Origin of the sequence: Azospirillum sp. TSH20, from assembly GCF_003115935.1 — a bacterium.
Taxonomy (GTDB): Bacteria; Pseudomonadota; Alphaproteobacteria; order Azospirillales; family Azospirillaceae; genus Azospirillum.
The window spans coordinates 1-44272 of record NZ_LGQU01000077.1 but is presented as its reverse complement, the minus strand read 5'-3'; the positions used below and the strand labels follow the sequence as shown (position 1 = coordinate 44272).

Genomic DNA, 44272 nt, shown 5'->3' with positions numbered 1-44272 from the left:
TCGGGCAGCAACAGCTACACCGGCGCCACCACCATCAGCGCCGGCACGCTGGTCGCCGGCCACGCCAACGCGCTGGGCACCACCGCCGGCAGCACCACGGTGGCCAGCGGCGCCACCCTGGCGGTCGGCAGCGGCGTCACGCTGGCGGAGAATCTCACCGTCTCCGGCACCGGCGTGTCGTCGGCCGGCGCCCTGCAGGTGACCAGCGGCAGCGCCACCATCAGCGGCACCGTCGCCATGGGCGCCGACACCACCATCGGCGTGTCGGGTACCGGCCTGACCCTGTCGGGCGTGGTCAGCGGTTCCTATGCCCTGACCAAGACCGGCGGCGGAATGCTGACCCTGTCGGGCGACAACAGCTATACGGGCGCCACCACCGTCAGCGCCGGCGTCCTGTACATCACCCACGCCAACGCGCTGGGCACCACCGCCGCCGGCACCACGGTCGTCAGCGGCGCCACCCTGCGCATCGGCACCGGCCTGACCATCGCCGAGAACCTGACGATCAGCGGCATCGGCGTATCGTCCGGGATCGGCGCGGTGAAGGTCAACGGCGGAACGGCCACCATCACCGGCACCGTCACTTTGGGGGCGAACGCCAGCATCGGCTCCTACAACAGCGGCGATACGCTGACGATCAGCGGCACCGTGTCCGGCGCCTACACCCTGACCAAGGTCGGCGACGGCACGGTGGTGCTGAGCGGAACCAATGGCTACACCGGCACCACCACCGTCAGCGCCGGCACCCTGTCGATCACCGGTTCCGGCAACATCAGCAGCGCCGGCATCACGCTGAATGGCGGCACGCTGGACGTGACCGGCAGCAGCGTCACGCTGGCCAACGGGCTGACCGTCGGCTCCGGCGGCGGCACGCTCAGCACCGCCAACGCGCTGACCCTGTCCGGCACCATCTCCGCCGGGACCAACACCCTGACCAAGTCGGGCAGCGGCACGCTGACCCTGACCGGCACCAACAACGCCACCGCCTGGGGCGCCACCGTGACCGGCGGCACGCTGGCGGTCGGCGCGGCCGACAATCTCGGCACCGGCACCGTCACGCTGAACGGCGGCACCCTGGCCTCCACCGGCAGTGCCGTCACGCTGGCCAACGCCATCGCGCTGGGGAGCAGCCACGGCACCGTCAGCGTCGGCACCGGCAACGCGCTCACCCTGTCGGGCGTCATCAGCGGATCCTACACCCTGACCAAGTCGGGCGCCGGCACGCTGACCCTGTCCGGCACCGGCACCTACACCGGCACCACAACGGTCGGCGCCGGCACGATGGTCGTCACCGGCACCCTGAACGGCGCTTCGGCTGGCGCGGTCACGGTGGGCAACGGCGGCACGCTGGCAGGCACGGGCACCATCAACGGCGGTCTGACCGTGCAGTCCGGCGGCACGCTGTCGCCGGGCATCGCCGGCACCAACAACGGCGTCGGCACCCTGACCGTCAACGGCGGCCTGACCATCCAGTCGGGCGGCACGCTGGCGGTCGATCTGGCCAGCACCAGCAGCTACGACCAGGTGGCGGTCACCGGTGCGGTCGACGTCAGCAGCGGTACCCTGACCGCCGGCGGCAGCTACACGCCGGTGAAGACGACCAGCGGCGACAGCTTCGTCATCATCGCCAACGACAGCGTCGACGGCGTGACAGGCACCTTCAGCGGAACCGGGACACTCAGCCTCAACAGCGGTTCGCTGACCATCGGCTATGTTGGCGGCGACGGCAACGACGTCGCGCTGACCGGGCCGGTCAACCAGGCGCCGGCGCTGGGCGGCACCTTCACCACCGCCGGCACGGTCAACGACAATGCCACCACCACGCCGTTCAGCGGCGTGACGGTGACCGACGCCGACGACAGCACCGGCAGCTTCACCGTCACCATCACCTACACCGCGGCCAACGGCGCGCTGTCCAGCACCGGCGGCGGGCTGACCGGCAGCGCCGGCACCTACACGCTGACCGCCACCACGCCGGGCGGGCTGCAGACCCTGCTGCAGGCGCTGGTCTTCACCCCCACCAACAACCAGGTGGTGCCCGGCAGCACGGTGCAGACCACCTTCAGCCTGACCACCAGCGACGGCACGACCAGCGGCAGCGCCAACAGCAGCACGGTGGTCACCGCCAGCTCAATCAACGACACGCCGACCGACATCGCCCTGTCGAACAGCTCCGTCACCATCTTCGACGGCGCCAACGCGGTGGTCGGCACCCTGTCCGGCACCGACGCCGACACCGGCCAGACCCTGACCTACACGCTGGTCAGCGGCAGCGGCGACACCGACAACGCGCTGTTCACCATCACCGGCACCGCGCTGACGGCGAACAACGCCGGCACCCTGACCGCCGGGCAGATCTATTCCGTCCGCGTCCAGGTCAGCGACGGCACCGCCACCTACGAGAAGTCCTTCAGCATCAGCGTGACGAACGACCTGGTGGTCGACGTCACCGCCATCGACGGCAGCACGCCGGCCGGCACCTACACCGCCGACAAGGCCGACGGCGGCGGTCTGGACCTGAAGGAGGCGATCAACCTCGCCAACAGCGTGTCGGGCAATGTCACCATCCGCTTCGCCGGGACGTTGGCCGGCACCATCACGCTGCCCGGCACCCTGTCGGTGCGCAGCGGCGTGACGCTGGCGATGGACAGCGACACCGACAGCCGGGGGATCACCATCACCGGCAACGGCTTCACGCTGGGCAACAGCTTCGGCGTCAGCGTCGGCACCGGCGACACGCTGACCATCAACTCGACCCTGGCCGACAACGGCACCACCGATGCGGCGGCCCTGACCAAGAGCGGCGCCGGCACGCTGGTGCTGGGCGGCACCAACAACACCGCGACCGGCGGCACCAGCGGCACCGGCATCAACACCATCACCGTCGACGCCGGCACGCTGCAGGTGGCGGGCGACGCCAACCTGGGCACCGGCACGGTGACGATGAGCGGCGGCAGCCTGACCGTCACCGGCGCAACCACCATCGACAACGCCATCACCCTGTCGGCCGACGCCACCATCGACAACGCCAACGCCGTCACCCTGTCGGGCGACATCACCGGCACCGGCGGCCTGACCAAGCTCAGTTCCGGCAAGCTGACGCTGAGCAGTGCCAACAACGTCTATTCCGGCGGCACCACGCTGCGTGGCGAGGTGGAACTGGGCACGGCCGGCACCATCGGCAGCGGCACCATCACGCTGAACGGCGGCACGCTGACCACGACGGCGGCCAGCCAGACGCTGACCAACGCCATCGCCCTGACCGGCAACGGCACGGTGAAGACCGCCAACGCCCTGACCCTGTCGGGCGTCGTCAGCGGCACCGGCACCCTGACCAAGACCGGCACCGGCACGGTGACCCTGTCCGGCAGCAACAGCTACACCGGCGCCACCACCGTGTCGGCCGGCACCCTGACGCTGGCCGGCGGCAGCGCCATTGCCGATGCCGGCGCGGTGACGGTCGGCACCGGCGCCACGCTGAACCTGTCGGCCGGCGAGACCATCGGGTCTCTCAGCGGGTCCGGCACTGTGACGCTGAGCAGCTACATCCTGACCGCCGGCGGTGACGGCACCAGCACGACCTTCTCCGGCGCTATCAGCGGCACCGGCGGCCTGACCAAGACCGGCGCCGGCACACTGACCCTGTCGGGCGCCAACACCTACAGCGGCGCCACCACCCTGTCGGCCGGCGGGCTGACGGTGTCGGGCGGTTCGGCGATCGGCAACAGCAGCGCGGTGACGGTCGCCACAGGCGCCACCCTGACCCTGTCGAACGACGAGGCCATCGGCTCGCTCGCCGGGGCCGGCTCGGTGGCGCTGGGCAGTTACACCCTGTCCGCCGGCGCTTCCGGCGCGAGCACGACCTTCTCCGGCATCCTGTCCGGCACCGGCAACCTGTCGAAGGTCGGCAGCGGCACGATGACCCTGTCGGGGACCAACACCTACACCGGCACCACCGCAGTCAGGGGCGGCACCCTGTCGGTGACCGACGCCACCAACATCAGCACCGGTGCGCTGACGGTCGACCTGGGCACGCTGGAGATCACCGGCACCGGCGTCAGCTTCGCCAACGCCATCACCGCCGGTACCGGCGGCGCCACGATCAGCGCGTCCAACACCGCCACCCTGACCGGCGTGGTCAGCGGCAGCGGCGCCCTCACCAAGACCGGCAGCGGTACCCTGACCCTGTCCGGCGCCAACACCCGAACCGGTGCGACCACCGTCAGCGCCGGCACGCTCGCCGTCTCCGGCGGCAGCGCCATCGCCGACACCGGCACGGTGACGGTCAGCACCGGCGCCATCCTGTCGCTGGGCGCGGCCGAGACGATCGGGTCGCTGACTGGTGCCGGTTCTGTATCGCTGGGCAGCTACACCCTGACCGTCGGCCCGTCCAGCGGCTCCACCAGCTTCTCCGGCGCCATCAGCGGCACCGGCGGCCTGACCAAGGCCGGAGCCGGCACGCTGACGCTGTCCGGCGCCAACAGCTATACCGGCGCCACCACGGTGTCGGCCGGCACCCTGACCATCTCGGGCGGTTCGGCCATCGCAGACACCAGCGCGGTGTCGGTCAGCTCCGGCGCGACCCTTTCGCTGGGCGCGGCCGAGACCATCGGCTCGCTGGCCGGTGCCGGTTCGGTGACGCTGGGCAGCTACACCCTGACCACCGGCGGCAACAACACCAGCACCAGCTTCTCCGGCGCGATCGGCGGCACCGGCGGGCTGACCAAGGCCGGCACCGGCACGCTGACGCTGTCCGGCGTGAACAGCTACACCGGCGCCACCACGGTGTCGGCCGGCGGGCTGACGCTGTCGGGCGGTTCGGCCATCGCCGACAGCAGCGCGGTGACGGTGGCCGTGAATGCCACCCTCGACCTCAGCGAGGATAGCGAGGTGGTTGGTTCGCTGGCTGGGGCGGGTACGGTCGCGCTGAACGGCGGTACGCTGACGGTGGGCGGCGACGATCAGAGCACCGAATTCTCCGGCGCGATCCAAACCGGCCCCTATGACGGCACGCTGACGAAGATGGGCAGCGGTACGTTTACCCTGTCGGGGTCGAACAGCAGCAGCTTCAACGGCGGCATCGTGGTGCGGGAGGGCACGCTGAGCGTGGCCGGCGACGCCAACCTGGGGGCCGGCACCGTGACGCTGAACGGCGGCACGCTGACGGTGACCGGCGCGGGCACCATCGACAATGCCTTCGACGCCGGGATCGGCAACGCCACCATCGACACTGCCGTCGCCGTGACGCTGTCGGGCGCCATCGGCGGCAGCGGCAACCTCACCAAGACCGGCAGCGGCACGCTGACCCTGTCGGGGAGCAACAGCTATTCGATGCTGACGGTTTCCGCGGGAACGGTCAGCGTCGCCGCCGACGGCAATCTGGGCTCCGGCACGGTCAATCTGGCGGCTGGAAGCACGCTGCAGGTCACGGGCGCGACCACCATCGACAACGCGGTCGCCCTGACCGGATCGGCGTCGGTCCAGACCGACGCGGCGGTCACGATCAGCGGAAACATCACCGGCAACACCCACACCCTGACCAAGTCGGGTACCGGCACGCTGACGCTGTCCGGAACCAACAACAGCTCCGGCTCCGGCGTCAGCGGCATCACGGTGACCACGGGCACCCTGGCGGTGGGGGCGTCCGTCAATCTGGGCCAGACGACGCTGACGCTGGACGGCGGCACGCTGGCCTCGACGGCGACCTTCAGCAGCGGAACCAGCGTCACGCTCGGCAGCGGCGGCGGCACCATCGACGTGTCGGCCGGTTCGATCACGCTGAGCGGCACCGTCTCCGGCACCGGCGGGCTGAGCATCGCCAGCACCAACGCCGGCAATGTCCTGGGGCTTTCGGGGACCAACACCTACACGGGCGGCACGACGCTCGGCAGCGGCATCCTGCAGTTCGGCAGCGACGCCGCGGTTGGAACCGGGACGCTGACGATCAACGGGGGCAAGGTGCGCGGGTCGGGCTCCACCGCGCGGACGATCGCCAACAACCTCGTGCTGGGCGGCACGATGACGATGTCGGGTTCGGCGGCGCTGACCTTCACCGGCAGCGTGGATCTCGGCGGCGCGGCCCGGACGGTCAACAACTCCATCACCGAAAACCTGACATGGGGCGGTGTGGTGTCGAACGGCTCGCTGACGGTGGCGAACACCGGCACCGGCGCGCTGGTGCTGGGTGGGACCAACAGCATGACCGGCATCACGGTGTCGTCAGGCACGCTGTCGATCGCCGACGCCGCCAGCCTGGGGTCCGGCACGACGACCCTGTCGGGCGGCACGCTGTCGATCACCGGCGCCACCACCATCGCCAACGCCATCGCGCTGTCGTCCGGGTCGACGATCAGCAATTCGGCCGCCGCGACGCTGTCGGGCGTGCTGTCGGGGTCTGGGGCGCTGACCAAGTCGGGCACCGGCACCCTGACCCTGTCGGGGGCCAACACCCACACGGGTGCCGTCACGGTCTCGGCGGGCACGTTGACCGCTTCGGGCGGCTCGGCGATCGGCGACACCAGCGCGGTGACGGTCAACTCCGGCGCCACGCTGATTCTGTCGGCCAGCGAGACCGTCGGGTCTCTGGCCGGCGCCGGCTCGGTGACGCTGAACGCCAACACCCTGACCACCGGCGGCGACAACACCAGCACCAGCTTCTCCGGCGCGATCGGCGGCACCGGCGGGCTGACCAAGGCCGGTACCGGCACGCTGACGCTGTCGGGTGCCAACACCTACACTGGGGCGACCACCGTGTCGGCCGGCGGGCTGACGCTGTCGGGCGGCTCGGCCATCGTCGACAGCAACGCCGTGACGGTCGCCAGCGGCACCACCCTGACGCTGGGCGCCACCGAAACCATCGGCTCGCTGGCGGGTGACGGCACCGTCTCCCTCGGCGCCAACGCGCTCTATGCCGGCGGCGACAACACCAGCACCAGCTTCGCCGGCAGCTTCAGCGGTTCCGGCAACTTCTACAAGATGGGCACCGGCACCCTGACCCTGTCGGGGTCGAGCAGCAGCAGCTTCACCGGCACCATGACGGTGCGGGACGGCGGCACGCTGAGCGTGGCCGGCGACGCCAACCTGGGCACCGGCACCGTGACGCTGAACGGCGGCACGCTGACGGTGACCGGAGCGGGCACCATCGACAACGCCTTCGACACCGGGGTCAACGGCGCCACCATCGACAGCAACGTCGCCGTGACGCTGTCGGGCGCCATCGGCGGCAACGACGGCCTGACCAAAACCGGCACCGGCACGCTGACCCTGTCGGGCACCAGCACCTACAGCGGCTCCACCACGGTATCGGCGGGCACCCTGCTGGTGACGGGGGCGCTCAACGGCACCTCCGGGATGACGGTGGCCTCCGGCGCCACGCTGGGCGGCACCGGCAGCATCTTCGCCAGCGGCTCGTCCAACACGCTGACGGTGGCCTCCGGTGCCACGCTGGCCCCCGGCGTCGCCGGGACCAACACCGGCATCGGCACGCTGACCGTCAACGGCGCCCTGTCGATGAGCGGCACCCTGGCGGTGGAGATCGCCGGCACCGGCTCGCCCGGTACCAACTACGATCAGGTGATCGTCAGCGGCGGCGTGACGCTGTCCAGCGGCTCCAGCGCCGTCGTCATGACCCGCGTCAACGGCTTCGCCGCCACCAACTCCAGCTACACGGTCGTCAACCAGACCGGCGCCGGGACGCTGTCCAGCACGCTGTCCGGGCTGGCGCAGGGCGCCACCATGACCAGCAACGGCGACCTCTACACGGTCGACTATGTCGGCGGCACCGGCAACGATCTGGTGCTGAACGCCATCGTCAACCCGACCGTCTCGTCGGTCACCGCCACCACCGCCGACGGCACCTACAAGGCCGGCAGCACCGTCACCATCACCGTCACCTTCAACCGGGCGGTGACGGTCACCGGCACGCCGGCGCTGGCGCTGGGCATCACCGGCCGCAGCGCCACCTACGCCGGCGGGTCGGGGACGACGACGCTGAGCTTCACCTACACGGTGCAGGACGGCGACAACGCGACCGACCTCGACTATGCCTCCACCGGTGCCTTGACGCTGAACGGCGGCGGCATCGCCGACAGCTCCACCAGCCTGGACGCGATCCTGACCCTGGCGACGCCGGGGGCCGCCAACTCGCTGGGCGCCAACAAGGCGATCGTCATCGACACCGCGGCGCCGACGGTCAGCGCCGTCTCGGCGGTGAACGGCACCTACCGGGCCGGCGAGACCATCGACGTCACCGTCACCTTCTCGGAAGCGGTCACCGTCACCGGCACGCCGACCTTCGGGATCACGCTCGACAACGGCACGGTGGTGCAGGCGTCCTACCTGTCGGGGTCGGGCGGCACCGCGCTGACCTTCCGCTACACCGTGGGCACCGAGCTGATCGATGCCGACGGCATCGGCATCGGCGGCTCGATCAGCGGCGGCAGCATCGCCGATCTGGTCGGCAACAGCGCGATCCGCACGCTGAGCGGCGTCGCCAGCATGGCCGGCGTGCGCATCGACAGCGTCCATCCCACCGTCACCAACGTCACCGCCAGCACCGACAACGGCACCTACACCACCGGCCAGACCATCTCGATCCAGGTGACCTTCTCGGAGGCGGTGACCGTCAGCGGCACGCCTGAGCTGGCGCTGAACACCGGCCGCTCCGCCACCTACAGCAGCGGGGCCGGCACCAACACACTGACCTTCACCTACACGGTGCAGGCGGGCGACACCGCCGCCGACCTGGACGCCACCGCCACGTCGGCACTGACGGGATCGATCACAGACATCGCCGGCAACGCCGGCATCCTGACCCTGACGAGGCCGGGCGACTTGCGGTCGCTGGGGCTGAACAAAGACATCGCCATCGACACCACGGCGCCGTCGATCCGCAGCGTCATCGTCCCCACCGACGGCACCTACGGCGTCGGCAAGACGATGAGCGTCTACATCCAGGCGAGCGAGGTGCTGATCGTCAACGGCACCCCGACGATCACGCTGGACATCGGCGGCCAGACCCGACAGGCGGTCTACAACCCGGCGGCCAGCAGCGGGACAGTCCTGCGCTTCGACTATGTGGTGCAGGCGGGCGACAGCGACGCCGACGGCATCGCCGTCACCGGGCTGAACCTCAATGGCGGCAGCATCACCGACAAGGCCCGCATTCCGCTGCACTCGACGCTGACCGGCGTGCCGGGCCTGCAGAATGTCCTGGTCGACACCGTGCCCCCGGACACTCCCTCGGTGCCTGCGCTGGCGCCCGGACAGGACACCGGCGTCTCCGCCACCGACGGGGTGACCAACCTCAACCGCCCGACCCTGGGCGGCACGGCGGAGGCCGGGTCCACCGTCACCGTCCTGGTCGACGGCGTGGCGGTCGGTACCACCATCGCCGGATTCGACGGCCGCTGGAGCTTCACACCCACCACCCCGCTGGCCGACGGCACCCATGCCATCACCAGCCGGGCGACCGACCGGGCCGGCAACAGCAGCGGCACCTCGGCGGCGCTGACCCTGACCATCGACACCACGGCGCCGGTGCTGTCGACCCCGGCGGTCGCCGGCGGCATCGACACCACAGCCAACGTCATCGCGGTCAACCGTCCGACCCTGACCGGCACCGCCGATCCGAACAGCACGGTCGCCGTCATCGTCGACGGCGTGGCCGTCGGCACGGCGACCGCCGGCAGCGACGGCCGCTGGAGCTTCGCCGTCACCACTCCGCTGGCCGACGGTAGCCACAGCGTGGTGACCACCGCCACCGACAGCGCCGGCAGCATCGGCCGGTCGGGCACGCTGAGCCTGATGGTCGACACCCAGGCCCCGACGGTTTCCACCGGCGGGACCGCCCCGACGCTGAGCGCCGGCGGGACGGCGACGCTGGGATCGGCGGTTTCACTCTCCGACGCCAGCGCGCTGAACCGGGTGACGGTCACCCTGACCGACGCCCGCAGCGGCGACGAGCTGGTGATCGGCGCCCTGCCGGCCGGCATCACCGCGACCCGCGACGGCGCCGGCATCGTGCTGACCGGCGTGGCGTCGGCCGCCGATTATCAGGCGGCGGTGCGGGCGATCGGGCTGCGGTCGAGCGCCAGCGACCCAAGCTTCTCCGGCATGGCGACCAGCCGGTCGATCAGCATCCAGGCCCGCGACCTTGCCGGCAACAGCTCGGCCGCGGCGACGGTGACGGTCACGGTGGCCCGCGTCACGACGACGGTCATCAACACGACCAACACCCCGGCGACGACCACGCCCGTCACCATCAGCGGCAACGGCCCGTCGCAGTCCAGCAGCTCAGGGATCGGCTCTTCGTCGAACGGGCCGTCCTCCAACAGCGGTCTGGGCAGCAATGGTCTTCTGGGCGGCATCGGCGGGTCCGGACTGACCCTGCCGGGCAGCGGCGGCGCCAACAACGGCGGCGGAACCCCCGGCAGCTCGTCCAGCACGGATGCCGGCCGGTCGGTGACGCTGAACACCGTCGGCAACGGGTCGTCCAGCACGGACGCCGGCCGGTCGGTGACGCTGAACACCATCGGCAGCGGGTCGTCCAGCACGGATGCCGGCCGATCGGTGACGCTGAACAGCATCGGCGGCGGCTCGTCCAACTCCAGCAGCGGCTCCGGCAGCGGACTGGGAAGCGGGCTGGGTGGCGGGCTCGGCGGGAGCCTGAGTGGCGGCGGCCTTGGTGGCGGCTTCGGTGGCGGCCTTGGTGGAGGCGGTTTGGGCACCGGCGGCCTCGGCACCGGCAGCACGCCTGGCGGGACCGGAACCAACACCGGCACCGGGACGGGCACCGGCACGGGTGGCGCGACGCGCAACAGCACCGGCGGCCAGACCGGCCAGGGCGCTCCCACCCAGGGTACTCCGGGCCAGACCGGTACCCAGGGCAATGGCCTGAACAATGGCCAGGGTCAGGGCTTGGGCCAGGAACGGGGCAACGGCCTCGGCACCGGACAGGGCCGCGGCCCGGCGACCGGACAGCAGGGTCCCCAGGGCCAGCAGGACCAGGGCCAGCAAGGTCAGGGCGAGCAGCAGGGCCAGCCCGATCAGGACCAGGGCGTTCCCCAGGATGGTGGCGGCACCCCGGCGGCCGGCAGCGGCCAGCCGGCGGAGCGCGGGGCGGACAAGCGGGCCGAGATCATGCCGGCTTCCCCCGGCTTCGCCCGTCAGGTCGCCCGCGCCCATGGCGGTCCTGCCGGCGCCACCGACCTGCTGGCGGCACTCGCCAGCCACGTCCTGCCCGACAGCTGGGCCGCCTGACGGCGGCCCCTTCCCTCCCGGCACTCCCTTTTCCTCCAGCGCTGCTTTCCTCGTCCAATTTTTTCCGCCGAACGGAATTGCCCGCACCATGAAGACTTCGACCGTTTACCTCCGCCGCCGCTTGCTTTCTTCGGTGGTTCCCGTCGCCGTCCTGACGGCATCCCTGCTGGCCGCGGGCTGCGCGGTCAAACCCGAGCCGCTGACGGCCGAGGAAAATCTGGCGCGCGTGCGCGAGGATCTGGGCGTCGTGCTGGCCCCGCAGGAGCCGCTGACCAAGGCGGTCTCGATGGACGAGGCGATGGCCCGCGCCATCAAGTACAACCTCGACGAACGTGTGAAGCTGATGGAGATGGCGGTCGCCAGCGACCAGCTGGAGCTGTCGCGCTATGACATGCTGCCGCGCGTGGTGGCCGCCGCCGGCTATGCCGGACGCAACAACGACGCCGGGTCGGAGAGCCTGAACCTCGCCACCGGCCGGCGGACGGGCGAGAGCACCACCGCCACCGACAGGCACCGCCGTACCGGCGACCTCGCCTTCACCTGGAACGTGCTGGATTTCGGCGTCAGCTATCTGCGGGCGCGGCAGAACGCCAATCTGGTGCTGATCGCCGATGAACGCCGCCGTCGCGTCGTCCAGGGCATCATGCAGGACGTGCGCACCGCCTATTGGCGCGCCGTCGCCGCCGAACGGCTGCTGAAGCGGCTGGAGCCGCTGGAGACGCGGGTCGAGGGGGCGCGGCGCGACGCCCGCACGCTGGAGGCATTGCGCGTCCAAGCGCCACTGCAGGCGCTGACCTACACCCGCAGCCTGGTCGAGACGCTGCGCCAGCTGCAGTCGCTGCGCCGCGAGCTGGCGGCGTCGAAGTCGCAGCTGGGCGCGCTGATGGGCCTGCCGCCGGGCGAGCCGTTCGAGATCGAGATGCCGGCGGCCAGCGTCATGCAATCGCCGCCCAAGCTGGACGTCGGCACCGAGGCGCTGGAGACCTACGCCCTGCTGAACCGGCCGGAGCTGCTGGAGGAGAGCTACAACCAGCGCATCTCCGCCGACGAGACCTGGCGGTCGCTGCTGAAGCTGCTGCCGGGCATCGACGTCAACGCCGCCCTGCGCTACGACAGCAACAGCTTCCTGGTGAACCAGCGCTGGGCCGATTATGGCGCGCGGATCAGCTGGAACCTGATCAACCTGGTCTCCGCCCCCGCCACCAAGTCCTACGCCGAGGCGCAGGAGGAGCTGGTCGCCTTCCGTCGTCAGGCGCTGAGCATGGCGGTGCTGAGCCAAGTGCATGTGGCCATGCTGCAGTACCGCGAGTTGAAGCAGGAATTCGCCCTGACCGCCGAGCAGGCCGACCTCGATACCCGCATCCGCTCGCAGTACACCAATGTTGGCGATGCCGGACAGGTGGGCGAGCTGGGTGTGATCCAGTCGGAGGTGACGGCGCTGCTGTCCGACCTGCGCCGTGATCTGGTGCTGGCCGACCTGCACAACGCCTATGCCCGCGTCATGGTGTCGGCCGGCGTCGATCCGTTGCCCGAGACGATGGCGGCCAACGACCTGTCCAGCCTGACCCAGGCGGTGGGCAAGGGCCTGTCCTCCTGGCAGGAGCGCGCCAACAGCGTCCTGCGCGTGAAGGACCTGATGGGCGAGCCCAAGGCCGCCGCCACGGACAGTGCCGCCAAGGACAGCAAGACCGAAGCGGCCAAGCCGGAGCCCGTGAAACAGGGACCGGTCCAACAGGAGCCAGCCAAGCAGGCGGTTCCGGTCGCGGCCGCTCCGGTGGCTGCTCCCGCCCCAGCCGAGCCGGCTCCGGCCGCCACGCCGTTCGTGCTGGCCTCCGTTGCCGCTCCGCAGCCTGTTCCCGCTCCGGTCTCCATGGCCGCTCCGGCACCCGTGCCGGCCGAACCCCCGGCTCCGGCCGCCGCCCCGGTTGCGACGGCGTCCTTTTCTCCCGTCATCCAGGCCGATCTCGGGGCTTACGCAAGCCACAGGCTTGCCGAGCGCGAATGGGGTATGATCGCCAAGCGCCTGGGAACCGAGGACAACGGGGTCGGTGCCCTGTACGTCACCACCCGGCGCGCCCAAGACGGCAAGACCATCGTCCAGCTGCGTGCCGGCAGCTTCGCCGACCGCGCCGCGGCCGAACGGTTCTGCCATCGTGTGAAGGATAGTCAGCGGGAATGCACCGTTCGTACCCTTTCGGCCCAGGACCAGCCGTCCACCAGCCGGCCCACCGGCCGACTGGCGTCGCTGTGATCCATCCCAATGCCTGGCCCAATCCCCGGCCCAGTGCCGCGTTGGGCGCCGCCACTCTCCTGGTCGCTCTGCTGGGGGGGGCCTTCGCCTCCACTCCGGCAGCGGCCCAGGACGCTTGGCAGGGGGAAGTCCGCTCCCTGATCGCGGCCAAACGGCACGCCGTCCTCTCCTCCGAGATCCCCGGCCGCATCGCGCGGATGAGTGTCGATGCCGGCCAGAGCTTCAAAGCCGGCGAGCTGCTGGTCGCCTTCGACTGCGCCAGCTATCAGGCGGAGCTCGACGGCGCCCGCGCCCAACTGAACGCGGCGGAGGTGACGGCACGGGTCAACCGGCGCCTGAACAGCCTGCGCTCCATCGGCGAGGCGGAGGTGCAACTGGCCGAGGCCAAGGCCCAGGTCGCCCGCGCCGACCTCCGCAAGGCGGAGGTGCAGGCCCGGCGCTGCGACATCAAGGCCCCCTTCGACGGCCGCGTGGTCGAACGCCGCATCCAGGAGCATGAATCGGTCGCCGCCGGCACGCCGCTGCTGGAGATCCTGTCCGACCGCGACCTGGAGGTCGAGCTGATCGTTCCCTCCTCCTGGATGGTGTGGCTGAAGCCGGGGCAGCGCTTCGACCTGCGCGTCGACGAGACCGGGGCCACCCTGCCCGGCGAGGTGGTGCTGCCCGGCGCCAAGGTTGATCCGGCCAGCCAGTCGGTGAAGGTCACCGCCAAGCTGACCGGCGAGACCGCTCATGCCGGCCTGATCGCCGGCATGAGCGGCACCGCCATCTTCCCGGAACCGGTGCTGTCGGCGTTGCCGGCCGGGAACCAGGGGGGCAACCAGGGCGTCTCCAAATCCGGAGCCGCGAAGCCCGGAACGGCAAAACCATGAGCGCCACCATGGCCCAGACCCCGCCCCAGCAGGGGGCGCCGCAGGGGATGCCACAGCCGGTCAACGGCCTGCTGATGCTGCTGGAGCTGCAGCGCCAAGCCTGGCGGCAGGCGACGATGCCGGAACTGCGCTATCACATCGTCAACCAGACCCGCCGGCTGATCGCCTATCGGCAGGCGGCCTTCCTGACGGTGGGGGAGCGGGGACGGGCGACGTTGGAGGCGGTGTCCAACATCGCCGTGCTGGAGCCGAACGCCCCCTTCGCCCAATGGCTGGAGGAGGCGGTGCGCGCCGTCGCCACCGGCGAGCACGCCAACAGCGTCCATGTCGTCGATCCCGCCACCCTGCCCGCCTCCGTTCGCAACGCCTGGGGCGAATGGGGACCGGCGCAGGTGCTGTGGTGCCCGCTGCGCAAGCCGGAAACCCCGCGGGAGATGCCGCCCGGCGCCCCGGCGGAAAGCCGGGGCAAGGCCGTCCCACCGCAGGCCGGCCTGTGGCTCGGCCGTGACGAGCCCTGGACCGACGGCGAGATCCTGCTGCTGAGCCACCTGACCGAAGGCTACGGCCATGCTTGGTGGGCGCTGTCGGGCAAGCGGGCGAAGCGGCATGTACTGCGCCGCGCCCTGCTGCCGCTGCTGGTCCTGCTGGCCATCGCCGGCGCGCTCGCCAGTCCGGTGCCGATGTCGACCCTGGCCCCGGCCGAGATCCAGACCAGCAACCCGGTGATCGTCACCGCCCCGCTCGACGGCGTGATCGAGCGCTTCCATGTCCAGCCGAACCAGGCGGTGGTGGCCGGCCAGCCGCTGTTCAGCTTCGAAGCCACCGTCCTGCGCAGCCGCTTCGAGGTGGCGCGCAAGGGCCTGACCCAGGCGGAGGCCGAGCTGCTGACCGCCTCGCAGGCCGCCTTCGCCGACCCGCAGACCAAGGCCCGTGTTGCCCAGCTCCGCGCCCAGGTGGAACTGCGTCGCGCCGAGATGGCGCTTGCCCGCGACCTGCTGGACCGGGTGACGGTGAAGGCCGAGCGCGCCGGCATCGCCGTCTTCACCGACGTCAACGACTGGCTGGGCAAGCCGGTGTCGGTGGGTGAGCGCGTGCTGACGCTGGCCGACCCGCAAGCGCCGGAGATCGACATCATGGTCCCGGTCGGCGACGCCCTGGTGCTGGAGCCGGGTTCTCCGGTGGAGCTGTTCTTGAACGTCGACCCGCTCCACCCGCTGCAGGCGCGGCTGACCCATGCCAGCTACGAAGCCGGCCTGTCGGCCGCCGGCGTGCTGTCCTACCGCGTCAAGGCGGCATTGGAACCGGGGGAGGCTCCGCCCCGCATCGGCCTGCGCGGCACCGCCAAGATCCTGGGCGACCGCGTGCCGCTGGCCCTCTATCTGTTCCGCCGCCCGCTGGCCCTGCTGCGCCAGTCGCTGGGCATCTGAGGCGCTGCCCCAAGGCTACTCCTAAGGCAATCCCGAGGACTCCCCGTGTCCATCGCCCTCACCCCCTCCGCTGGCCCCTCCGCTGGCCCCTCTGCGGCCCCTCCCCCCGGTCTCCGCGCCGACGGCTCCGCCCCGGCCGATCCGCTGGCAACCTTGCGGCTGCCGGCCTTGCGCGACGATCTGACCCTGCTGCCGGCACCGGCGGGACAGGACGGGGCGCCGGGCTGGACCATCCACGATCCGGTGCGCAACCGCTATTTCCGCATCGGGCCGGAGGCCTTCGCGCTGATCGCGCACTGGCATCACGCCAACCCGCGCGCCATCGCCGCGGCGGTGGCCGGCGACAGCCTGTTCGAGCCGGGGAGCGAGGACGTCATGGGCTTCTACCAGTTCCTGGCGGCCAACAACCTGACCGTCACCGTCGACACCGCCTTTCTGGCGCGTCAGGCGGCGGCGCGTCACACCGGCTGGTTCTGGTGGCTGGTCCACAACTACCTGTTCTTCCGCATCCCGCTGGTGCGCCCCGACCGCTTCTTGTCGGCGACGGCGGGGCTGGTGGCGCCCTTCTACAGCCGGGCCTGGCTGGTCCTGGTGCTGCTGACCGCCGCTCTCGCCGGGCTCTTGGTGGCGCGGCAATGGGACACCTTCCTGCACACCTTCCAGCATTTCTTCTCGCCCGAAGGGCTGGCGCTCTACGGCGTCACGCTGCTGGGCACCAAGATCTGCCACGAGCTGGGCCATGCCTACACCGCCAAGCGCTTCGGCTGCCGGGTGCCGACCATGGGGGTGGCCTTCCTGGTGATGTGGCCGGTGCTCTACACCGACACCACCGACGCCTGGCGGCTGGTGTCGCGCCGGCAGCGTCTGGCGGTGGGGGCGGCCGGCATGGTGACCGAGCTGACGATCGCCGTCTTCGCCACACTGGCCTGGAGCTTCCTGCCCGACGGCCCGCTGCGCAGCGCCGCCTATTTCCTGGCGACGGTCAGCTGGGTCACCACCCTGGCGATCAACCTCAGCCCCTTTATGCGCTTCGACGGCTATTACCTGCTCTCCGACGCGCTGGACGTGCCCAATCTGCAGGAGCGCGCCTTCGCCATGGCGCGCTGGAAGCTGCGGGAATGGCTGTTCGGGCTCGGCCTGGAGCCGCCGGAGGAGATGCCGGCGGCGCGGCGCCGCATCCTGCTGGTCTATTCCTACGTCACCTGGGTCTACCGGCTGATGCTGTTCCTCGGCATCGCGCTGTTGGTCTACCACGTCGCCATCAAGGTGTTGGGCATCCTGCTGTTCGCCATCGAGATCGGCTGGTTCGTCGCCCGCCCCTTCGTGGCCGAGGCCAAGGCCTGGTGGGGGTTGCGCGACCGCTTTCATGTGAACCTGCGCACCGGGCTGACGCTGGCCGGGCTGGCGGCGGCGGTCGGGCTGACCCTGCTGCCGGTGACCGCCACCGTGTCGGTGCCGGTGGTCTGGCGGGCGTCCGGCTTCGCCACCGTCTACGCCCCCTTCCCCGCCCGGCTGGAGGAGGCGCTGGTCACCCGCGGCCAGAACGTGGTGGAGGGCGAGCCGCTGTTCCGCCTGACCGCCCCCGACCTGGAGGGCAAGCTGCGCCAGGCGGAGCTGCGCATCGGCTGGATGCAGGAGCAGATCGCCCGCCTGACCGCCAGCCGCGAGCAGCTCGACCGCGTGCGCGCGATGGAGGAGGATCTGGCCGCCGCCCTGGCCGAGCGGCAGGGGCTGCTCGACAGCCGCGAGCGGCTGGTGGTGCGGGCCCCGCTGTCGGGCACCGTGCGCGACATGGAGGACGCGCTGACCCCCGGCCGCTGGATCGGGCCGAAGCTGCCGCTGGCGATGGTGGTGGCGCCGGGCAGCGGCGAACTGGTCGGCTATGTCGGCGAGGGCGATTTCGACCGGCTGAGCCCAGGGGCGGGGGCCGAGTTCCATCCCGACGACCCGCTGGCCCCCCGGCGGGCGGCCAAGCTGCGCGCGGTCGATCCGGTCGCCGTGTCGGTTCTGGATGTGCCGGCGCTCGCCTCGGTCAATGGCGGTCCGGTGGCGGTGGAGGGACAGTCAGGCCCCCAGTCCGGACAGCAGCATGCTGGCGCCGGCCGCAGCGCGCTCGCTCCGGTGGAGGCGGTCTATCGCATCACCCTGGACGTCGAGCCGGCGGACATGGGGCCAAGCGCCTTCGGCAATGCGCAGGACGGGCCGGAGCGCGTCACCCGCGGCATCGTTCGCGTGGCGGGCGAAGCCCGCAGCTTCGCCGAACGCTTCTGGCGCATCGCCGCGTCGGTGCTGATCCGCGAGACGGGATTCTGAAATTCGCCCACCTCAAATCCTCCCAATGGCTGAGCCGTTGATATATGAAGCCCATACCCATAGATTGCTGCGGGCTCCCAGCGGCGGATCAGCAGAAACATGGCTCTTCAGAAATTCGATATCGTTGCCGCAAATGGAATGAAGTTCTTTTTGCAGCTCGACCCGCAGGATATGGCGCAGCGTGACGTCATCGCCCATTTCCTCAGCGGACAGATGTACGAGCATGAAACGTCCCTGCTGTTCCTGAAGGCCTTGCGCCCCGGCGACACCGCTGTCGACGTCGGTGGCAACGCAGGCTATTTCACGATGCTTGCCGCGACCCAGGTGGGCGCACAGGGGCGCGTGGTCACTGCCGAGGCCAACCCTGCCCTCGCAACGCTGATCCGCGACAGCGCCGTGCTGAACGACATCTCGCATCTTTCCGTAGAAAACGTGGCGATCAGCGATCGCAACGGACAGATCGTCTTTGGATCGAACGGATCCAATGACAGCAATGGCGGCGTCGTTCCCGAAAAGACGCCGGGAGAAGCGCTGGAAAGCAACGAGTCCATCACGCAGTTCGTCGCGCGCGCCGAGACGCTCGACAGTCTGGCAAGCCGGACCGGCCTTGGGGGCATCCGCCTGCTGAAAATCGACACCGAAGGACATGAGTTGAATGTGCTGAAGGGTGCCGAGGGGCTTCTTCGCGAGAAGAGGATAGATTTCATCGCCGCCGAGCTGAACCTTCCCGGCCTGGCGAGAAACCGCACCAACCAGCACGAACTGCGTGAGTTCATGCTGGGCCATGGCTATCACATGTTCCTGCTCGACCATAACGGGGCCCTGCCCCGCCTCGTGCCGGCCGGAACCGAGGTCAGGCAGGCCTACACCTGCAACGTCCTGTTCTCCCGCATCGAGAAACTGGCTGAAGTTTGGGACAGCGTCGCCAACGAGCCCGCCGCCGTCCATATCGCCCAACGCCAGAGCAAAGCCTAAAGCAAAGCATAGCCCCCCGGTGGGGAGCGAGCCTGCTCCCTACCCCATCCCCACCGCCAGCAGTCCGTCATTCGCCATGGCGAAGCCGGCCGGCTGCGGGCGAACATAGCCGATGGGGTTGGGCCGCAGCTCGTTGCGGCCATGGGTGATGAAATGGACCAGCGCCTGCTGCTGGTCGGTGCCGAAGGCGGCGCTCAGGTCGGGATTGGCCATCAGATAGGCGAGCGCATTGAATTTGGTCGGGCGCCCGTCCGCCTGGCCGCTGGACTGGTAATGGGCGGTGGCCGCGGCGGTGTCGGTGCCGAAGCTTGCTGCCAGATCCGGATTGGCGGCCAGATAGCTCAGCGCATCGAAGCCGGCAGCATCGCGCCGCGGCGTGCTCCCATACAGGACGATATAGAGCTTCACCTGCTGCTCGCTGCCCGCGAAGACGCTCAGCAGATCCGGGTTGGCCAGCAGATAGTCGTGGACGTCGAAGCTGGTCGGCCGCTTCTCCAGCCGGCCATAGCTGATGTAATGCTCCTCCGCCCGTGCAGGGTCGTTGCCGAAGGACGCCGCCAGGTCGGGGTTGGCCGCCAGATAGGTCAGCGTGTCGAAGCCGGTGGGCCTGTTCTCGCGCCATCCATACAGCATGTAGTGGCGGGCCGCCTGGGCGGTGTCGGTGCCGAAGCTTGCGGCCAGATCGGGGTTGCCCGCCAGATAGCCCAGGCTGTCGAAGGTGATGCTGCGCCCTTCGAGCCGGCCGGCGGTCAGGTAGTGGCGGGCCGCCGCCGCCAGGTCCGTGCCGTAGGCGGCCGCCACATCCGGATAGGACGCCAGATAGCCGAAGGCGTCGAAACGGGTGGTCCGCCCCTCCCGCTGTCCATAGGACAGGTAATGACGGGTGGCGGCGACGGTGTCGGTGCCGAAGGCCGCCGCCAGATCGGGGTTGGCGGCCAGATAGGCCAGCGGGTCGAAGCGTCCGGTGGGCCGTCCCTCCTGCCGTCCGGAGGTCAGATAATGCCGGCTCGCCGCCGCAAGGTCGTAGCCGAAGGCCGCCACCAGATCCGGATTCGCGGCGAGATAGGCCAGCGGATCGAAGGCGCGTGTCGTCCGCCCCTCCGCCCGGCCGGCGGACAGGTAATGCGCGCGCGCCGCCGCCGTGTCGGTGCCGAAGGCGGCCGCGAGGTCGGGGTTGGAGGCGAGATAGGCCAGTGGGTCGAAGCTGGCCATCGTCTCGGCCAGCGGGGTCACCCGCAAGGTCACGGTCTGGCCGCTGACCGCCCCTTGGCTGTCGGTGACGGTGTAGGCGAAGGACCCCGGCGACACCGGGGTGCCGATCGGGGCCTGATAGGTCAGGCCGGCCAGATCGGCGGTGCCGAGCGTCATCCCGCCGGTGACGGCGGTGCCATTGGCCAGCCGGAGCGTGCCGGCGGTCGGCAGCCGGGCCAGCGTCACCGTCATGCTGTCGCCGTCGTCCGGATCGCTCGGCCGGTCGATGCCAAGAGCGATGGCCGCCCCGCCTTCCTGCGCGCTCAGGGTCTTGTCGCTTTGGACGAGCGGCGGCCGGTTGGCCGGGCGCGAGGTGACAATGAAGCCGATCCAGCGGCTCCACGCCACGCCGTTGTAGGCGCGCACCGACAGCTCGTCGAGGCTGGTCAGGGAGGCAGCGGCGAAGGTGACGCCAGCAAAGGCCGCCGCACTCAGCGAGACCACGGCGCCGGTGGCCTGGACCACCCCGCCGACCATGAGGGAACCGCCACCATTGGTGTTGTCGACCAGCTCATACTGGGTGACGAGGCCGCCGGCGGGATCGGCCGCCGTCACCAGGCTGGCGATGGTGATCGAGGAACCGATGGAAACCCGGCCGGCCTTGGCGGTGACCGCCGGAGGCGTCAGGCTGATCCTGGTGTCGGCGAACAGGGCGTATTCGACATCGGTCAGCGTGTCGGTGCCCTCGCTGCCGCCGGAGATGGTGGCGCCGTCGGACGTGACGGTGACGGTGTAGGAGGAGCGGCTGCCGTTGTAGACCACGGTGTCGATGCCGCCGTTGCCGATCAGCGTGTCGTCGCCCGCTCCGCCGGTCAACGTGTCGTCACCGGCGCCGCCGATCAGCAGGTTGTTGGCGGAATTGCCGATCAGGATGTCGTTGCCGCTGCCGCCGATGGCGGTCTCGATGGTGACGCCGGCGGCGATCGCCAGATTCCCCACCGCCAGCCCGCCCGATCCGTTGGGACCGATGGAGCTGAAGGCGCCCGGCGTCAGGTCGATGGTGACGGCGGACGCCTGCCCGCCGGCGTCGATGGTGTCGGTGCCGCCGGCATCCCAGATCGCCTGGGAAAAGGGCGTGGTGGTGCTGCCGAAGACATAGCGGTCGTCGCCGATGCGGGTGCCGGTGTTGGCACCGTACAGATACTGGGCCGCCGCGATGTCATACAGCGCCGGCCCCGTCGCCAGCCCGCTCAACCCCAGGCTGGGGTGCCGGTTGTAGGACATGAGGGTGTAGCGGTAATTGTCCTCGGCCGAGGACAGATAGGGCGGCTCGCCCCCGCCGCCGGTGGCATTGTAGTTGCCGGGATGCTTCAGCCCGATGGCGTGCCCGATCTCGTGCAGGATGGTCAGGTAGCCGTAGGTTCCCGGCGTCGGGCTGGTGTTGGTCGAGGTGTTGTTGGCGAGATAGATGTCGCCGCCGCCGTCATAGAGCGAGCCTGTCGGATAATAGGCGTAGGCGGCGCTGGAGCTTTGTCGGTTGGTGCCGATGCGGATCGACCCGCCCTGTCCGCTGTTGGCGCTGTCGGAGGTCTCGACGAAGAAGATGTTGGCGACGGCGCTCCAGGCGGCGAAGGCCTGCCGCACCGCGCCGCGCTGGGCGCTGGACAGCGTCGCGAACCCGGTGCTGTCCGTGCCGGAGGCGTAGGACGGCGCCTGCTCCATGAAGCTGTAGGTGACCGTCGCCCCGCTGCCGACCCCGCCGCTGCCCCAGCGCGGCGTCCCCGTCGCCAGCAGGGCCTGGACGGTGGACGAGGCCACGCCCTGCGGCAGTGCGCCTTGCGGGTCGATCCCGGCGGCGAGGGGGGCCACACTCCAGTCGGCGCCCCAGCTTGTTGCATTGCACAGCAGGCAGGAGCAGGCGGGCATCGTGCCGGCCGGGGCGTCGGCCGAAACATCGGAGAGGTCGGAGAAGGTGGTCGTCATGGCCGGGAGGATGTCTTGCGCCACGGAGTGCGGCTCCCGCCACTCTACAACCTTTCATTCCCCAATCGAAAGGGGAGGTGAACCCGGACCTTTTTTCTCCACCGGCCAATGGACCGCGGGCGACGGGCTGCGGTTCCCTCCGATCATCCTTTCCGCACGCTCAGTTCTTCGAACACCGCCTCGATGCGGTCGACGGAGCGGGCGACGGTGAGGTCGCGGGCCCGGTCGCGGCCTGACAGGGCCATGCGCAGCCAAGCGGCGCGGTCCTTGACCAGACGGCGCAGCCGGTCGGCGAGCGCCTGATGGTCCTCCGCCGGGAACAGCAGGCCGTCGACGCCGTCGCGCAGCACCTCGCCGCTGCCGCCGGTGCCGCTGCCGACCACGGTCAGGCCGGCGGCCATCGCCTCCACCTGCGAGATGCCGAAGGGTTCCTGGAAAACACTGGGGAAGACCAGCACGTTGCAGCGGGCGAAGAGCTCGGACAGGCCGCGGCGGTCGAGGAAGCCGGTGAAGCGCACCTTGCCGGCCATGCCGTTGCGCTCCACGAAGTCGCGGCAGCGGGCGGCCAGATCGGCGTCCGGCGCCTCGCCGGCGAAGGTGCAGTCGAAGTCGATGCCCTCACGGTGCAGGATCCCCAGCGCGGCGACCAGCGTCTGCGGTCCCTTGTAGGTGACGAATAGGCTGGCGAAGGCGATGCGCAGCCGGTCGGTCGCCGGCATCACTGCGCGGTGGAAATAATCGACGCGGGCGCCGGGATGAATCACCGTGGCGGGCAGGCCATAGCCGCCAGCGGCCAGCCGCTCCGCCACCCAGCCGCTGGCCGGCCCGGCACGGTAGAGCGGGGAGCGGGGCGCCGCTTCCGGTGCATAGCCGGGATGCTGGTTGCCCAGGCAATGCAGAACCGGGACGCCCATCTGCCGGGTCAGCGGGTCGAGGAACTCGGTCGCCAGCATGTCGAGGTTGCCGACCAGACAGGCCTCGGCGCCGAAATCGCGGGCGGTCTCCAACACGCGACGGATATTGGCGCGGACCAGGGCGGTGCAGTGGGCCGGATCCTCGTGGGTGAAGGCGCGACCGTCCTTCCAAGTGCCGTAAAGGGTCAGCGAACGATCGACATGCGCCTCGATGTCCTCGGTCCCGGCCATGCCCGGGCGGGAAAGGTCGGGCACGTCGGCGGTCAGCACCTTCACCGCATGGCCGCGGCGGATCAACTCGGCAGAGAACTCCCACAGCTTGCGGCCGTAGCCGCCGAACTCCTGCGGCGGGAACAGGTTGGTAACCACCAGGATGCGCCGCGGCAGCCCGGTCGAGGGAGCCGTCGCCTGCCGGAACAGGCTGCGGTAGCGCTCCAGCCCTGGATGGCCGCCGGTGGCGTCGGCGAGCGCGTCGGCGTCCAGGTCCGGAGCCGGGTCCGCTGTTCCGGCAAGCCGGGCAGCGCGCCGGGCCTCGCCGAGATAGATGGATGCCTCCAGCGGACGTCCGCCCGCCGCGTACAGGCGCGCCAGCCCGGCGAGTGCATCCGGCTGCTGGCGGTCCAGCCCGACGGCGCCCAGCAGGAACCGCTCCGCCAGGGCATGCTCGCCGAAACGGGCGGCCAGACGGGCAACGGCGACCATATGCTCGGCGGTCCGCAGCATCGGCTCCAGCGCCGCGAGGCGGGCACGCCGCAGGTCCGGTGCCAGCCCCGCTGCCAGCCCCGGATCGGACAGCGAGCGGACGGCATAGCGCAGGGCGTCGGCGCACTGGAACAGGAGGCCGTCCGCTTCACTCGGCACGAACCCCCAGCCGGCCAGATGGGCGGCCGCCGCGGCATGGTCGCGCGCCGACGCGGTGGGGCAGAGGACGAAGGCGCCGGGCAGCCGGGCCATCCGGCGGTCGGTCTCCGCCTTATCGGAACCGGCACCCGGCCAGGGCAGCAGCGTCACCGCATCATCCCGCACCCCGTCGGCGGATGGCGGCAGCGGCAGGGGAACCGGGTCGGCGGCATCGTCCGGCACGGCGCCGGGGGCAGAGAAGGCCACCCGCGGCAGGTCGCGGGCCATGAGGCGCAGGTCGGCGGCGAAGCCGTCATCCTTCCCGTCCTGCCCAGCCGCATGGACGGTCAGCCGGGAGGAGGTCAACTGCAGCCGCTGCAGCGCCTCGTAAGCGGCAAGGCGGCGGCGGAAGGCCGTGCCCTGCGCCGGCAGGGCCGCCAGCCCGCGCCGCTCGGAGCGGACCTCCAGCGCCGGGTCGACGCGGTCGTCGAACACCGCGGCGAAGAACTGGGCGCGCTTGACCTGCGGGCTGTGGAATTCCAGCAGATGCGCCTGGCCTGCCCGGCGGATCGCCATCGCCTGATCCGGGTGGTCGAGGTAATGGCGCGCCAATTCCACCAGTTCGTCCGGCGAGCGGTATGTCGCGAGGTGGCGGCCGGGGGTGAAGCAGCGCTCCAGCCCGGCCTCTTGCGACAGCGCGTCGGTCAGCAGGAAGCCGCCAGCGCCCAGCGCCTCGAAGACGCGCAGGTTGAGGTCGCCGTTCAGCGAAACGTTCAGCGTGACCTGCGAGGCGGCGTAGATGTCGGCCGCCGTTTCCGGCGCCGCCCGCATCGCCGTCAGCGGCAGCCCGGCCGCCACCAGCCGCTCCAGCACATGGCGCCGCCAGGGGTGGAAGGCGCCGACCTGACCGACGAAGGTGAGGGGACGCTCGGGTGCTGCGGGAATGTCGCGCCGGCGCAGCGCATAGTCGACCGCCGGGATCCAGTAGACGCGGTCGAACCCCGCCTCCAGGAAGGCATGGGCATGCTGGCGGGTGTGGTCGAGCACCACCGTGTCGAAGCTCTCCATCGCGCCATAGGCCAGCAGCGTGCGCAGGGGACTGGCGAAATGGTGGGTGTCGCCGACCAGCAGCACCTTGGTCCCCGGCAGCCGGTCCAGCCCGCGGGGAAGGTTGCGCCGGGTGGCGTCGGCCTTGACGACGATCAGCTCCGGACGCTGGTGTGCCGGCAGGCGGGCGACGACGGACGGCAGATCGAACTCGCCGGCCGGGGTGCCGAGAGAGGCGAAGCCGTCGCCGGTCTCGACCGTCGGACAGTCGGGGCCGCAGAACACCTCCCGCTCCGAAAACAGCGGACGACGGTAATAGTCGGGCGTGGCCAGGCAGCAGAACAGCGTCCGGGGAGCGTCGGCTGCCGGCTGCGCGGGGACGGACGGGGCTTGTGGATGCGGCGGCATGCGGGAGGCTCAAGCATGAATTGGGGCGCGGCGGGCGCGGTGCCCCGCCGCGCCTCGGGCCGGGATCAGGACGTCGGCGGCTCCACCCAGCCGGGGACGGTGCCGGCGCTGACCAGCGGGCGGTGGAAGCTGCCAGCGGCGATTTCCGCACGGATCTGGTCGGGAGTCATCGACACCACCCGCTCGTATTCGGCGGTGTTGTGGGCGTACCAGGGGTTCTCCGTGACCGAATTGGTCGACCGCGCATGGCTGAGATGGAGGAGCGGCCCCAGCGTGCGCTCCACCCGCTCGCCGAGCAGCTCCAGGCGGCGGTAAAGCTCGAAATCCTCCCAGCCCCAGGACACGAATTTCTCGTTGAAACCGCCGAGCCGGTCGAACACCCAGCGGCCGAAGAAGACTGACCCGCTGTAGGAGTTCTTGTAGAGCATCTCGTTGCGCGGATCGAACAGGTCGATCTGGTTCACCGACAGGGTCCGCTCCACCCCGGGAACGAAGTCGGGCCCGACGTCGAAGAACAGGCCGTTGAACGGACAGGCGAGCGCCACGCCGTCATGCACCGCCTGCCGGGCCAGCACATACTGGGTCGGCTCCACCAGCACGTCGGTGTCCTGTCCGACGACGATCGGCGTGGTCGCGGCGGCCGCCATGATGTTCAGCTGCTTGCCCCGGTGGGTGTAGGGGCTGTCGTTGCTGGTCAGGTGGATATAGCCGTAGTCGGCAGAGGACAGCCCCAGCTCGGCCATGATGCCGGGCACGTCCTGGCGCTCCGGATTGTCCTCGCAGATCAGGATGTTGGTGTCGAGATGGCGCCGCAGGTAGGTGACCAGGATGCGCAGGTTGCGCCTGCGGTCCGGGGATTCGATCCGGCAGGGCACCAGGAAGGTGACGTCGCGCAGGTCCAGCCTCTCGCCGCGGCGCAGCGGCTCGCGCAGGGCCTGATGGCGGGAGGCGAGCGACACCGCGCGGTCGAGCTGCGCCGCCAGCCCCTCGTCCTTCGGCGCCAGCGACACCGCGGTTTCATAGCAATCGACCGCAGAGCCCCAGCGGCCGGTCCACTGCATCAGCTCGCCCAGCCGGGCATGGGGCTGCGGACGGTCGGGCCATTTGGCCAGCACCTTGCGGTAGGTGGCCGCGGCCGCCGCCAGCTTGCCCTGCATCTGCTGGGCATAGCCCAGGTTGGACATCGCCTCCGGCTGGTCGGGGATTGCCGCCAGGATGCTCTCGTAGACGGCCTCGGCCTCGGCCAGCCGCCCGGCATGATGGTGGTCGATGGCGATGCGGAAAGCTTCTTCGAGGGTCGGCATGAAAGCTCCGTTGAAGACGGGCGGGCTGAGCGGGGCATCCGGGCGCAGACAGGACGGCCGCTTACTTACCGCACCCGCAATCGCGATGCACGGCAGAAGACAGGCCGCCGGAACGGACCGCCCTCCGTCCTCACAGCCCGTATGTCCGCAGGATCTCGTCCCGCTTCGCGCTGTAGGGGCTGTTCCCGTGCTTTCCGGCGAGGGCGCCGGTCAGGACGAGCGGAAGCGCGTCACCGGGGCGCGGCGGCAGGACGCTGTCCGGCCAGACGGCGTGCGTCATCTCGCCTCCCAGCAGCTGGGCCGCACGTTCGACGCAGGCGAACAGGGCGACCTGGTCGATCATCCAGATGTAGCAGCGCTCGAAATTGGTCTTCAGGAAGTCCGCCATCATCAGCAGCGTCAGATAGCCGCTGCGGCTGTGGCGGAAATGGACGAAGGAGGCGTTGTAGCGGCTGCACAGCGGCTCGCCGCGATAATCGGTGTGGGCGACGTCGGCGCCGCCGGCCAGCCTGACGATGTCCTCCGGCTTCTCACGGAACAGCACGTCGGCATCGCAGACGATCACGTCGGCCTTGTGCAGCAGCATCGCGTCCGCCGCGATGAGGAAGCGGGAGGAGGCGTAATAGGGTTTGTCGATGGCCTCCCCGCGCACCGCCCAGCTTTCGTGCGAGAAGGTGACCGGCATGGCGCCGACGATGCCGCGCAGCCGTTCGATCAGCCGGGCGACCTCGGCGTCGCCGTTGATGATGTGGTAGTGGACGGCGGCCGCCGAGCCCAGCGCGTGGAGGTTCAGGATCTGCGCCACGGCGTAGCGCTTGAAATAGGTGGCGTCCACCGACACCAGCACCACATGCCGCCCGGTCCGCTCGAAGGGCGGTGCGGCGTCCGCCTTCGCCAGGGCCTGGGCCGCCCGACGGAAGGACAGGGACGACAGGTCGATGACGCAAAGCCCGTCGCTTGCATATTTCCCCTGCCGGAACAGCGCCTCGCCGAGCCAGAGATGAAAGATGGCGTTCTGGCAGCCGGCCGCGGCGCGGCCATGGACCTCCGCGAGGTCGGGGCGGCCGGCCTCGTTGAGCAGGAAGGACAGGTTGGCATGGAGTTGCGGGCGCAGGGGGGACGGCGCCGCCCGCTCCAACGCCCGGCCGAGGAGGACGATGCCCTGCCGCGGGATCGCCGGGTCGCGCTCCAGAATCCCCATGCCGGCATAGGCCAGCCGGTGCGCCAGGGCGAGATACAGGGCCTCGTCGTCGGGCTGGCAGTCGATCAGCGCATCGGTCAGCCGGCTTTTCTCCGCCCCATCGCCGACCCGGGAAATCAGCAGCGCCATGATGTCGTAGAGACGCTGGCGGTCGCCGGCATCCTCGATGGCGCAAAGCTCGCGGTCGAGGGCGGCATGGTCGATTGCGCAGGCCGCAGCGATGCCGCCGATCACCTGCCGTAATTTCTGCTGATCCATGCGCGAACCCGTCTGCGTGAAAGTGTGCTTCGAGACCCTGGGGCGAAGGAGGCTGTTTGCCCTGCTCCATCGGGGGATGCAAGGGCGCCGCCGGTCACAGGGCGTCCAGCCTGCGCAGCAGGTCGATCAGCCGGTGGGCGGCGGAGCGCCAGCCGAAATGCTCCAGCAGATGCCCGCGGGCCGAGCGGCGGGTGCCGTCGGGATCGTCGATGACCGCGCGCAGCAGCCGGGCGGCCTCCTCCTCGTCGGGGGTCCACCACTCCCGGCCGCGATAGCCGTCCAGGGCGGGGGTGACGCGGCTGGGGATCATGTGGGCGGTCCGGCCGTCCAGATAGGCGCGGTAGGCGCTGTGGTCGGGAGCCAGCAGGGTCAGCCCCATGGCGCCGGCCTGCGCCATCGGCAGGTCCCAGCCCTCGCCGTGCGACATGCTCCAGTAATGGGTGGCGGCGGCGTGGAGCGATGTCATGACGGTGTCCGGCAGCTTGCCCTCGACCAGGAAGAGGGGGGCGGCCTGGGCCAATGTCCGGCCGGTCTCCGCCGTCAGCCGGGCCAGCAGATCGCGGAGGCCGCCGGATGCCCCATCCCCCTTGCCGGGCTTCAGCAGCAGGGCGGCGTCGTCCTCCGCCCGCGTCGTGCGCAGCCACACCCGCAGCAGCCCTTCCAGGTTTTTGCGGCTGTTGAGGTCGGAGATGTTGAGGATGCGGACCCGGTGATCGGCCAGCCGGCGTCCCGTTGGATCGAAAATGGCGATGGGCGGCACCTGACCGGGCTCCAGCGGCTCCACCCCCTCCGGGCAGATGTGGATGCGGTCGGCCGGATGGCCGGCAGCGAGCCATGCCTGGCGCGAGGAGTCGGTGGCGACGACGACATGGTCGTGGCGCCGGCTGTGCGCCGCCCACAGGGGCGGGATGTCGAGCGCCTCGAACACCGTGTAGTTGATCGTCTTCAGCCCCGGAACGGCCTCCACCACCACCGGCGTGGTGAAGCTCAGCACCGCCTTGGCCCGCACCGGCCGGTTGAGCGTGTGCAGGAGCGGGTCGATCTGGTCGTCGGGCAGGTTGTCGACGTCGTCATGGTTCAGATCGACCAGCCGGACGCGCACCCCGGCATCGACCAGATGGCGGACGAACTGGCGGACCTTGTGGGCATAGCCGCTGTTGTCGCGGAAGGCGCCGCGGACGACCAGCCCCGGCGGCAGCGACGGGTCGGCGGCGTCGCGGGCGATGTCGCGGGCGGTGGCGACGCGCTCTAGCGACCGGCGCAGGCGGGACGCGAGCGCGCCGCCGGCCTCCAGGACGGCGGCGGGGCGCAGCAGCCGCTCCGCCTCGTCCAGCCGGCCGCGGGCGAGCGCCTCGCGCCCCAGGCGGATCAGCGTCACGCCGCAGTCGGGATCCAGCTCCAGCTTGCGGCGGAAATGCGCGGCCGCCTCGTCCAGCCGCCCCAAATCCTGCAAGGCCCCCCCCTGGTTGAAGAGGGTGGGCGCAAGCATGGGCGCCAGCAGGAGCGAGCGCGCCATCAGCGCCACCCCCTCCGCCTCGCGCCCGGCACGGCGCCTCTGCAGCCCCAGCAGATGCAGGGAATGCGGCTCGGCCGGCTCCACCGCCAGGACGACGCGGTAGAGCGCCGCCGCGCGCTCCGGCTGGCCGCCGTTGTGAAGGGCGACCGCCTTGGTCAGGATGTCGTGGATCGAGGGCATGGTCTGACCGGGAAAGCCGGCAAAAGCACGGGGTGTCGTTGCCGGCGTCAATCGAGGGGGACCTCCGGCGTCTTGCCGGGATCGCGCGCCGGGCTGCGCATCGGGTTCTTGGGATCGAACAGGCCAAGGCGCTGCAGCGTCTGAGCGAAGCCTTCAGTCAGCATGGTGATGCGGTCGCTGATCTCGGCGATCTCGCGGGCGGAAATGACGGGGGCGTCGGCCGAGATGCGGCCGTGGGCACGGTAGTTCAGGCGGATGGCGACGTCGTCGGTCTCACCCTGGATCCAGGATCCGTGCAGGATCTTGTTGCGCTCCCGCCCCAGCTCCAGCGCCTCGTCGCAGCGGGTGACCAGGGCCTTGGCCTCGTCGGGGGGAAGCCGCCGGCCGGCGATGGCCTTCAGCGCGTCGAAGCGCGCCTTGACCTGCATGTTGGAGGCGATGGGCAGGAAGTCCGCATGGTCGGTGCCGAGAAGGCGCGAGATGCACAGCGAAACCATATCTTCCAATTGCGCCCAGGACACGGCGATCATGCCGATCGCACAGTACATCTTCACGCTGAGGGGGCCCAGCCGGACCGTTCGCGTCGTCATGGACCAACCTTGCCTTCCAGTCCCCGCCATCCGGGGACCGACCGAAAATAAGCGTTCCGCCCGGTGTGGCAAAGCGGTCATTGCACGGCCCACAGTTGACAGGGCCGGGTGATCCGTAGGATGCACTCTGCGCCGTCCGGTGGGGGCCACCCTCCCCTCCTCCCGCTTGCTCCTCTCCGCCACAAGCACAAGGTGTCATGCCCATGGACTCCCAGGCTTCCGCCCCGTCGCTGCACGGCTGCCTCGCCTCCGCGATCGAGGTCCTGCAGCGCACCATGGACAGCCTGGATCCGGCGCGGGTCGAGGCGGCGGTGGATGCGGTCACGGCGGCGCTGGGCGCCAACAAGGCGCTGCTGGTCTGCGGCAACGGCGGCTCGGCGTCGGACGCCCAGCACATCACCGGCGAGCTGGTCGGCCGTTTCCTGAAGGAGCGGCGCGGGCTGAAGGCGATCTGCCTCAGCTCCAACCCAGCGGTGCTGACCGCCTGGAGCAACGATTATTCCTACGACACCGTCTTCTCGCGCCAGACCGAAGCCTACGGCGAGCCGGGCGGCGTCATCCTCGGCATCTCCACCAGCGGCAATTCGCGCAACGTGATCGCCGCTTTCGAGGTGGCCAAGCAGATGGGCATGACCACCATCGCCATGACCGGCGAGGGCGGCGGCAAGATGGCGGAGTTGAGCGACATCCTGCTGGACGTGCCGTCGCGCTCCACCCCGCTGATCCAGCAGGTCCATATCTGCCTCTACCATTACCTGTGCGAACAGGTCGAAGCCCGGCTCGCCTGAACCGTCCATGGCCCCGCCCGTCCCCATTCCCGTTCCGGAAGCCTTGAAGCGTCAGGCCTTGGAGGCTCTCGGCGCCGGACGCCTGGAGGAGGCGGAGGCGCTCTATCGCCATATGCTGGCGCAGGACGGGACGGCCGCCGACCTGTGGAACAATTTCGGTGTCGTTCTGGCCGACTTGCGGCGTCCGGAGGAGTCGGCGGCGGCCCTGAGAACCGCCCTGGCTCTGCGCCCGAACTACGACAGGCCGTGGGTCGGGCGGGGCGCCGCCGCCTATGGCACCAATCGGCTGGACGAGGCGGTGCGGTGCTGGAGCCGGGCTATCGCCCTCAACCCGCGCCAGGACGCCGGGATGTGGTTCAACCTGGGCGTCACCCACCAGATGCGTGGCGAGGCTGAGGCAGCCGCCCCCTGCTTGGACCAAGCCGAACGGCTGGCGCCCGCCGATCCGCTGATCGCCAGCCAGCGGTTGCTGTGCCTGAACTACCTGGATCTGTCCGGAGAGCGCCTGCTGGCCGAACATCGGCGCTTCGACGAGCGGTTTGGCAGGCTGCCGCCGCCGGCCCCGCACGCCAACCGCGCCGATCCGGAAAAGCGGCTGCGCATCGGCTACCTGTCGGTCGAGTTCCGCGAGCATCTCGGCGCCTATTTCCTGACGCCGCTGTTCGAAGCGGCCGACCGCAGCCGTTTTGAGATCGTCTGCTATTCGATCCTGCCGGACAGCCATGCCGACGCCCACACCGCCCGGTTCAAGGCGCAGGCCGACGGCTGGCGCAATGTCGGCCATCTGGACGACGAGGCACTGGCGGCACAGATCCGCGCCGACGGCATCGACATCCTGGTCGATCTCGCCGGTCATTCCGGGCTGAACCGGCTGCCGATGCTGGCCCGCCGCCCGGCACCGGTGCAGGTGACGTGGCTGGGCTATCCCAACGGCACCGGCATGGCGTCGGTCGACTACCGCATCGTCGATCCCATCAGCGACCCGGTCGGTCCGACCGACGCCCATGCGGTGGAAACGTTGGTCCGGCTGCCCGCCCCCTTCTTGTGCTTCCGCCCGCCGGCCGCCGCCCCGGCGGTGGTGCCGCTGCCGGCGGGCGCCACCGGGGCCATCACCTTCGGCTCCTTCAACAAGCTGCCCAAGATCACCGACGGCACCGTGGCGCTGTGGGCCGAGGTGCTGCGCCGGGTGCCGGACGCGCGCCTGCTGCTGAAGGACCGGCCGCTGTCCGACCCCGGCACCGCCGCCTTGATGCGGGCGCGCTTCGCCGCCGCTGGCATCGACCCGGCCCGGCTTGATCTGGTCGGCTTCATCAAGGACGCCGCCGGCCATCTGGCCGCCTACAACCGCATCGACATCGCGCTGGACCCCCACCCCTACAACGGCACCATCACCACCTGCGACTGCTTGTGGATGGGCGCTCCGCTGGTGACGCTGGCGGGCGGGCGCCATGCCGCCCGCGTCGGCGCCAGCCTGATGGCCGCCGTCGGCCTGCCCGAGCTGGTCGCCGCCACCCCCGACCGCTACGCCGCCATCGCCGCTGATCTGGCCGGAGACCTGACCCGGCTGATGCGGCTGCGCCTGGGCATGCGCGAACGGCTGCGGGCATCGCCCCTGTGCGACCAAGGGCGCTTCATGCGCAACCTGGAAACCGCCTACCGCCTGATGTGGCGACGCTGGTGCGACGGGATGGCCGGGCGCCCCGCTTGACAAGCTCGCCCCGCGGCTTCTACCGATAGCGCCGTCTTCCCCGCCACCACACCGGACCGCCGCGATGAGCGAAGCGCCGCCCTCTTCCCCCGCCCCCGACACCGCGTCCGCGGTGCACAGCGGGTCGGCCGACCGCTTCGGCTACGAATGGGGTCGCTATGCCGAGCTGAAGGACATCTACGAGGAGCAGTTCCGCCGCTGGACGCCCTTCCTGACGCCCGAGGACTGGCGCGGCCTGACCTTCGTCGATGTCGGCTGCGGCATGGGACGCAACAGCCACTGGCCGATGAGCTACGGCGCCGCCGGCGGGCTGGCCATCGACATCGACGAGCGCAGCCTGGCGTCCGCCCGCACGACGCTGGCCCCGCATCCGGCAATGGAGGTGCGCCGCCAGAGCGCCTATGAGCTGAACGAGGTGGAGCGCTTCGACCTCGCCTTCTCCATCGGCGTCATCCACCATCTGGCCCACCCGGAGACGGCGCTCGCCAACATGGTGCGCGCGGTGAAACCGGGCGGACGGGTGATGGTCTGGGTCTATGGCCGCGAGAACAACGGCTGGATCGTCCGCTTCGCCGACCCGCTGCGCAAGGCGCTGTTCAGCCGCCTGCCGATCGGGCTGGTGCATGCGCTGTCCCTGCCGCCGACCGCGCTGCTGTGGCTGGCCCTGCGGCTGGGGCTGGACCGGCTGGAATATTTCCGCCTGATCCGCCGCTTCGACTTCGCCCACCTGCGCTCCATCGTCTTCGACCAGATGCTGCCGAAGATCGCCAACTATTGGCGCCGCGACGAGGTGGAGGCGCTGATGACGGGCGCCGGACTGGAAGACGTGCAACTTGCCTGGGTCAACGAGATCTCCTGGGCGGCGATCGGCCGGAAGCCGCAGGAATAAGGACCCGGAAGGCCACGGGGGGGTGGATCAAAGACGTGAAGGGAGCAGCCCTTTATTGCTGACGGCCGGGGTCTTGGGTTAAGAAGCCCCGGTTCCGCGCCGCCGGTCATTTGCGCGGCCAAGCGTTGGGGGTTGCCATTTCCGAGTTCTCGCCGGCCTTCATCCAGGCCTACAACACCGGTGCGGCGCTGTTCCAGGCCGGCCGCTTCGACGAGGCGGCCGGCGTCTACCGCCGCCTGATCGACGAAAACCCGGACCTCGCGACGCCGCATGCCGCCACCCTGCATGGCGCCCTGGGCCTGTGCCTGCGTACCGCCGGCCGGCCGGACGAGGCGCTGGAGCCGCTGCGCCAGGCATTGCGGCTGAAGCCCGATTATCCGGACGTGCTGAACGCACTGGGCGGTATCCTGCTCGACCGCCGCCACATCGACCATGCGCTGATCGCCTTCCGCGAACTGGTGAAGCTGAAGCCCGACTATCCGGGCGCGCTGCTGACGCTGGGCAACCTGTTCATGTTCAGCGGCGACGGCGAGCGGGCACGCGCCGCCTACCGGCTGGCGCTGGTCGTCGAGCCGGACGTGGCCGTCAACCACAACAACCTGGGTGCGGTCAGCCTCAGCCTCGGCCATCTGGCGGAGGCGGCGCTGAACTACCGCCGGGCGCTCGTCATCGATGTCGGCAAACCGGAATACCGCAAGAATCTCGGCACCTGCCTGCTGATGGCCGGCGACTACGCCGGCGGCACTGTCGCCTATGAGGGCCGGCTGGAGCAGGGGGTCTGGCGCAAGCGCAACATGCCGGGCGTCCTGTGGCAGGGCCAGCCGCTGGCGGGCAAGACGCTGTTGGTCCATTTCGAGCAGGGGCTGGGCGATTCCTTCCAGTACATCCGCTATGCCGGCGTTCTGAAGCGGATGGGCGCGCGGGTGCTCTATGAATGCCAGCCGGCGCTGAAGCGCGTGCTGTCGACCGCTCCCGACCTGGACGGGCTGTTCGCCTTCGGCGAGCCGCTGCCGACCTACGATTACCACATCTCGCTGATGAGCCTGATGCACCGGCTGGGCACCACCCCGGACAATGTTCCCGGCGGCGTGCCCTATATCCGGGCCGAACCGGAGCTGGAGGCCGGCTGGGCGGAGCGGCTGGACCGGCTGGAGAGCGGCAAGCGCCCGGCCTTGCGCGTCGGCATCAACTGGCACGGCAACGAGACCGGCAAGTCGATCCCGCTGGAATGCTTCGAAGCGATGGGTCGGCTGCCCGGCGTTCGGCTCTACAGCCTGCAGAAGGTGTCGGGCCTGGACCATCTGCAGCGGCTGCGCGACCGGGTGGCGGTGACGGAGCTGGGGGCGGAGTTCGACGCCGGACCGGACGCCTTCCTCGACACCGCCGCGGTGATGGCCAACATGGACCTGATCATCACCTGCGACACCTCGGTCTGCCATCTGGCCGGCGCCATGGGGCGGCCGACCTGGGTGGTGCTGAAATGGTTCGCCGACTGGCGCTGGATGCGCGACCGGCTCGACAGCCCCTGGTACCCGACCATGCGCCTGTTCCGCCAGGCCAGCCCCAACGACTGGGCCGAGGTGATGGCCAGGGTGACGGCAGAGGTCGCGGCTGAGGCTGAAATCCGGAACGGCGCTCTTGCCGGGGAGGCCCGGCAATGACGCTGAACGAAGCGGTACGGCTGGCACTGGACCATTTCCGGGCCGGTCGCGCGGCCGAGGCGGAGCGGGTGTGCCGGGCGATCCTGAACGCCGTTCCCGGCCAGGGCGAGGTCACCCAACTGCTGGGCACGGTGGTGATGATGCAGAACCGCCCGCAGGAGGCGGAGACCATCCTGCGCCAGTCGATCGCCGCCCGGCCCGACCTGCCCGACAGTCACGGCAATCTCGGCACCGTGCTGCAGGCGCTGGGCCGCATGGGCGAGTCCTTGGCAGCGCACGACCGCTGCGTCCAGCTGACGCCCGGCACGCCGGAGGGCTACGTCAACCGCGGCTCGACCCGACTGGCGCTCGGCGACCGCAACGGGGCGGCAACCGACTTCGCCCGCGCGCTGAGGCTGCGGCCGATCGACGCGCTCGCCGCCACCAATCTCGGCGTCGCCCTGCGCGAAGGACAGCGGATGGCCGAGGCGCTCCGCGCCCTGACCCGGGCGCTGGTCGTCGAGCCCGGCAGCGGCGAGGCGATGCTCGGCTATGCCCACGCCCTGCGCGAACTGGGCCGCCTGGGCGAGGCCGAGACCGCCTATGCCCGGGCGGTGACGCTGACGCCGGCCAAGACCGAAGCGCTGTGCTACCACCTCTACCTCAAGCAGACGCTGTGCGCCTGGGACGAGTACGACGGCTTGTGCGCGCGGGTGACGGAGACCATCGACCGCGACGCCGGCGTCGTCATCCCGCTGGCCACCCTGTCGATCGACACCACGCCGGCCCAGCAGGACCGCTCGGCACGCCTTTTCTACGACCGGCTGGTCAAGCGCGCCTCCTCCCCGCCGATGCCGGCGCGGCCGGAAAGCCAATCCGGCGGGCGCTTGCGCATCGCCTATGTCTCGGCCGATTTCCACGAGCACGCCACCGCCTATCTGGCGGCCGAGCTGTTCGAGCTGCACGACCGCGACCGCTTCGAGGTGCTGGCCTATTCCTACGGCCCCGACGACGGCAGCGCGATGCGCCAGCGGCTGGTGACGGCCTTCGACCGCTTCCGCGACATCCGCAGCGTGCCGCTGGATGCCGTCGCCCGCTGCATGGCCGACGATGGCGTCGACATCATGATCGACCTGAAGGGCTACACCAAGCAGACAAGGCTCGACCTGCTGTCGCGCCGGCTGGCGCCGGTCGAGGTCAGTTACCTGGGCTATCCCGGCACCATCGGCTGCCCGCACATGGATTATGTGATCGGCGACCGCTTCGTCACTCCACCGGAGCACCAGCCCTTCTACGCCGAGCGGCTGGCGATCCTGCCCGACGCCTACCAGATCAACGACCGCCGCCGCCCGCTGCCTGACCAAGTGCCGTCGCGGGCCGCCTGCGGCCTGCCGGAGGACGGCGTCGTCTTCGCCGCCTTCAACACCGCCTACAAGATCAGCCCCTCCATGTTCGCCCTGTGGATGCGCATCCTCAAGCGCGTGCCGGGATCGGTCCTGTGGCTGTTCGAGGCCAATCCGCGGGCCGCCGCCAACCTGACGGCCACAGCGGCGTCCCAGGGCGTCGACCCCGCCCGGCTGGTCTTCGCCCCGCCCCGCCCGCTGGCCGAGCACATCGCCCGCTACCGGGTTGCCGATCTGGCGCTCGACACCCTGCCCTACACCGGCCACACCACCACCAGCGACGCGCTGTGGGCGGGCTGCCCGGTGGTGACCTGCCTGGGTGGGAGCTTCGCGTCCAGGGTGGCAGCCAGCCTGCTGAACGCGGCGGGCCTGCCCGACACCATCACGCGGTCGCTGGCCGAATACGAGGATCTGGCGGTGGCGCTCGCCGGCGATCCCGGGCGCCGTGCCGCCTTGCGCCAGCGGCTGGAGGATGGGCGGATGACGGCGCCGCTGTTCGACAGCCACCGCTTCACCCGCAACCTGGAACGCGCGTATCAGGTCATGTGGTCGCTGCACAAGGCCGGCAAGCCGCCACAGGGCTTCATCCTGCCGGCGGGCTGAGCCCACAGGGGGCGCGCCCGCAGCCTTTGTTCCCCCTTTGATCCATTCACATCCTCTGGTATGCGAGGCCCGCCCTCTTTCTGTTTCAAGGTTGCAACAAGCCCTGAAAGCGCTAACCAGATCAAGGATAGGTTTGCTACCATACCTTTTGGCAGATATTGCTTTGTTGGTATGGCTGAGCAAATGGCGATCTTTACTTCGAAATCTAAGCTTCTTTTGAGAGTTGCTATCCTCTCAATTGCTTTTGGGTTGAGCATCTGTGCGTCCATTCCAGCCATGCAGCCTCTTGAGCACAGCCAAATGGCTGTGTTGGAGAATGCACGATGAACGCGATCTATCCAATCACGGCTGAGATTGGCACAAGCACCACCTACCAGGGGCGGTTGGAATTCGTCACCACCACCAAAATTTACGGCTGGCTGCACAACCAGAGCAATCCTGCGCAGGAATGCTTGGTCGACCTTTATGTCGACGGGCGATTCCTCGGTACCCATGCCTGCAATGAGCATCACAAGGCGCTGACCGGGCTGCCGGGCCGCAACGGCTTCCTGGCCTTCAACATCCCCCTGCCCGCCGGGCTTCTCTCCATCGATCGCTGCTGCGTGGATGTCAAAATTCATGGCACCAAAACATCCATCCCCGGGGCGCCCGTCGTTACCAGCCTCCACCGAGCGGTGATCGACACGGCCTTGTCCGGCATGACGCCGGAGCGCCAAGCTTTGTGCATGAGTGCACTTGCAGAGACGACCAACCAGACCAAGCGCGGACGCGACCGGATTGAGGACGCAAGGCTGCTTCGGCACGCCAAGGGGTTCGAAGGCAGCGAGTTGACGGTCGGCGCCTTCCTGGCGCACCAGCTTTACCGGCTTCAGGAGCGGCACAATTTCCACCTGCGCAGCGCTGCCGATCTGACCCGCTTCCTGGTGCGGCACGCCGAGCACTTCAACCTTGCCGACCATGCCTGGTGCCCGCTGCCGGCTGATGTGACGGCGTACCTCGCCTCAGGCGAAGAGGATGCCGCCGGCCAGTTCCGCTCCCGCCTGTTGTCGGCCTACCAGACACAGACAGGCGAGGCGGCCAACAGTGGGGTGGATGCGCTGTGCCAGCTGACCCACTGGATGTTCGGCAAGGCCCGTCTGCCCAAGGAGGGCTTGGCCTCCCGGCATGTCGAGGCGTTGAATGCACCGGCTGGGATCGACCCTTATGGGCTGATTTCACGCTTTTATGCCGGGATGCACGCCCGGGACAGTGCCCTTGCCACCGCTTTCGCGTCCTCTGACGAGCAGGTGTTGTTTTTGCTGCTGCTGGCGGTTTCTCTGTGGTTGATCCGCTGGAACCTCGACGACCTGTTCTTGACCGCGCCGGTGCGTGCCCTGCTCGACGCCCCGGTTCATCATAACGGCCGGGTCATGAATGGGCTTGCCTATTTCTACACCCGCCTTGGTGTGCCGGACGCGCAGGCGCTGAACCTATCGTCACTGCACCAGCGGCAATGCGCTCCGGTGGCGCGCCACCTGCCACGCACGGCAGAGACGAAGGGCGTCAACCTGTTTGGCTATTTCGACGGCGGCACCGGCATCAGCCGCAACGCCCTGTTCTCCCGCGACATCCTGCAAGACGCCGGCTTCGGCGTGACGATGCCGATGATGGCGGTGCCCAGCCGTCATGCCGGGGAGGAACTCTACCCGGTCAACCTGATCCATTTTGGCCTACTAGGCGCGCCGGGCGACATAATCAACCATGGGCTGGAGCGCTTTGCCGGTGCGTACAACATCGGCTTCTTCCTGTGGGAGACCAGTGCTCTGCCCCGCTCGGCCCATCTGGCGCTGGAGATGATGGACGAGCTGTGGACGATGTCGAGCTTCTGTGCCGACGCCCTGGCCCAGCATTTCACCGGCCCCATCCATGTCGTGCCCAACTGCGTCGATGAGCGGGTGTTGAAGGCCAGCGCGGATAAGCGGTCGAAGGCTGAGCCCTTCACCTTCTATTTTTGCTTCGATGCCCGCAGCTGGTACACGCGCAAGAACCCGCTGGCGGCGGCCCGCGCCTTCCAAAAGGCCTTCCCCCGGGAAAGCGGGGTGCGGCTTGTCCTGCGCATCCGCCACCGCCAGACCAGCCGCCGGAGCGTCGCCGATCTTGCCCACAAGCTGGAGCTCGATCGTCTGGTCGCGGGCGATCCCCGCATCCTCCTGCGCGATCGCGAGCTGTCATACGCCGACTCGCTGGCCGAGATGCACGCTTGCGACGCCTATGTCTCGCTGCACCGGGCGGAAGGCTTCGGCTACACCATGGTGGAGGCGATGATGATGGGCAAGCCGGTGATCGCGTCCCGCTATTCGGCCAACCTCGACTATATGAGCGACGAGACCGCCTTTCTGGTTGGCGGCCAGGAGCGCTATCTGGAGTGCGACGAGTATCTCGGCGTCACCCCCGGCGCCCGCTGGTTCGAGCCGGACATCAGCTCGGCCGCCGAGGCGATGCGGCGGGTGTGGCAGGACCAGGACGAGGCCAGGCGGCGGGCAGAGGCTGGCACGGCCTTTGTTCGCAGCCGCTTTGCCCGTCCGGTGCTGCAGGAGCTCTATGCCTGCCGGCTCGACAGCATTTTGAAAAGCAGCGCCTGAACCATAGGAACAGCTCTGCGACCGCATGCCACGCCGCAAGTCTCCCGCTCGATCTGTATTATTCAATTAAAGGTAAAATATATTAGCATTTTAGCAAGTTTCTTTCCACCCTCTTGTCCAACGCGGGAGATGGCCTTGCATCTCCTCCCCACCCAACAGAGCCGCACAAGGTCTCACCTAAGGTAGATGAATCTATATTTCATGAGCGTGTATTGTGACATTGATTTTTCAACCGCACAGTAAGGTTGATTTTATTTGCGTGCTTTTGGTATATGCCGATTAGGGGATTCCCTTATTACTCCGTCTTGGACTCTCGCCTCTGGTGAAAGACTCCTATCAGGACGGAAAAACGGGTCGCGGCATCTGGAATGCAGATGGCAAGGCCGGCCGTCGCATCTTCCGGTATGCATCCGACGGGCGGCTGCTTGACCAATGGCATGGGGTGGGGAACACGAGCATGGATGGCGCTCTGAATCTGGTTGGGACCACGGCGGCGGCGCACAGCCGGGACGCCGCGGTGCCCACCAGCCTTGAGGATGCGTTCAACGGCTACCGTCTCTTCCTCGGCCGTCACCCGGCCAGCATCGAGGAGGTCACGGCGGCGATCGGCTGCACGTTTGGCGAATTCCTCGGCCACTATCTGATGCGTGGCGAGTTCCTCAATGGCATCGTCGCCAGCCTCACCGGAACGGCCGCGCTGCCGCACATCGCCTTGGCTCCGGCTCCGGATGAGGGCTTGAGGCGCTGGGCGCTGGAGCGCCTGCCCCTGTCGACCGCCGCGCGCGAGCGGCTTGCCACCAGCCGCTCCTGGCGCTTCTGGCTGCTGGCCATCCTGCGCGACGAGGGTTTCCGCGCCGGTTTGCCGGGTGCGGTGGCCGAGTGGCTGGCGAACTCCGGCCTGCAAGCCCGGCTGGCGGCGCTTGAGCTCGCTCCCACCCGCCACCTGATCGGCGAGGCCTCGCACAATGGAGCCGGCACCATCATGGGCTGGTGCGCCAACGCCAGCGATCTCACAGAGCGCGTGGTGCTGGAGTTTCACCTCGGCGAGCGCTTCATCGGGGCGGTGCGCTGCGAGCGCTTCGCCCCCGGGTTGGGCGAGCGCATCGGCGGCAGCGGCGAGTGCGGCTTTGCCTTCGACATCCCCGCCGCTCATGCCGATCTGGTCGCCCGCGGAGCGATGCTGCGCATCCGCGACGCCCAGTCCAAAGCGCCTTTCGGCGCGGACCTCTACCTCAAGACCAACCTGCCGGCCGCGCTTGATGATCTCGGCCGGATGCTGAGTGTCCTCCAGTCGATGAAGGCGACGCTCGCCAACATCGAGCAGCAGCTCCCGCACACCCTGCAGCAGCTCAGCCCGCCGCTGTCGGCCTATGGCCCCTTGAAGGCGCAAGGGCTGCTTGCCTGCCACCGCCCGCTGGACGGGCAGGCCGCCGCCGCGGTGTCTGGCCTTACGGTCAACGTGATCCTGCTGGAAACCGCACTCGAGCCGGCAGCGCTGCGCCGCCTGCTGACCTCCCTGGACAGCCAGACGCAGGAGCGCTGGACGCTCACCGTGCTGGCCGATGCCGAGGCGCTTGGCGACGAGGTTCGGGCGCTGCTCCGCCCGCTGACGGCCGCGGGCCGGGCGGTGGTGGCCAAGCCGGCGGCTCTGCCGCGCCTGCTGGCGAGCCACGCCCTCGTCACCGCCGCTGCTGCCCATCTGGTGGTGGGCCAAGCCGGCCTCTTGCGGGCGGATGCGCTGGCGGCTTTCCTGGCGGCGCTGGAGCCGGCGTCAAGCACTCCGGCCTCTGTCGCCTACAGCGACCATGACATCCTGCTCGGCGCCCACAGCGGCAAGCCGGCACGGCTGCTGCCGGTCTTCAAGCCGGACTTCGACCCGGTGATGCTGCTGGCCTACGACTATGCCGGCCCGATGGTTCTGGTGACGCCGGAGGCCCTGCTGAAGGCCTGCGCCCTCGTCAACGGGACACCGCCGTCAAGCCTGCACGATCTGATGCTGCGCGTGGGCGACTGTGTGCCGGCCGACGCCATCCGCCACATCCCGTCGGTGCTCTACAGCCTGGAGCAGCCGGTCGACCTGCGCCGCCCCGATGGGCTGCCCCGGCTGCTGGAGGGCGAGCCCGAGGCGGTGCAGGGCTGGGCCGAGCGGTGGGGAATGGTCGCCGAGGTGCGGCGGGCGCTGGTGGTCAGCGAAGACGAGGACGGTCAGACGCTGGTCGCGCCATGCGAGATCGCGCTTCGTCCGGCGAGCTACCCGGCGGTCAACGTCATCGTGCCGACCCGCAATTCGCCGGTCCTGCTGCGCAACTGCCTGGACGCGCTCTTGCGCACCCGTCAGGCCTATCCGGGGCCGCTGCAGATCCTGGTGATCGACCATCAGAACGAGGATCCCGACAGCGTCGCCCTGATCGCCGCCATGCAGGCCCAGCGCGGCGTCGATGTCATGCCGTACAAGGGTACTTTCAACTGGGCGATGATGAACAACCTTGCCGCCGAGCAATCCAGCGGCGAGGTGCTGGTCTTCCTCAACGACGACACCCTGGCTGCCGAGCCCGGTTGGCTGGCCCAAGCGGTGGCGACGCTTGGCCTGCCGGATGTCGGCGTGGTGGGGGGCCGCCTGCTCTATGGCGACGGCAGCATCCAGCATGCCGGCGTGGTCACCAGCGTTGAGCAGGGGGCGGTGCATGAAGGGATCGGCATGCCCGGCCATGAGGGCGGCTATCTCGGGCGCGTCCAAGTGCTGCGCTCTGCCGCTGCCGTGACCGGCGCCTGCCTGATCACCTCCCGGACGGTGTTCGAGGCGGTCGGTGGCTTCGATGCCAGCTGGCCCGTCAACTGGAACGACATCACCTACTGCCTGGCGGCGCGCAAGGCCGGTTGGCGGGTGGTCTATGATCCCAGGGTTTGCCTGTATCACCATGAATCGAAGACGCGCGGCTATCTGCTTGGACAGGCCGGCCAGGATGTCTACCAGGCGGAGCTGCGTCGGCTGCAGGCCGACTGGGAGGGGCATCTCATTGATCCTTTCCACAACCCGGCCTTCCATCGCAAGGAGATGCCCTTCCTGAGGATGGCGCTGTGACACCGGGCTTGGCGGGAAACATGCGTGCTTTTGAGGCCTCTGAGCCATTGCAGGCCCCTGCTGCGGGCCAGCTTTGCGTCGGTCTCTTAAACAGCAGGGTGTAGGGGTGAAAAGGGGTGAGCGGGTCATGGTTGGCATAGGTTCTGACGAGCGGCACGGGCGGCAGCCGGGCGGTGGTCCCACGGCGCTCCCCCAAGGCATCTCGAGCCGTTGGGCAACGCGGCGCGCGTCCACCGTTGGCCACGACCTTGACGGTTCAATCTGGCTGGAGACGGAACAATGACGAGACCGACCGCCCTGGTCACCGGAGGCGCGGGTTTCGTTGGGAGCCACACGTGCAAGGCGCTGGCCAAGGCCGGTTACTTGCCAGTGGTCTACGACGACCTGTCCAACGGCGTGGAGGACGCCGTGCGCTGGGGCCCACTCGAGCTCGGCACCCTAGAGGATGAGGCGCATCTGGCGGCTGTCGTCGCGCGCCACAAGCCGGTCGCCGTCGCGCACTTCGCGGCCTTCATTGAGGCGGGTGAGTCGGTGCGGGAGCCGGGTCGATTTTACCGGAACAACGTGGCCGGCACCCTGTCCTTGCTCCGGGTCATGCGCGAGGCCGACATCAAGCGGGTCGTCTTCTCGTCGACGGCCGCCGTCTACGGTAACCCCGAGTGGACCCCGATTTCGGAGGACCACCCGCTGCGCCCGGTGAACCCGTACGGCCGCAGCAAGCTGATGGTCGAGGAGATTCTGGCCGACGTCGCGGCCGCCCACGGCCTTTTCTACGCCGCCCTGCGCTACTTCAACGCCGCCGGCGCCGACCCCGACGGCGACCTGGGCGAGAACCACCAGCCGGAGACGCACCTGATCCTACTGGTGCTCCAGGCCGCCCTTGGACAGCGCCCTTACATGGCCGTGCTCGGGACAGACTATTGCACTGACTCATACAAAAGGTTCAGGCAAGCGGCTGAGTTTATCGAGGATGGTGTCGGCCGGCTTGGTCCAGACGAAGGGCTTGGAT

The 44272-nt window shown here is 69.5% G+C and carries 21 protein-coding genes; 14 read left to right on the top strand and 7 right to left on the bottom strand.

The features are described 5' to 3' along the window. Positions 1–14 precede the first annotated feature (14 nt). On the bottom strand, positions 15–239 hold the full coding sequence (locus TSH20_RS35740) for a hypothetical protein (RefSeq protein ID WP_247871468.1): 225 nt from the start codon (positions 237–239) through the stop codon (positions 15–17). On the opposite strand from TSH20_RS35740, the gene TSH20_RS20995 reads away from it, so the two are divergent. From TSH20_RS20995 to TSH20_RS20970, 6 genes are all read left to right on the top strand, one after another. Further along, positions 199–11259, top strand: a complete 11061-nt coding sequence (locus TSH20_RS20995) for an autotransporter-associated beta strand repeat-containing protein (RefSeq protein ID WP_247871467.1) — start codon at positions 199–201, stop codon at positions 11257–11259. The genes TSH20_RS35740 and TSH20_RS20995 overlap by 41 nt on opposite strands. 88 nt (positions 11260–11347) lie before the next feature. Then, entirely contained in the window at positions 11348–13510 is a 2163-nt protein-coding gene (locus TSH20_RS20990; RefSeq protein ID WP_247871466.1) for a TolC family protein, read from the top strand. Then, entirely contained in the window at positions 13507–14382 is an 876-nt protein-coding gene (locus tag TSH20_RS20985) for an efflux RND transporter periplasmic adaptor subunit (protein WP_247871465.1), read from the top strand. Before TSH20_RS20990 ends, TSH20_RS20985 begins: the two co-directional genes overlap by 4 nt. Next, positions 14379–15809, top strand: coding sequence for an HlyD family efflux transporter periplasmic adaptor subunit (locus tag TSH20_RS20980; protein WP_109076525.1), 1431 nt, complete (start codon positions 14379–14381; stop codon positions 15807–15809). Before TSH20_RS20985 ends, TSH20_RS20980 begins: the two co-directional genes overlap by 4 nt. Before the next feature lie 45 nt (positions 15810–15854). Then, a complete protein-coding gene (locus TSH20_RS20975) occupies positions 15855–18122 on the top strand; it encodes a biotin/lipoyl-binding protein (protein WP_109076524.1) in 2268 nt (755 codons plus the stop codon). A gap of 99 nt (positions 18123–18221) precedes the next feature. Beyond that, positions 18222–19097, top strand: coding sequence for an FkbM family methyltransferase (locus tag TSH20_RS20970; protein ID WP_109076523.1), 876 nt, complete (start codon positions 18222–18224; stop codon positions 19095–19097). A gap of 39 nt (positions 19098–19136) precedes the next feature. Here TSH20_RS20970 and TSH20_RS20965 read toward each other — a convergent pair whose 3' ends face one another. The 6 genes from TSH20_RS20965 to TSH20_RS20940 all read right to left on the bottom strand — a co-directional run bounded on the left by TSH20_RS20965 (position 19137) and on the right by TSH20_RS20940 (position 30529). Then, a complete protein-coding gene (locus TSH20_RS20965; protein ID WP_247871464.1) occupies positions 19137–22295 on the bottom strand; it encodes a M10 family metallopeptidase C-terminal domain-containing protein in 3159 nt (1052 codons plus the stop codon). 119 nt (positions 22296–22414) lie between these two features. After that, a complete protein-coding gene (locus tag TSH20_RS20960; RefSeq protein WP_109076521.1) occupies positions 22415–25480 on the bottom strand; it encodes a glycosyltransferase in 3066 nt (1021 codons plus the stop codon). 65 nt (positions 25481–25545) lie between these two features. Continuing rightward, positions 25546–26784: a tetratricopeptide repeat protein gene (locus TSH20_RS20955; RefSeq protein ID WP_109076520.1), complete on the bottom strand. Its 1239-nt coding sequence runs from the start codon at positions 26782–26784 to the stop codon at positions 25546–25548. A gap of 130 nt (positions 26785–26914) precedes the next feature. Next, positions 26915–28243, bottom strand: coding sequence for a hypothetical protein (locus TSH20_RS20950; RefSeq protein WP_109076519.1), 1329 nt, complete (start codon positions 28241–28243; stop codon positions 26915–26917). 94 nt (positions 28244–28337) lie between these two features. Continuing rightward, entirely contained in the window at positions 28338–29939 is a 1602-nt protein-coding gene (locus TSH20_RS20945; protein ID WP_109076518.1) for a tetratricopeptide repeat protein, read from the bottom strand. 47 nt (positions 29940–29986) lie between these two features. Then, positions 29987–30529, bottom strand: coding sequence for a hypothetical protein (locus TSH20_RS20940; RefSeq protein WP_247871463.1), 543 nt, complete (start codon positions 30527–30529; stop codon positions 29987–29989). A gap of 203 nt (positions 30530–30732) precedes the next feature. Here TSH20_RS20940 and TSH20_RS20935 point away from each other — a divergent pair, with 203 nt between their 5' ends. The 8 genes from TSH20_RS20935 to galE form a co-directional block, all read left to right on the top strand. Beyond that, positions 30733–31317, top strand: coding sequence for an SIS domain-containing protein (locus TSH20_RS20935; protein WP_109076528.1), 585 nt, complete (start codon positions 30733–30735; stop codon positions 31315–31317). A gap of 7 nt (positions 31318–31324) precedes the next feature. Beyond that, on the top strand, positions 31325–33025 hold the full coding sequence (locus TSH20_RS20930) for a glycosyltransferase family 41 protein (RefSeq protein WP_109076517.1): 1701 nt from the start codon (positions 31325–31327) through the stop codon (positions 33023–33025). 64 nt (positions 33026–33089) lie between these two features. Continuing rightward, complete coding sequence (locus TSH20_RS20925) at positions 33090–33914, top strand: class I SAM-dependent methyltransferase (protein ID WP_109076516.1); 825 nt, start codon at positions 33090–33092, stop codon at positions 33912–33914. 125 nt (positions 33915–34039) lie between these two features. Next, positions 34040–35575 (top strand): tetratricopeptide repeat protein, encoded by a 1536-nt coding sequence (locus tag TSH20_RS20920; RefSeq protein ID WP_247871462.1) that lies wholly within the window; start codon positions 34040–34042, stop codon positions 35573–35575. Further along, on the top strand, positions 35572–37560 hold the full coding sequence (locus TSH20_RS20915; protein WP_109076514.1) for a tetratricopeptide repeat protein: 1989 nt from the start codon (positions 35572–35574) through the stop codon (positions 37558–37560). The genes TSH20_RS20920 and TSH20_RS20915 overlap by 4 nt, the downstream gene beginning before the upstream one ends. A 323-nt stretch (positions 37561–37883) precedes the next feature. Next, positions 37884–40181, top strand: coding sequence for a glycosyltransferase family 4 protein (locus TSH20_RS20910; protein ID WP_109076513.1), 2298 nt, complete (start codon positions 37884–37886; stop codon positions 40179–40181). A 457-nt stretch (positions 40182–40638) separates the two neighbouring features. Continuing rightward, positions 40639–43263: a glycosyltransferase gene (locus TSH20_RS20905; protein ID WP_109076512.1), complete on the top strand. Its 2625-nt coding sequence runs from the start codon at positions 40639–40641 to the stop codon at positions 43261–43263. Positions 43264–43542: 279 nt separating this feature from the next. Continuing rightward, the coding region (gene galE / locus TSH20_RS20900) for a UDP-glucose 4-epimerase GalE (protein ID WP_109076511.1) at positions 43543–44272 on the top strand (730 nt) is incomplete at its 3' end.

Excerpts from the sequence above, each read along its gene's own strand:
- TSH20_RS35740 (WP_247871468.1), bottom strand. The coding sequence starts at position 239 with ATGGCGACGGTGCCGCTGATGGTGGCGCTGCCGCTGGTCACCTGCAGG.
- TSH20_RS20990 (WP_247871466.1), top strand. The coding sequence starts at position 11,348 with ATGAAGACTTCGACCGTTTACCTCCGCCGCCGCTTGCTTTCTTCGGTG.
- TSH20_RS20980 (WP_109076525.1), top strand. The coding sequence starts at position 14,379 with ATGAGCGCCACCATGGCCCAGACCCCGCCCCAGCAGGGGGCGCCGCAG.
- TSH20_RS20970 (WP_109076523.1), top strand. The coding sequence starts at position 18,222 with ATGGCTCTTCAGAAATTCGATATCGTTGCCGCAAATGGAATGAAGTTC.
- TSH20_RS20960 (WP_109076521.1), bottom strand. The coding sequence starts at position 25,480 with ATGCCGCCGCATCCACAAGCCCCGTCCGTCCCCGCGCAGCCGGCAGCC.
- TSH20_RS20955 (WP_109076520.1), bottom strand. The coding sequence starts at position 26,784 with ATGCCGACCCTCGAAGAAGCTTTCCGCATCGCCATCGACCACCATCAT.
- TSH20_RS20950 (WP_109076519.1), bottom strand. The coding sequence starts at position 28,243 with ATGGATCAGCAGAAATTACGGCAGGTGATCGGCGGCATCGCTGCGGCC.
- TSH20_RS20945 (WP_109076518.1), bottom strand. The coding sequence starts at position 29,939 with ATGCCCTCGATCCACGACATCCTGACCAAGGCGGTCGCCCTTCACAAC.
- TSH20_RS20940 (WP_247871463.1), bottom strand. The coding sequence starts at position 30,529 with ATGACGACGCGAACGGTCCGGCTGGGCCCCCTCAGCGTGAAGATGTAC.
- TSH20_RS20935 (WP_109076528.1), top strand. The coding sequence starts at position 30,733 with ATGGACTCCCAGGCTTCCGCCCCGTCGCTGCACGGCTGCCTCGCCTCC.
- TSH20_RS20930 (WP_109076517.1), top strand. The coding sequence starts at position 31,325 with ATGGCCCCGCCCGTCCCCATTCCCGTTCCGGAAGCCTTGAAGCGTCAG.
- TSH20_RS20925 (WP_109076516.1), top strand. The coding sequence starts at position 33,090 with ATGAGCGAAGCGCCGCCCTCTTCCCCCGCCCCCGACACCGCGTCCGCG.
- TSH20_RS20915 (WP_109076514.1), top strand. The coding sequence starts at position 35,572 with ATGACGCTGAACGAAGCGGTACGGCTGGCACTGGACCATTTCCGGGCC.
- TSH20_RS20910 (WP_109076513.1), top strand. The coding sequence starts at position 37,884 with ATGAACGCGATCTATCCAATCACGGCTGAGATTGGCACAAGCACCACC.
- TSH20_RS20905 (WP_109076512.1), top strand. The coding sequence starts at position 40,639 with ATGGATGGCGCTCTGAATCTGGTTGGGACCACGGCGGCGGCGCACAGC.